This is a genomic window from Micromonospora sp. NPDC049662 (assembly GCF_040675055.1).
GTDB lineage: Bacteria > Actinomycetota > Actinomycetes > Mycobacteriales > Micromonosporaceae > Micromonospora.
The window spans coordinates 100,344-156,275 of the sequence record NZ_JBFAOC010000008.1; the positions used below are offsets into that span (position 1 = coordinate 100,344).

At 72.6% G+C, this 55,932-nt stretch carries 58 protein-coding genes (1 of these 58 cut by a window edge); 22 read left to right on the forward strand and 36 right to left on the reverse strand.

Going from position 1 to position 55,932, the window contains the following annotated elements; genetic code table 11:
- Positions 1–113: 113 nt before the first annotated feature.
- Both AB0J36_RS09020 and AB0J36_RS09025 read right to left on the reverse strand, forming a co-directional pair.
- On the reverse strand, positions 114–959 hold the full coding sequence (locus tag AB0J36_RS09020; RefSeq protein WP_357170089.1) for an LLM class flavin-dependent oxidoreductase: 846 nt from the start codon (positions 957–959) through the stop codon (positions 114–116).
- A 29-nt stretch (positions 960–988) separates the two neighbouring features.
- Positions 989–1,987, reverse strand: a complete 999-nt coding sequence (locus AB0J36_RS09025) for a tyrosine-type recombinase/integrase (RefSeq protein ID WP_357394988.1) — start codon at positions 1,985–1,987, stop codon at positions 989–991.
- A 96-nt stretch (positions 1,988–2,083) separates the two neighbouring features.
- Here AB0J36_RS09025 and AB0J36_RS09030 point away from each other — a divergent pair, with 96 nt between their 5' ends.
- Positions 2,084–3,184, forward strand: a complete 1,101-nt coding sequence (locus AB0J36_RS09030) for a YafY family protein (RefSeq protein WP_357394991.1) — start codon at positions 2,084–2,086, stop codon at positions 3,182–3,184.
- Here AB0J36_RS09030 and AB0J36_RS09035 read toward each other — a convergent pair.
- The 5 genes from AB0J36_RS09035 to AB0J36_RS09055 all read right to left on the reverse strand — a co-directional run bounded on the left by AB0J36_RS09035 (position 3,174) and on the right by AB0J36_RS09055 (position 6,568).
- On the reverse strand, positions 3,174–3,599 hold the full coding sequence (locus AB0J36_RS09035) for an Hsp20/alpha crystallin family protein (RefSeq protein WP_357118645.1): 426 nt from the start codon (positions 3,597–3,599) through the stop codon (positions 3,174–3,176). The two genes, AB0J36_RS09030 and AB0J36_RS09035, sit on opposite strands and share 11 nt — an antisense overlap.
- Positions 3,600–3,666: 67 nt before the next feature.
- Positions 3,667–4,182 (reverse strand): GNAT family N-acetyltransferase, encoded by a 516-nt coding sequence (locus tag AB0J36_RS09040; RefSeq protein ID WP_357394993.1) that lies wholly within the window; start codon positions 4,180–4,182, stop codon positions 3,667–3,669.
- Positions 4,183–4,192: 10 nt separating this feature from the next.
- A complete protein-coding gene (locus tag AB0J36_RS09045) occupies positions 4,193–4,735 on the reverse strand; it encodes a DUF2087 domain-containing protein (protein ID WP_357394996.1) in 543 nt (180 codons plus the stop codon).
- 666 nt (positions 4,736–5,401) lie between these two features.
- Complete coding sequence (locus AB0J36_RS09050) at positions 5,402–6,037, reverse strand: GNAT family N-acetyltransferase (RefSeq protein ID WP_357394998.1); 636 nt, start codon at positions 6,035–6,037, stop codon at positions 5,402–5,404.
- A gap of 24 nt (positions 6,038–6,061) precedes the next feature.
- Entirely contained in the window at positions 6,062–6,568 is a 507-nt protein-coding gene (locus tag AB0J36_RS09055; RefSeq protein ID WP_357118633.1) for a DinB family protein, read from the reverse strand.
- Positions 6,569–6,740: 172 nt separating this feature from the next.
- On the opposite strand from AB0J36_RS09055, the gene AB0J36_RS09060 reads away from it, so the two are divergent.
- Positions 6,741–8,288, forward strand: a complete 1,548-nt coding sequence (locus AB0J36_RS09060) for a glycosyltransferase family 39 protein (RefSeq protein ID WP_357395000.1) — start codon at positions 6,741–6,743, stop codon at positions 8,286–8,288.
- Positions 8,289–8,311: 23 nt separating this feature from the next.
- Here AB0J36_RS09060 and AB0J36_RS09065 read toward each other — a convergent pair whose 3' ends face one another.
- Positions 8,312–8,797: an Rrf2 family transcriptional regulator gene (locus AB0J36_RS09065; RefSeq protein ID WP_357395003.1), complete on the reverse strand. Its 486-nt coding sequence runs from the start codon at positions 8,795–8,797 to the stop codon at positions 8,312–8,314.
- Positions 8,798–8,926: 129 nt separating this feature from the next.
- Between AB0J36_RS09065 and AB0J36_RS09070 the strand changes: the two genes are divergently transcribed.
- From AB0J36_RS09070 to AB0J36_RS09105, 8 genes are all read left to right on the forward strand, one after another.
- Positions 8,927–9,661, forward strand: a complete 735-nt coding sequence (locus AB0J36_RS09070; RefSeq protein ID WP_357118624.1) for an NAD(P)H-binding protein — start codon at positions 8,927–8,929, stop codon at positions 9,659–9,661.
- 61 nt (positions 9,662–9,722) lie between these two features.
- A complete protein-coding gene (locus AB0J36_RS09075) occupies positions 9,723–10,298 on the forward strand; it encodes a nucleotidyltransferase family protein (RefSeq protein WP_357395006.1) in 576 nt (191 codons plus the stop codon).
- A gap of 9 nt (positions 10,299–10,307) precedes the next feature.
- The gene (locus AB0J36_RS09080) at positions 10,308–10,769 is read left to right on the forward strand and encodes an HNH endonuclease (protein ID WP_357395009.1); all 462 of its coding nucleotides are present in this window, start codon (positions 10,308–10,310) and stop codon (positions 10,767–10,769) included.
- A 318-nt stretch (positions 10,770–11,087) separates the two neighbouring features.
- Entirely contained in the window at positions 11,088–13,856 is a 2,769-nt protein-coding gene (locus AB0J36_RS09085; protein ID WP_357394331.1) for a BTAD domain-containing putative transcriptional regulator, read from the forward strand.
- A 114-nt stretch (positions 13,857–13,970) separates the two neighbouring features.
- Entirely contained in the window at positions 13,971–14,651 is a 681-nt protein-coding gene (locus tag AB0J36_RS09090; RefSeq protein WP_357118612.1) for a hypothetical protein, read from the forward strand.
- Positions 14,652–14,791: 140 nt separating this feature from the next.
- Positions 14,792–15,286: a SigE family RNA polymerase sigma factor gene (locus AB0J36_RS09095; RefSeq protein WP_357118609.1), complete on the forward strand. Its 495-nt coding sequence runs from the start codon at positions 14,792–14,794 to the stop codon at positions 15,284–15,286.
- The gene (locus AB0J36_RS09100; protein ID WP_357118606.1) at positions 15,283–15,978 is read left to right on the forward strand and encodes a hypothetical protein; all 696 of its coding nucleotides are present in this window, start codon (positions 15,283–15,285) and stop codon (positions 15,976–15,978) included. Before AB0J36_RS09095 ends, AB0J36_RS09100 begins: the two co-directional genes overlap by 4 nt.
- A 241-nt stretch (positions 15,979–16,219) precedes the next feature.
- Complete coding sequence (locus AB0J36_RS09105; RefSeq protein ID WP_357421720.1) at positions 16,220–16,741, forward strand: DUF4396 domain-containing protein; 522 nt, start codon at positions 16,220–16,222, stop codon at positions 16,739–16,741.
- A 392-nt stretch (positions 16,742–17,133) separates the two neighbouring features.
- On the opposite strand, the gene AB0J36_RS09110 is transcribed toward AB0J36_RS09105, so the two are convergent.
- A complete protein-coding gene (locus AB0J36_RS09110; RefSeq protein ID WP_357118600.1) occupies positions 17,134–17,349 on the reverse strand; it encodes a helix-turn-helix domain-containing protein in 216 nt (71 codons plus the stop codon).
- Positions 17,350–17,367: 18 nt separating this feature from the next.
- Between AB0J36_RS09110 and AB0J36_RS09115 the strand changes: the two genes are divergently transcribed.
- The 3 genes from AB0J36_RS09115 to AB0J36_RS09125 all read left to right on the forward strand — a co-directional run bounded on the left by AB0J36_RS09115 (position 17,368) and on the right by AB0J36_RS09125 (position 19,104).
- Entirely contained in the window at positions 17,368–17,580 is a 213-nt protein-coding gene (locus tag AB0J36_RS09115) for an NAD(P)H-binding protein (RefSeq protein ID WP_363660382.1), read from the forward strand.
- A gap of 92 nt (positions 17,581–17,672) precedes the next feature.
- Entirely contained in the window at positions 17,673–18,386 is a 714-nt protein-coding gene (locus AB0J36_RS09120; RefSeq protein ID WP_357394328.1) for an AraC family transcriptional regulator, read from the forward strand.
- Positions 18,387–18,444: 58 nt separating this feature from the next.
- Positions 18,445–19,104, forward strand: a complete 660-nt coding sequence (locus AB0J36_RS09125; protein WP_357394326.1) for a dihydrofolate reductase family protein — start codon at positions 18,445–18,447, stop codon at positions 19,102–19,104.
- A gap of 47 nt (positions 19,105–19,151) precedes the next feature.
- On the opposite strand, the gene AB0J36_RS09130 is transcribed toward AB0J36_RS09125, so the two are convergent.
- The 6 genes from AB0J36_RS09130 to AB0J36_RS09155 form a co-directional block, all read right to left on the reverse strand.
- On the reverse strand, positions 19,152–22,340 hold the full coding sequence (locus tag AB0J36_RS09130) for a tetratricopeptide repeat protein (protein ID WP_363660372.1): 3,189 nt from the start codon (positions 22,338–22,340) through the stop codon (positions 19,152–19,154).
- A 19-nt stretch (positions 22,341–22,359) separates the two neighbouring features.
- Positions 22,360–22,797, reverse strand: a complete 438-nt coding sequence (locus AB0J36_RS09135) for a hypothetical protein (RefSeq protein ID WP_357394322.1) — start codon at positions 22,795–22,797, stop codon at positions 22,360–22,362.
- A gap of 205 nt (positions 22,798–23,002) precedes the next feature.
- A complete protein-coding gene (locus AB0J36_RS09140; RefSeq protein WP_363660373.1) occupies positions 23,003–23,599 on the reverse strand; it encodes a maleylpyruvate isomerase family mycothiol-dependent enzyme in 597 nt (198 codons plus the stop codon).
- Positions 23,596–24,036 (reverse strand): SRPBCC domain-containing protein, encoded by a 441-nt coding sequence (locus tag AB0J36_RS09145; RefSeq protein ID WP_357394318.1) that lies wholly within the window; start codon positions 24,034–24,036, stop codon positions 23,596–23,598. The genes AB0J36_RS09140 and AB0J36_RS09145 overlap by 4 nt, the downstream gene beginning before the upstream one ends.
- A gap of 5 nt (positions 24,037–24,041) precedes the next feature.
- Positions 24,042–24,380, reverse strand: coding sequence for a metalloregulator ArsR/SmtB family transcription factor (locus tag AB0J36_RS09150; protein ID WP_357118580.1), 339 nt, complete (start codon positions 24,378–24,380; stop codon positions 24,042–24,044).
- Positions 24,381–24,447: 67 nt separating this feature from the next.
- Positions 24,448–25,866, reverse strand: a complete 1,419-nt coding sequence (locus AB0J36_RS09155) for an FAD-dependent monooxygenase (protein ID WP_357170577.1) — start codon at positions 25,864–25,866, stop codon at positions 24,448–24,450.
- 467 nt (positions 25,867–26,333) lie between these two features.
- Here AB0J36_RS09155 and AB0J36_RS09160 point away from each other — a divergent pair, with 467 nt between their 5' ends.
- Positions 26,334–26,813 (forward strand): hypothetical protein, encoded by a 480-nt coding sequence (locus AB0J36_RS09160; protein ID WP_357394316.1) that lies wholly within the window; start codon positions 26,334–26,336, stop codon positions 26,811–26,813.
- A gap of 11 nt (positions 26,814–26,824) precedes the next feature.
- Here AB0J36_RS09160 and AB0J36_RS09165 read toward each other — a convergent pair whose 3' ends face one another.
- Entirely contained in the window at positions 26,825–27,811 is a 987-nt protein-coding gene (locus tag AB0J36_RS09165; protein WP_357394314.1) for a helix-turn-helix domain-containing protein, read from the reverse strand.
- A 64-nt stretch (positions 27,812–27,875) separates the two neighbouring features.
- On the opposite strand from AB0J36_RS09165, the gene AB0J36_RS09170 reads away from it, so the two are divergent.
- Positions 27,876–28,442 (forward strand): maleylpyruvate isomerase N-terminal domain-containing protein, encoded by a 567-nt coding sequence (locus tag AB0J36_RS09170; protein WP_357394311.1) that lies wholly within the window; start codon positions 27,876–27,878, stop codon positions 28,440–28,442.
- Positions 28,443–28,655: 213 nt separating this feature from the next.
- On the opposite strand, the gene AB0J36_RS09175 is transcribed toward AB0J36_RS09170, so the two are convergent.
- Together AB0J36_RS09175 and AB0J36_RS09180 are read right to left on the reverse strand one after the other, a co-directional pair.
- Entirely contained in the window at positions 28,656–29,939 is a 1,284-nt protein-coding gene (locus tag AB0J36_RS09175; RefSeq protein WP_357394309.1) for an MFS transporter, read from the reverse strand.
- Positions 29,940–30,052: 113 nt separating this feature from the next.
- Positions 30,053–30,538: a DUF1992 domain-containing protein gene (locus tag AB0J36_RS09180; RefSeq protein WP_357394307.1), complete on the reverse strand. Its 486-nt coding sequence runs from the start codon at positions 30,536–30,538 to the stop codon at positions 30,053–30,055.
- Positions 30,539–30,724: 186 nt separating this feature from the next.
- On the opposite strand from AB0J36_RS09180, the gene AB0J36_RS09185 reads away from it, so the two are divergent.
- Positions 30,725–31,375, forward strand: a complete 651-nt coding sequence (locus AB0J36_RS09185; protein ID WP_357170575.1) for a LysE family translocator — start codon at positions 30,725–30,727, stop codon at positions 31,373–31,375.
- Positions 31,376–31,383: 8 nt separating this feature from the next.
- Here AB0J36_RS09185 and AB0J36_RS09190 read toward each other — a convergent pair whose 3' ends face one another.
- From AB0J36_RS09190 to AB0J36_RS09200, 3 genes are read right to left on the reverse strand one after another with little or no spacing between them, the layout of a single operon-like run.
- Positions 31,384–32,202, reverse strand: a complete 819-nt coding sequence (locus AB0J36_RS09190) for an SDR family NAD(P)-dependent oxidoreductase (protein ID WP_357170050.1) — start codon at positions 32,200–32,202, stop codon at positions 31,384–31,386.
- Positions 32,199–33,500, reverse strand: a complete 1,302-nt coding sequence (locus AB0J36_RS09195; RefSeq protein ID WP_357118558.1) for an NAD(P)-binding domain-containing protein — start codon at positions 33,498–33,500, stop codon at positions 32,199–32,201. The genes AB0J36_RS09190 and AB0J36_RS09195 overlap by 4 nt, the downstream gene beginning before the upstream one ends.
- Positions 33,501–33,558: 58 nt before the next feature.
- On the reverse strand, positions 33,559–34,203 hold the full coding sequence (locus AB0J36_RS09200; RefSeq protein ID WP_357394304.1) for a TetR/AcrR family transcriptional regulator: 645 nt from the start codon (positions 34,201–34,203) through the stop codon (positions 33,559–33,561).
- Between the two features lie 57 nt (positions 34,204–34,260).
- On the opposite strand from AB0J36_RS09200, the gene AB0J36_RS09205 reads away from it, so the two are divergent.
- From AB0J36_RS09205 to AB0J36_RS09215, 3 genes are all read left to right on the forward strand, one after another.
- Positions 34,261–35,613, forward strand: coding sequence for an MFS transporter (locus tag AB0J36_RS09205; RefSeq protein ID WP_357394302.1), 1,353 nt, complete (start codon positions 34,261–34,263; stop codon positions 35,611–35,613).
- A gap of 32 nt (positions 35,614–35,645) precedes the next feature.
- Positions 35,646–36,833: a hypothetical protein gene (locus tag AB0J36_RS09210; RefSeq protein ID WP_357394335.1), complete on the forward strand. Its 1,188-nt coding sequence runs from the start codon at positions 35,646–35,648 to the stop codon at positions 36,831–36,833.
- Positions 36,834–37,051: 218 nt separating this feature from the next.
- Positions 37,052–37,393, forward strand: a complete 342-nt coding sequence (locus AB0J36_RS09215; RefSeq protein ID WP_046564157.1) for an RNA polymerase-binding protein RbpA — start codon at positions 37,052–37,054, stop codon at positions 37,391–37,393.
- 65 nt (positions 37,394–37,458) lie between these two features.
- Here the strand turns inward: AB0J36_RS09215 and AB0J36_RS09220 are convergent, their stop codons facing one another.
- From AB0J36_RS09220 to AB0J36_RS09260, 9 genes are all read right to left on the reverse strand, one after another.
- Positions 37,459–37,983 (reverse strand): FxsA family protein, encoded by a 525-nt coding sequence (locus tag AB0J36_RS09220; RefSeq protein WP_357118548.1) that lies wholly within the window; start codon positions 37,981–37,983, stop codon positions 37,459–37,461.
- 62 nt (positions 37,984–38,045) lie between these two features.
- The gene (locus AB0J36_RS09225) at positions 38,046–38,855 is read right to left on the reverse strand and encodes a polyprenol monophosphomannose synthase (protein WP_357118545.1); all 810 of its coding nucleotides are present in this window, start codon (positions 38,853–38,855) and stop codon (positions 38,046–38,048) included.
- A 34-nt stretch (positions 38,856–38,889) separates the two neighbouring features.
- Positions 38,890–40,509: an apolipoprotein N-acyltransferase gene (gene lnt / locus AB0J36_RS09230; RefSeq protein WP_363660374.1), complete on the reverse strand. Its 1,620-nt coding sequence runs from the start codon at positions 40,507–40,509 to the stop codon at positions 38,890–38,892.
- Positions 40,510–41,067: 558 nt separating this feature from the next.
- On the reverse strand, positions 41,068–42,399 hold the full coding sequence (locus AB0J36_RS09235; protein WP_363660375.1) for a glutamate mutase L: 1,332 nt from the start codon (positions 42,397–42,399) through the stop codon (positions 41,068–41,070).
- Positions 42,396–42,791, reverse strand: a complete 396-nt coding sequence (locus AB0J36_RS09240; RefSeq protein ID WP_357118535.1) for a hotdog domain-containing protein — start codon at positions 42,789–42,791, stop codon at positions 42,396–42,398. The genes AB0J36_RS09235 and AB0J36_RS09240 overlap by 4 nt, the downstream gene beginning before the upstream one ends.
- Positions 42,788–43,537, reverse strand: coding sequence for an OAM dimerization domain-containing protein (locus tag AB0J36_RS09245; RefSeq protein WP_357118532.1), 750 nt, complete (start codon positions 43,535–43,537; stop codon positions 42,788–42,790). The genes AB0J36_RS09240 and AB0J36_RS09245 overlap by 4 nt, the downstream gene beginning before the upstream one ends.
- On the reverse strand, positions 43,530–45,092 hold the full coding sequence (locus AB0J36_RS09250) for a lysine 5,6-aminomutase subunit alpha (protein ID WP_357118528.1): 1,563 nt from the start codon (positions 45,090–45,092) through the stop codon (positions 43,530–43,532). Before AB0J36_RS09250 ends, AB0J36_RS09245 begins: the two co-directional genes overlap by 8 nt.
- Positions 45,093–45,114: 22 nt before the next feature.
- Positions 45,115–46,680, reverse strand: a complete 1,566-nt coding sequence (locus tag AB0J36_RS09255) for an amidohydrolase (RefSeq protein WP_357394296.1) — start codon at positions 46,678–46,680, stop codon at positions 45,115–45,117.
- Between the two features lie 4 nt (positions 46,681–46,684).
- On the reverse strand, positions 46,685–47,734 hold the full coding sequence (locus tag AB0J36_RS09260; protein WP_357119429.1) for a zinc-binding alcohol dehydrogenase: 1,050 nt from the start codon (positions 47,732–47,734) through the stop codon (positions 46,685–46,687).
- A gap of 153 nt (positions 47,735–47,887) precedes the next feature.
- Between AB0J36_RS09260 and AB0J36_RS09265 the strand changes: the two genes are divergently transcribed.
- Positions 47,888–49,279, forward strand: coding sequence for a lysine 2,3-aminomutase (locus AB0J36_RS09265; protein WP_357170036.1), 1,392 nt, complete (start codon positions 47,888–47,890; stop codon positions 49,277–49,279).
- A gap of 25 nt (positions 49,280–49,304) precedes the next feature.
- On the opposite strand, the gene AB0J36_RS09270 is transcribed toward AB0J36_RS09265, so the two are convergent.
- The 3 genes from AB0J36_RS09270 to AB0J36_RS09280 form a co-directional block, all read right to left on the reverse strand.
- The gene (locus AB0J36_RS09270; protein ID WP_357394294.1) at positions 49,305–49,985 is read right to left on the reverse strand and encodes a polysaccharide deacetylase family protein; all 681 of its coding nucleotides are present in this window, start codon (positions 49,983–49,985) and stop codon (positions 49,305–49,307) included.
- A 487-nt stretch (positions 49,986–50,472) separates the two neighbouring features.
- Positions 50,473–50,814: a YnfA family protein gene (locus AB0J36_RS09275; RefSeq protein ID WP_357118516.1), complete on the reverse strand. Its 342-nt coding sequence runs from the start codon at positions 50,812–50,814 to the stop codon at positions 50,473–50,475.
- Positions 50,815–50,888: 74 nt separating this feature from the next.
- Positions 50,889–51,083, reverse strand: coding sequence for a CsbD family protein (locus AB0J36_RS09280; RefSeq protein ID WP_357118513.1), 195 nt, complete (start codon positions 51,081–51,083; stop codon positions 50,889–50,891).
- A gap of 156 nt (positions 51,084–51,239) precedes the next feature.
- On the opposite strand from AB0J36_RS09280, the gene AB0J36_RS09285 reads away from it, so the two are divergent.
- Positions 51,240–51,851, forward strand: a complete 612-nt coding sequence (locus AB0J36_RS09285) for a histidine phosphatase family protein (RefSeq protein ID WP_357118510.1) — start codon at positions 51,240–51,242, stop codon at positions 51,849–51,851.
- Here AB0J36_RS09285 and AB0J36_RS09290 read toward each other — a convergent pair.
- The 3 genes from AB0J36_RS09290 to AB0J36_RS09300 form a co-directional block, all read right to left on the reverse strand.
- Positions 51,781–52,287 (reverse strand): Lrp/AsnC family transcriptional regulator, encoded by a 507-nt coding sequence (locus AB0J36_RS09290; RefSeq protein ID WP_355051132.1) that lies wholly within the window; start codon positions 52,285–52,287, stop codon positions 51,781–51,783. The genes AB0J36_RS09285 and AB0J36_RS09290 overlap by 71 nt on opposite strands.
- A 68-nt stretch (positions 52,288–52,355) precedes the next feature.
- Positions 52,356–53,498 carry an acyl-CoA dehydrogenase family protein gene (locus AB0J36_RS09295; RefSeq protein ID WP_357394291.1) on the reverse strand — a complete coding sequence of 381 codons (1,143 nt, stop codon included), beginning with the start codon at positions 53,496–53,498 and terminating at the stop codon, positions 52,356–52,358.
- Complete coding sequence (locus AB0J36_RS09300) at positions 53,495–54,604, reverse strand: Xaa-Pro peptidase family protein (RefSeq protein ID WP_357394289.1); 1,110 nt, start codon at positions 54,602–54,604, stop codon at positions 53,495–53,497. The genes AB0J36_RS09295 and AB0J36_RS09300 overlap by 4 nt, the downstream gene beginning before the upstream one ends.
- Before the next feature lie 203 nt (positions 54,605–54,807).
- Between AB0J36_RS09300 and AB0J36_RS09305 the strand changes: the two genes are divergently transcribed.
- A protein-coding gene (locus AB0J36_RS09305) for a glycosyl hydrolase family 18 protein (RefSeq protein ID WP_357394287.1) crosses the window boundary here: on the forward strand, positions 54,808–55,932 show its 5' portion. 246 nt of this gene lie beyond the right edge of the window; 1,125 of the gene's 1,371 nt are visible here — the first part of the coding sequence; it begins with the start codon at positions 54,808–54,810; the stop codon falls past the right edge of the window.

The window sequence follows — 55,932 nt, forward strand, 5'->3', positions numbered from 1 at the left end:
CCTGCTCTCAGCCATGGCCCGGGCCGGCCCGGGCGCGGCCGCGCCCGGGCGCGCCACCCGCGGCCGCGCGGCCCCCCCCCCCCCGGGCCCCCGCCGCAGGGCTGACGCGGCGTTCAGCGCAGCGGCCCGCGGGCCACCGCGTCGCGCATCGCCGCCGGGTCGCCGACCGGCACGTACTCCAGCCACCAGGTCGCCCCGGCGGCGGCCAACTCCCCGAGGTAGGCCCGTTCGGCGCGCTCGTCCGGGCGGCGGCGTCGCCCGCCGATCGCCACGTCGAACGGCTGGCCGTCGGCCCGGGTCGGCGGCATGGCCGCTGCCAGCTCGTGAACCTCGTCGGGGGTGAAGTCGGCCCAGCCGTCGGTGTCGGTCAGCTTGTAGGGCACGATGCCGTCGGCGCGTGCCGCGCGACGCCGCACCGCCCCGGCCTGGGTGCTGCCGCCGACCCAGACCGGCACCCGGGGCGACTGCACGGGCGGTGGCCGCAGCGCCACCTGCTCGGCGCGGTAGTGGGTGCCGTGGTGCTCGATCCGCTCACCGCTGAGCAGGCCGGTCAGCAGGTCCAGACCCTCGTCGAGCATCGCGGCGCGCACGGCTACCTCCGTCGGCTCGCCGAACGCGGCCAGGCCCCGGTCAGCGGGGTCACCGACACCGACGGCAACCGTGGCCCGGCCGGCGCTCAGGTGGTCGAGGGTCAACACCTCGCGGGCCAGCTTCGCCGGACGCCGACGGGGCAGCGCCGTGACCGCGGTGCCGAGGCGCACCCGCTCGGTACGCCCGGCGATCGCCGTGAGCATCAGCCACGGGTCGTACGTGGACGGGTCGTCGCCGCAGTGGTGGATGACGTAGTCCTCCAGGAACACCCCGTCCCAGCCGGCGCGCTCGGCCAGCTCACCCAGCTCGACGAGGGTGGCGACGTCGAGGTCGTCGCCGCCGCAGGGGATCTCCAGGCCGTGTCTCATCCCCCGACCGTAGGGCGGGGGTACGACGGTCAGCCGCGCCGACGCGACCGGGCGGCCCACACCGCGTACGCCGGGTCGCGGTCGAGGTTGTGCCGGTCCCGGTCGTAGCGGCGGGTGGTGCGCGGGTCGGCGTGCCCCATGGCGTCCTGCACGTCTTCCAGGGGGACGCCCTCGGAGCGGGCGGTGGTGGCGAACGCGTGTCGCAGCGAGTGCGGGGACAGTCGCGCCCACGCCGGGATGCCGGCGGCCCGGGCGAGGCGGCGGACCATCCGGAACACGGAGTGCCGGTCGAGTCGTGCGCCGCTGGCGGTGACCAGCAGCGGCCCGGTCAGGTGGGTCACCGGCACGCCGGCGGCGGCGGCCCGCTGGGCCAGGTACGCGTCGAGGGCGTACGCGGTGCCCGGGGTGAGGGCGCGGCGGCGCTGCTTGCCGCCCTTGCCGACGAACCGCACGCTGCGGTGCCCGCGTTCGGTACCGAGGTCGGTCAGGTCCAGCGAGACCAGTTCCCCGACCCGCAGGCCCAGGTCGGCCAGGAGCGCGATGGCCGCCCGGCTGCGGGCCGCCGTCGGGCCGGTCTCGGCGTCGGCGGCGGTGAGCAGGGCGTCCACCTCCTCGGGGGTGAGTCCGATGGTGGCGGAGTGGTCCCGGTCGACGCGGGGGCGGTCCGCGCCGGAGACCGGGTTGGCGGGTACGCCACCGAGCTTGACGAGGAAGTCGTACCAGCTCGACAGGGCGGAGAGTCGGCGTGCCACGGTCGCCGGGGTCAACGGTCGGCCGCTGCGGGCCACGAGGGTGGACTCCAGCGTGCGGGCGTACTCGTTGACGTGCAGGAACGTGGCCCGCAGCGGGTCCAGGTCGTGTCCCGCGCACCAGCCGAGGAAGGCGGCGACGTCGCGCCGGTACGCGTCGCGGGTGTGCTCGGAGAGGCGACGGTTGCGCAGCCAGGCCTCGGTGACGTCCAGCGGTGCGCTCGGCAGGGCCGGTCGGGCGGTGGGGCGGGCGAGCGTGGGCGCGTCGGTGGACACCATGTGAAAAAGGTTCTCAGCAGCGGATGGGATTGCCACGCAGGCGCGCCGACGGCCGGCCCTCGCGGCGGCGACATCGGGGTCGGCTACGGTCGCATCGTGCGTGCCAGCCGGCTGGTCTCCCTGCTACTGCTCCTGCAGGCCCGGGGGCGGATGACCGCTGGCGAGCTGGCCGATGCCCTGGAGGTGTCGGTTCGTACGGTGTACCGCGACGTGGAGTCGCTGGGGGCCGCCGGCGTGCCGGTGTACGCCGAGCGGGGCCCGGCCGGTGGTTACCGCCTGCTCGACGGCTACCGCACCCGCCTCACCGGCCTGACCGCCGGTGAGGCCGAGGCGCTGTTCCTGGCGGGGATGCCCGGCCCGGCGGCTGAGCTGGGCCTGGGGTCGGTGCTGGCCACGGCGGAGCTGAAGTTGCGCGCCGCGCTGCCGGCGGACCTCGCCGACCGGGGCGCCCGGCTCCGGCAGCGGTTCCACCTCGACGCGCCGAGTTGGTTCCGCGAACCCGAGCCCACACCACACCTGGCCGCACTTGCCGCAGCCGTCTGGGAGGACCGCCGGGTGCAGGTGCGCTACCGGCGGTGGAAGGCGCCTCGGGAGGTGACGCGCACCCTCGATCCGTTCGGCGTGGTGCTCAAGGCCGGCCGCTGGTACCTGGTCGCCGCGGCGTCGGGGCAGGTGCGGACCTATCGGGTGGCGGCGATCCTCGACCTGGCCGTGCTGGACGAGCCCGCCGAACGGCCGACCGGGTTCGACCTTGCCGAGAGCTGGCAGGAGCTGGCCGCACGCTACGAGCGGAGCGTCTACCGCGCCGAGGCGCGGGTACGGATGACGGTGGCGGCGCTGGCGCAGACGACGTACCTGTTTCCGCCGGCGATGAGCCGCGCGGCGCAGGAGAACGCCGGTGCGCCGGACGCGGCCGGCTGGGTCACGACGACAGTGCCGATCGAGTCGGTCCGCCACGGCTGTGTAGAGATGCTCAAGCTCGGCGCGCAGGTGGAGGTGCTGACCCCGACCGAGTTACGCGAGCTGGTCGCCAGCACCGCCCACGCCCTCGCCGCCCTCTACCCATCGTCCGGCGACGCGCTCCCCCGAGGGCCGAGGGCCCGCGACGCGTCGGCCCGGGAGTCGAAGGCCGGCGACGCGCCGATGGCCGGCACCCCGGGGCGGGCGCCGGCCGTCGAGGCGGTGTTCAGGCGTTGATCTGCCGTCGGCCGTTGCCGTTGGCGGTGATGGTGACCCGGCGGGGCTTGGCCCGCTCGGCGACGGGAATGCGCAGCGTCAGCACCCCGTGCTCGTAGCCCGCCTCCAGCTTGTCGGTGTCGAGGGTGTCACCGAGGAACAGTCGCCGGGTGAAGGTGCCCATCGGACGTTCGGCGGCGACCAGCTCGATACCGTCGCCGGCGGGTCGGCGGCGCTCGGCACGGACGGTCAGGACGTTGCGCTCGACGGTGCAGTCGATGGTGTCGGGGTCGACGCCGGGCAGGTCGAACGCGGCGTAGAAGAAGTCTCCGTCGCGGTAGGCGTCGAGTTGCATGGTCGCCGGCCGGGCTGCCGTACCGAAGAACTGCTCGGCGAGCCGGTCCACCTCGCGGAACGGGTCGGTACGCATCAACATGGTCATGCCTCCTCGGTTCTCCTGGCCGAAGGTGATGGTTGAGTCGAGGTGACTCAAGTTCCTCTTCTTATTTAGCGTCTTCCGAGCCGGCCGTCAACTCCTTCTCGAACCAGTGGTCGGCGTACGGCCCCCGCGAGTAGGCGGGGATCTCGGCGTACCCGTGCCGCGCGTACAGGGCGCGGGCCTCGACCAGGTCGGCGCGGGTGTCCAGGCGGATGCGGTCCACCCCGGCCGCCCGCGCCCGACGCTCGACGGCGGCCAGCAGCGCCGCGCCCCCACCGGCCCCCCGGTGCGCGGGGCGGACGAAGACGCGGGTCAGCTCGGCCCAGTCCCGGTGCCAGCGCAACCCGGCGCAGCCGGCCAGATCCGCGCCGCGGTGGGCGAGCAGGAGCACACCAGTGGGGTACGCCAGGTCGTCGCTGGGCATCTCGGCCAGCGCGGCGTCGACCTCGCCGGGTCGGTCGGGGCGGCGGTGGTAGCGCACCACCATCTCCGTCATGTACTCGCGCAACAGGAGTGTCGCGTCCGGATGGTCGGGACGGACAGCGGCGGTCACCCAGTCGGGTCGAACGGTCGTGGTCACCCGTCGATCATCAGTGGCCGGTCAACGGGTTTCCGGTGTCGGTCCGCTGGTAGATGCCCTGCTCGCGGGTGAGCAACCGCTCGTCCACGAGGTAACGGCGCAGGGTGGCGTGGTCCGACGCGCCGCCGGCGCACCACGGCTTGAGCGCGTCGTCGACGGCACGCTCCGGATAGCGCGTACCCGGCTCGAACGAGCGTTGCGCGATGTGTGCCAGCAGCGTTCGCCGCCGTCCGCGCTGCGCCGGCATGCCGACCAGGACGTCCCCGCGCAGGAACGTACGCAGCACGGGGTCGTCGGCCGGCGCGGCGTCGTCGGCCGGGCGGCGCTCGCGCGCCGCGGCCCGCAGCGACGCCTCGTCGACCGCGAGCGCGCCGTCACCGCCGGTGATGAGGCCCGCGGCGGCGAGCCGACCGAGCCCGGTGCGCACGGCCCGCGTGGCCAAGCCGGAGCGCTGCACGACCTCGGGCACGCTTGTCGACCCCAACGCGACCGCCGCGAAGATCCGTCGCCGTCCGTCGTCGGCCAGGGCCCCGGCCAGAGCGTGCGCAGTCATGCCGGTCACCCTCCCATCGCGGTATGCGCGCCGCCAGGCAATTTCCGGGGTACGCGCCCGGGTCCACCATCCCTGGCCTGCCGGTCCACATCCCGAGGTTGAAAAGGATCGGGACAGCGGTCAGCGGTGGGCGTGATCGTGATGAGAAGGCTGCCGCGGCGAGGTCACACCGGGAGACGCCGCGCTGGGCGCGCGGCAGCGGTAGGGTCGCGAAGACGCCTGACGCGTCGAACTCGAAGGCAGGCGTGTCCGCGCGGACGAAGGCGGGCACCCGGACCTGGCGGGAACTACTCATGGTTTCGGCGATTCCAGGGTTTCGGCAGGAGGCGCCGAGGGGCCTCCTGGATCCAGTGGCAGGTAGCCGGTGTCTCCGGCTGGCGCGACGTCGCAGATCACGTCGCTGAAGGAGCCCGTACCGGTCCTGCGGCGTGGGCTTCGAGTGGCACGGCGGACGGAGGCGGGGAGGTCACTCGAACCCGTCCTCATCGCGCACGTGCGCCACTGGTCACTGATCCATGCGCGTCAGCATGGTCAACCCGTGCCTGGTGGGCAACGGATTTACCGCAGGGCTGCGCCCGCCCCGACCGTCCGGGTCTGTTGACCCACCTGGCGGCGGTCCAGAAGGAGGCCGAAGTCGACCTCGCCACGCTCAACCCCGACGTGGTGCTACCCGATCTGACTCCGCGTTCCGTCGGCTGGGCGCAGCCCCGCTGAGCCGATCGGCCACTCGGTGCGCAGTCGCGCGTGCTGGTGCATGTCGTGCCAGCCGTCGGCGTGCCGCATCGACTGACGCGCCACCCCCTCCACGGCGAAGCCGCCCCGCGTGGCGACCCGGCACGACGCCGCGTTGGCCGTCGAGTGGTTCAGCTCCAACCGGTGCAACCCGGCCTGGGTGAAACTCCACCGGGTCAGCGCCTCCAGCGCCGCGGTGGCGATCCCCCGACCGCGCGCGTCGGGCAGCAGCCAGTACGAAATCTGCGCCGACCCTTCGGTCAGCAGCACTTCCCGCAGTCCCGTCTGGCCGACCGGCCGGTCGTCGCCGTCGACGATCGCGAAGCTCACGGCCGTCTCGGCACGCCACCGACCGGTCCACTGTGCCGTCCACGCCCTGGCCTCGGCGTCGTCGTCGAGTCGGAGCACGTGCCACCGCTGGATCGCCGGGCAGCCGAACGCCGCGCGTACGGCGGGGGCGTCGTCGTCGCGCCACGGCCGCAGCGCCAGCCCGGGGCGTACCGCAAGGTGGGGTTGTTCCTGGGCGGCGAGGCTCCCGGCGGGCAGGGCGGGCGTGACGAGCAGCGGCATCGGCCCATTATCGGCTGGGCGGCCTCACTCCCCGGTCGGGCCTCCCGCCAGCTCGGCGACCACGTCGAGGTGGCCCAGGTGACGGGCGTACTCCTGCACCAGGTGGAACAGCACCCGTTCCAACGACGCCGGGTCCGCGCCGTCCCAGCGTGGGCCCGGCGCCCCGATCTCGGCCAGGTCGTGCGCCGACACCACGGCGGTCGTGTGCGCGCCCTGCGCCCGCAGCGCCGCCACCAGGTCGTCACGGGTCTCGTCGGGAGCGACGTACCAGCGGTCGTTCCGACGGTCTCCCCACGGCTCGGCGACGTCCCGACCCTGAAAACCCCACTCGATCCAGCGTCGCTCGACGTGGCGCAGGTGCGTGAGCAGCTCCAGCGGCGTCCACCCGGACGGCAGCCGGCTGCTGCGCAGCTCCGCCTCGTCCAACGCCGACACCTTGGCCACCACCGACTCGCGGAAGTAGTCCAGGTAGCGCAGGAAGACCTCGGTGCGGCTGCCGGCCGGTGCGGTCGGCTCGGGGAAGGCAATCATGACCCGCTCGACAGGTCGCGTCCGCGCACCGTGCCGGTGGCGTCCAGAGTGCGGTATCGCATGTCGTCCTCTCGGTCGGGTTGCGAAACTGATCTTCGCACCTGCTCAGGGCACGTGCACCCGGAGGCTTTACGGGCACCCACCCGGCGTCGTCACGGGCGATGATGGATCGGTGAGCGAGCCCGTCATCGACACCGAGCGCCCGCCGGCCCGGTCGTCCACACCGACCGAGCTGCCGCAGCCCGGTCCGCGTACGCGGGGGCCGTGGCTGGTGGCCGCCGCGACCAGCGTGACGCTGCTGCTCCTCGCGGGTCGCTACGGCTATCACCGCGACGAGCTGTACTTCCTGCTCTGCGGTCGGCACCTCGACTGGGGTTACGTCGACCAGGGCCCACTGGTCCCCGCGCTGGCCCGCCTGCTCGACGAGATCGCGCCGGGCAACCTGGTGGTCCTACGGACGCCGTCGGCGCTGCTGGCCGGGGGCGCGGTCCTGCTGGTCGCCGCCATCGCCCGGGAGCTGGGTGGCGGCCGGGGCGGGCAGAGCTTCGCGGCGGTGCTCGCCGCGATCTCCGGCATCGTGCTCGCCAGCGGGCACCTGCTCAGCACCACGACCGTCGACCTGCTGGTCTGGCTCGGCGTGGCGTGGTGCGCGGTGCGACTGCTGCGCACCGGCGACACCCGGTGGGCGCTCCCGCTCGGGCTGGTGCTCGGCGTGGGCATGCTCAACAAGCTGTTGCCGGCGCTGCTGGCCGTGGGCCTGCTCGCCGGGGTGCTGATCGCGGGGCCGCGTCGGCTGCTGCGCGACCGGCGGGTGCTCGCCGCCGCCGCGACCGCCCTGGTGCTGGCCGCGCCGAACCTGATCTGGCAGGCGGCGCACGGATTCCCGCAGCTCGGCGTGGCCGCGTCCATCTCCGACGGGGGCAGCTCCTACAGCGGCCGCCTCGACGCGTTCACCCTCCAGTTCCTCATCATCAGCCCGTACGCCGTACCGATCTGGATCGCGGGTCTCGTCGCGTTGCTGCGCCGGCCGGCGTGGCGGTCGTACCGGGCGGTGGGTTGGGCCTGGATTGTCGTGTTCGGTGTGGTCCTGCTGGCCGGCGGCAAGGGCTACTACGACGCTCCCCTGCTGTTGGCGCTCGTCGCGGCGGGCGCGGTGGTCACCGCCGCCTGGGCGTCGCGCGGCCGGTCGTGGCTGCGGCGGGGGGTGCTCGCGGCCGGCGCGGTGCCGTTCCTGCTGCCCAGCATCGTGCTGCTGTTGCCCGTGCTGCCGGCCGACCGGCTGCCCGCCTTCGTGGTCGACGTGAACTACGACGCCGGTGAGACCATCGGCTGGCCGGCGTTCGCCGACTCACTCGCCACCGTCCACCGTGGCCTGCCGGAGTCCGATCGCGCGCGGGCGGTCGTGCTCACCGCCAACTACGGCGAGGCCGGGGCGGTCGCGCGCTACGGACCGGCACGGGGGCTGCCCCGGGCGTACTCCGGCCACAACAGCATGCTGGACTTCGGACGCCCGCCCGCGGACGCGGACGTGGTCATCGCGGTCGGCTGGGAGCGCCCCGACGCGCTGAACGGCTGGTTCGAGCAGTGTGTGCTGGCCGGGCGGGTGGACCAGCGGGTCGAGGTGGCCAACGACGAGAACGGCGGCCCGATCCACGTGTGCCGGGGGCTGCGACGTCCGTGGGCCGAGATCTGGGACACCGAGGTACGCCGCGCCGGCTGAGCCACGTCACGCCCGCCGAGCGCTCAGCCGGCGGGGTCGCCGGTGAGCCAGGCGCGGACGGTGGCCAGGGCCTCGGGGCCGGAGTCGACGTCCACGTCGCGGGCGAGGTCGGCGATCGTGATGCCGGCCAGGGCGTCACGCCACGCCGCCTCGGCGGTCCACATGGCGCGGGCGATCGGGCACGCGCCGGTGCAGTCGCCGGGTGGGGTGGCCAGCGGCCCGCGCTGGCGGATCTCGGTGCACACGAAGGCCGGGCCGGGCCCGTCGACGGCGTGGACCACGTCCAGCACGCTGATCGACTCCGGCGCGCGGGTCAGCGCGTAGCCACCGGACTTGCCCTGCACGGAGTGGATGAGCCCCGCGCGGGCCAGCGACTGGAGCTGTTTGGCGAGGTAGCTGCCGGAGACGTCGTGCAGCTCCGCGAGCCGGGCGGCCGGGACCGGCCGGCTGCTGGTGGTGAGCACGACACAGCAGTGCAGCGCCCACTCGACACCGCCGGACATCTTCATCGCCTCACCCTAACCACCCCTGATACTCGGATCCTTCTTATCCGAGTATAGTTCTCGGACATAAGAGGTCCGAGTTTGCCGGCGCCGCTGGGGTGCCGGGACGAACGGGACACGGAAGGTGGAACGGACATGAAGATCGCTGTGATGGGCGGAACGGGCCTGATCGGCTCCCAGGTCGTCCAGATCCTGCGCACGGCCGGGCACGACGCGTTCGGGCACTCGCAGTCGACCGGAGTCGACCTCCTCACCGGGCAGGGCCTCCCCGAGGCGCTCAAGGACGTTGACGTCGTCGTCAACCTCACCAACTCGCCGACCTTCGACGAGGCCTCCCCCGCGTTCTTCCAGACCACCATGGACAACCTCCTGACCGCCGCTGAGAAGGCCGGCGTCGGACACGCCGTGGTCCTGTCGATCGTCGGCGTCGACCAGGTGCCCGACCTGGCCTACTACCGCGCGAAGGTGCTCCAGGAGGACATCCTCAAGGCCAGCGGAGTGCCGTACTCGATCGTCCGCGCCACCCAGTTCTTCGAGTTCATCGACGCGGTCATCTCCTGGACCGCCGACGAGACCGGCGTACGCCTGCCCAGCACCCCCGTCCAGCCGATGGCCGCGGCCGACGTGGCCCAGGCCGTCGCCGACGTGAGCGTGGGCGCGCCCCTTCAGGGCATCCGCAACGTCGCCGGCCCCGACGTGTTCGGGCTCGACGAGCTGGGCCGGATCACCCTCGCCGCGCGCGGCGACCAGCGGACCGTCACCACCGACGACACCGCCGGCATGTTCGCGGCGGCCCCCGGCGACGTGCTCACCGGCAAGCAGGACGCCGTTCTCGCGCCCACCTCGTACCGGGAGTGGCTGGCGCGCTGACCTGCGCCTGGGCGTCCCGGGACGCGGGGCGTCCGCCGCTCGTGCGGACTAGGCTCTGGCCATGGTCACGGCGGGTCTCCTCCTGGCGGCCGGCGCCGGCCGACGGCTCGGCCAACCCAAGGCCCTCCTGCCCTACCGTGGCCGCCTGCTCGTGGAGCACGCCGCCGACCTCCTCACCGCCGCCGGCTGCCGACCGGTGCTGGTGGTGCTCGGCGCGCAGGCCGACCAGATCCGCGCCCGCACCCGGCTGCCCGAGGTGGTGGTGAACGACGACTGGGCCTCGGGCATGGGCTCGTCGCTTCGGGCCGGGCTGGACTCCCTGGCGTCCAGCCCGGCCGCCGCCGTCGTGGTCACCCTGGTCGACCAGCCCGACCTGACCCCCGAGGCGGTACGCCGCGTCGCCCGCGACGCCACCGCCGAATCCCTCGCCATGGCCACCTACCGCGACGGGCGACGCGGACATCCGGTGCTGCTCGGGCGCGACCACTGGCCCGGAGTCGCCGAGGCGGCGACCGGCGACCGGGGCGCCCGCGACTACCTCCGAGCCCACGCGACAGCCGTACAACTGGTGGACTGCGCCGACGTCGCCGACGACACCGACGTCGACCTGCCCGAGCACGCCGCCCGCCTCCGATAGGCTGACGCCGTGCTCAGCGAGGTCAAGGGGTTGTCCCGACACTTCACCGAGGCCAGTCTGCGCGACCATCTCCTGCGGCGTTCGGTACGGCAGGACGACGGCTGCCTCATCATCAGCGGGTACGGCACGCGGCGCGGCGTTCACCAGAAGGTCGCCGGCCGCGCCTGGGCGCACATCGCCGCGTACGTCGTCCTCGTCGGCGGGTACCGCCCCGATCTGGAGGTCGACCACCTCTGCCCGGCGAAGGACTGCATCGAGCCCACCCACCTGCGGCAGGTCAGCCGCGCCGAGAACTGCCGCACCCGGGTGCAGGGCCCGACCTGCCGCAACGGGCACGACCGTGAGATCGACGAGTCGACGGGTCGATACCGCCGGACGTGCCGCGCCTGCAACCGGGACAGCCAACGCCGGTGGCGCGAGCGCCAGGCCGCCGAGGTGAGCCAGGCCCGCTCGGCGTACCTGCCGAACTGACGCCGCGACCCCTCGGCGCGGTGCTGATTCGCGCCCTACGGCGAGCACCTCTGGGTCTGTGACACGGGCCTCGGTCAGCGGCAGCCGGCTCTACGAGGTTCCCGCCGGCGACTGACGCCCTCCGCGCACCACCGCCGCAGCGGGCCCCGGGACTCCGTCAAGGAGTCCCGGGGCCCGCTGCCGTGCCGTCCCAGCCCGTAGACGGCGGTCCTCGCGATCCGGATCCGAGAATGTCTCCGAATACAATGGAGAGACTTCTTGAGCGAATCTTGAATCGCCTGGTCAAGCCGGGAACGGCGACAGCGGGGGACGGTGTCGGTGAAGTTCAGGCTGCTCGGCGAGGTCGAGGCGGAGATCGACGGCGCATGGGTCGACCTGGGCCACGCTCGGCAACGCAGCGTCCTGGCGATCCTGCTCATCGAGGCGAATCGCGTCGTGCACGTCGACCAGTTCCTCGAACGCGTCTGGGCCGATAATCGTCCGCAGCGCGCCGTGAATTCGCTGTACAGCTACCTGTCCCGCCTGCGGTCCTGCCTGGCCGACGGTGCCGAGATCTCCCGCCGCTCGGGCGGCTACCTGCTCAGCGTGGACCCGGCCGCGGTGGATCTGCACCGGTTCCGCGACCTGGTCGCCGGGGCGCGCGCCGTGCCCGACGACGAGGCGGCGCTGGGGCGGTTCGACGAAGCCCTCGGCCTGTGGCGTGGCGAGCCCTTTCCCCGGCTGGACACCCCGTGGCTCAACGAGACGCGCGAGGCGCTCACCCAGGAGAGGCTGGCCGCCGAACGGGACCGCACGGACACCGCGCTCCGCCTGGGCCTGCACGCGTCCCTGCTACCGGACCTCCTGCGGGACGCGCCGGCCCATCCGCTGGACGAGCGCCTCGCCGGGCAACTCATGCGCGCCCTCTACCGCTGCGGTCGGCAGGCCGAGGCGCTGGAGCATTACGACCGGCTGCGCCGTGTCCTGGCCGACGAGACCGGCGTCGACCCCGGCCCCGATCTGCAAGCGCTGCACCTGGGCATCCTCAACGGCGACCCGACACTCGCCGCGCCGACGACCGGGACCGCCGCGACCCACCCGACGCCCCGGCAACTGCCGGCCCCACCGCCGTTGTTCACCGGCCGGGTCCGCGAACTGGCCACACTGTCCCGCCTCGTCGAGGATCAGACCAACGACGCGGACGCCGTCGCCGTCGCGGTCATCGGTGGCACCGGCGGCGTCGGCAAGACCTGGTTGGCCCTGCGCTGGGCGTACGACCACCTGGACCGCTTCCCCGACGGCCAGTTGTACGTCAACCTGCGCGGCTTCGACCCCGCCGCCGAGCCGGTGCCGCCACCGGTGGCCCTGCGCGGCCTCCTCGACGCCCTGGCCGTACCGCCCAAGGCGATCCCGACCGGCGTGGACGCGCAGGCGGCCCTCTACCGCACCCTGCTCGCGGGCCGGCGGATGCTGATCGTGCTGGACAACGCCCACGACACCGGGCAGGTCGCCAGCCTGCTACCCGGCAGTCCCACCTGCACCGTCCTGGTGACCAGCCGTCGCCGCCTGGGCGGCCTCGTGGCGCAGGGCGCGCAGGGCTTCACCCTGAACGTGCTCACCGACGACGAGGCCCACGACCTGCTGTCCCGCCGGTTCGGGCCGCGACTGCTCGCGGAGGAACCCGACAGCGTCGCCGCGCTGCTGGCCCGGTGCCACGGCCTGCCACTGGCCCTCAGCATCGTCGCGGCACGCGCGGCGATGCACCCCGGTCTCCCGCTGCGGGCGCTGGTCGAGGAGCTGTCCGAGGAGGCGACGCGGCTGGACGCCCTGACTACCGGCGACCTGAGCGCCGACCTGCGCGCGGTCTTCGCCTCCTCCACGCGCGCCCTGCAGCCGGAGGCGGCCCGGATGTTCCGGCTGCTCGGTCTGACTCCCGGCCCCCAGGTCGGCCTGGGGGCCGCGGCGAGCCTCAGCGGGCTCTCCCCGCGGCAGACCCGGCCGCTGCTGCACGACCTGCACGAGGCGCACCTGGTCCACCAACAGACGTCGACGCGGTACCGCCTGCACGATCTGGTCCGCCTGTACGCGGCCGAGCAGGTCGAGCGCGACGCCCCGGACCACCGGCAGGCCGCCCTCGTCCGCATGCTCGACCACTACCTGCACACCGCCCACGCGGCGGCCTGCCTGCTCGACCCGGCCCGCGAGCCGATCACGCTGCCGCCCGCCCAGCCCCAACTCACCCTCGATCCGGTGGCCGACCAGGCGCAGGCGCTGGCCTGGTTCCACACCGAACACGCCGTGCTGCTCGGCATCCTGCGGCAGTCCGCGCGCGACGGGCTCGACGCGTACACCTGGCAGTTGGCCTGGACGATGGAGAGTTACCTCGACGAGCAGGGGCACTGGCGTGACTGGACCGCGACGCAGCTCGCGGCGCTGCGGGCCGCGAGCCGGCTCGGTGAGCGGCACTGGCAGGCGTGCTCGCACCGCAGTCTGGGAGTGGCCCACACCCAGCTCGGAGAACTCGACGAGGCCCACCGGTACTACCAGGGGGCACTCGCGCTGTTCGAGGAGCTGGGCGACCCGGTCAGCCAGGCGCACACCCACCGTGGGCTCGGCTGGGCCTTCAACCAGCAGGACCGCTGGTCCGACGCGCTGCGCCACAACGAGCTGGCCCTTGGGCTCTACCGGCAGGCCGGGCACCGGGCCGGGGAGGCGATGGCCGTCAACAATGTCGGCTGGCTGCACACCCAGCTCAGCGACCACGGCGCGGCCGTGGCGTACTGCGAGCGGGCGGTCGAGCTCAACCAGGAGATCGGCGACCAGCACGCCGAGGCGGGCGCCTGGGACAGCCTCGGCTACGCGTACCACCACCTGGGCCGGCACGCCGAGGCCAACACCTGCTACCAGCGGGCCCTCAAGCTGGTCCGCAACTTCCGGGACCGGTACAACGAGGCGGAGATCCTGACGCATCTGGGGCAGAGCCACTCCGCCGCCGGCGAGGCGGAGCAGGCGCGCGATTTCCTGCGGCAGGCGGCCACGATCCTTCGCGAACTCGACCATCCGAATGCCGAGACGGTGGCCCAGGCGTTACGCGACCTCGACGGCTGACCGCCTCCACCACCTCGTCGAAGAGGAGAGTCAAGACTCCCTCAAGGGCCGCCCAAGCCGGCACGCCGACGCTTTCTGACGTCCACCTTCGTCAGTCAGAAAGCAGGAGAACCGATGAGACGGATCCGTATGGCGCTGGTCACGGCGGTCGCCCTCGCGGCGTCGACCCTCAGCGTGGCCAGCCCCGCGTACGCCGCGGGCGACACCCAGCTCGGCATCGACGTCGGCAACATCGCGTGGGAGCAGTACACGTCCACCAACGCCGACGTCCAGGCACGGCTGTCCGAGACCTCGACCGAAGACTGCAACTTCTACACCGGCTTCTGGGCCGACCCGGCCAACGACCGCAATGACGGCACCGCCTCCACCTACGGCAAGTGCGGCAAGACCACCAACGGCTACATGTACCGCGACGGCACCAAGGCCTGGGGGCCGGTGGCGTGGCGCAAGCGGCAATGGTGCGCGGACTTCGCGAAGTTCGCCTTCTACTGGGGCGGCGCGAAGTACACCGGGCTCACCGCGGCGGCGGGCAGCTTCCGGACGTACGGCATCAACAACGGCACCTGGCACGGGCGCGGCAGCGGCTACGTCCCGCGCAAGGGTGACGCGGCGGTCTACGACTGGGACGGCAACGGCAGCTACGACCACGTCGCCATCGTCACGTCGTACTACGACACCAGCACGGACGGCAACCACTACGTGGTCGGCGGCAACCAGTCCGACGGCGTGACCCACCCGCAGTACAGCAACTGGGCCTCGTCCATCGTCGGGTACGCCTCACCGGCCGCGAGGTAGACCGGGCAACGACATCGGCTCCGGGCCCTGCGGGTCCGGGGCCGGTGTCGAACGCCGACCAGCGCTCGGAGAGGGTAGCCGTGCAGCGCCGGGCGGCGGCCGGTGCGTCTTCCTAGTGGAGAGCACTGACGGGAGCGGGCGTGTCGTTCGAGGAATTCGTGGCGGGGTATGGCCGGTCGCTGGTGCGCCTGGCGTTCGTCCTGAGCGGCGATCGGCAGGTGGCTGAGGATCTGGCGCAGACCGTGCTGGCCGACGTGTACCGGCACTGGAAGCGGGTGCGCGCGGCGACAGACCCCGAGGCCTACGTACGCCGCATGCTGGTGAACGCGCATCTGAGTTGGCGTCGCCGGCGCTGGACGACGGAGCGGCCCACCGACCTGCGCCAGGAGACCGGCGCCACGGTGGCCGACCCGGCCGACGCGGTCGCCGCCCGGGACCAGATGCGGGTGCTGTTGAGCAGGCTCGCCCCGCGCGCCCGCACAGTGCTCGTCCTGCGCTACTACGCCGACCTGGACGACGCGGCGGTCGCCGCGGCCATGGGGGTCAGCGAGAGCTCCGTGCGGGCCACCGCCTCACGTGCCCTGGCGAGCCTGCGCGGACCCGCGGCCATCGACGCACAGAGGGAGACCCGATGAGCCAGTCGACCGAGCGCGAGTTGCGCGAGCTGTTCGCCGCCGACGCCCCCGACGCCCCCGACGAACTGGCCGTGGTCGCCGGGGCGGTGCGCAGGGTCCACCGCCGACGCCGGACCCTGATGCTGGCGGCGGCCACGACCACGGTGATCATCGCGGCGGCTGCGTACGGCGTCCACCGGCCGACCGCGACGCCGCAGGCACAGCCGCCGGTCACGTCATCGTCCGCACCGGTCACTCCGACGCCCGCGGCCGACCTGCCGGCCGGGGTCAAGCCCGGCGACCCGCTCGCCTTCGGCGCGGCGCAGTGCGTCAAGGCGTACGCACCAAAGACCCTCGCCGAGCAGGCCTTCGCCTTCGACGGCACCGTGACCGGCATCGGACCGGCCCGAACCGAACGCGGCGCGCATCCTCCGCTGGACCTGCGATCGGTGACGTTCCAGGTGCACACCTGGTTCCGGGGCGGATCCGGGGGCACCGCCGTGGTGGACATGTCGCCGCCCGCCGCCTCGGGCGGGACGGGCGATGCCACGTCCGAGGCTGGCCCGGCCTATCAGGTCGGCACCCGGTTGCTCGTGTCCGGCATGCCCCGCTGGGGCGGCGCGCCGCTCGCCGACCCGATCGCGTGGGGCTGTGGCTTCACCCGGTACTACAGCCCTTCGCTGGCGGCCGAGTGGGCCACCGCGACGAGATGAACGGCCGCCTATCAGGACGGTCCGTCCGTATGAGGTGGCATTGCGGCCGGGGCTGCCTACGCCGGCGAGGGGGCGCTGCGCCCCGGCACCACGAGAACGTGCACTTCTACGCACCTACTCGGTCGGCATCGACGGCGAACTCGCCCAGCTGGGCGATGACGGCTACCGCCCGCTGCGCCTGGACACCCCTGGCCACATATACCCCCTAGGGGTATATTCAGCGGGGTTGAAGGAGGCGAACATGACACACGAACATCACCACCACGAGGGCACGCCAACGCTGGTTGCGGCACACGAGAACGACGGGCGCCCCGCAGCGGCGGCGGGTTGGGCGGTCGCCGCGCAGGCGACACTGCACTGCTTGACAGGCTGCGCGATTGGCGAGGTGCTGGGCATGGTGATCGGTACCGCGTTCGGGTTGCACAATGCCGCCACGGTCGTGCTGTCGATCGTCCTGGCGTTCGTGTTCGGGTACGGGCTCACGATGCGCGGTGTGCTGCGCGCCGGCGTCGGGTTCCGCGCGGCGCTGACGGTCGCCCTGGCCGCCGACACCGTGTCGATCGCCATCATGGAACTGCTGGACAACGCGTTCATCGTCGCGGTGCCCGCGGCGATGGACGCCGGGCTGACCAGCGTGTTGTTCTGGGCGTCCCTCGTGGGTTCGCTGGTCGTGGCGTTTGTGCTGACCATCCCGGTGAACCGGTGGATGATCTCGCGGGGCAAGGGCCACGCCGTAGTGCACCAGTACCATCACGCGCACTGACACGACCGACCCGCGCGGCCGCACCCCAGCTCGGGTGCGGCCGCGGTTGCTGTCTACACCTGCCCGGTCTACGACCACCTCGACAAGCCCGGCTCGGGATCGGCCCATCACACCCGTCACCGGCCGTGCCGCGCGCGCCTGTGGCCTGGAAGCTGCGGGCGGCCCGGGGCGGCGACGGACCGCCGAAACAACAGCGTAAGTGCTTACGCATCTTAACTGTCATTATGGTGCGCGCGCGTTATGTCCCGTTTGTAGGCATGGATTAAAGGATTGTTGTTACCGGTAATTCGTTAATTGGTGCGACCCGGTCCCCCGGAGGGTTGCGAACGGTTTGCGGGCGTGTCGGCGCGGTCAGATGCTGCCACTGTGGCGCACGACTGCTTGTGGAGCGGTCAGGATCCGGTCGTTGCGGCGCGCTCGCGATTCGCACGGATCTCGTCGTGGTGGTCGGCGGCCCAGCCGATCAGCGAGGTGACGATCTCGTGTAGGCCGCGACCCAGCGGGGCGAGGGTGTACTCGACGCGCGGAGGGACCTCGGCGTAGGCGGTGCGGATGATCAGGCCGTCCTGCCCGAGCTGTCGAACATCAAGGCAGGCTTCGAGGACCACACCGGCGTCGACCAGGTCATCCGTGCCTCGTCCGGCATCGAATGGACCCTGGTCCGCGCCGTGACCCTGACCGACAAGCCCACCGGTGGCACCGTGCGGGCGGCCGAGGCCGGCACCGAAAAGCCCGGCGCACGGATCAACCGCGCCGACCTCGCCCGGTTCCTCGTCCAGACGATCGAGGACGACGCGTGGACCCGCAAAGCGCCCCTGGTCTGGAGCACCCCCGGCTGACCCCTCCCGACCAACCTCTCGATCCCTGATCGCACATCCGCCAGCACACGCCCTAGGCTCAGGAGCCGGTATTGGGACAGCTCGGAGGCGTCATGGCGTTGCGGTTCGAGCATCGTCCGACCGACGCGGACGCGGACATCGTCGACCGTGTCTGGCGCACCACCAGCGACGCCGAGGAGACGATGACGTCCGTGGCGCGTACGTGCTGCCACCTGATCGTCACGCGTTCGGCCGGGCGGCTCCTGGTCTCGCTACGCGGGCCCGAGACCAAGGCGACCACGGCACCGGTCCCGCCGGACGCCGAGTTCCTCGGGATCCGGTTGACGCTCGGCGCTGTCTTCCGGCCGCACCCCGCGACGTCGATCGTCGACAGCCACGTGCCCTTCCCGGTGACACGCTCGGGCCGGGTGGTCATCGGCGGCGAGGACTGGGAGACGCCGACGTACGAGAACGTCGAGCAGTTCGTCCGACGGCTGCGCGACTCGGGGCTGCTGTTTCCCTCACGCCTGACGGGAACCGAGGCCGACCGTCACGGGTCCACGCGCACCCACCAGCGGCAACACCGTGCCGTCACCGGACTGTCGCCGACCGCCGTGACGCAGATCGACCGCGCGAACGCCGCGGCCACCATGCTGCGCGACGGCCTCGACTGGCGCGCGGTCGTCTCGGTGCTGGGCTACTTCGACCAGGCTCACCTGGCACACGCGCTGCGGCGCTACGTCGGACACACCGCGCGAGGGCTGGGCGCCGGTGACGACCCGACGATGTCGTTCCTGTACAAGACCGATCCGCGGCCCGGCAGCTAACCTCCGTCGGCCGGCCGCCGGAGGGCGGCGGCCCGACCCAGACAACCGGAGGAGAACAGTGCTGCTCAGCGTCAACGTCTTCGTCAGCCTCGACGGGGTCATGCAGGGACCGGGCGCCCCGGACGAGGACCGCTCGGACGGTTTCGAGCGGGGCGGCTGGCTCGTCCCGCACATGTCCGCGCACACCAACGAGGTCGTCGAGGGCTGGTTCCGTACGGCCGACGCCTTCCTCTTCGGCCGCACGAGCTACGGCCTGCTCGGCGGCTACTGGCCGAAGGTCACCGCACCCGACGACCTGATCGCCGCCAAGCTCAACACCCTGCCCAAGTACGTCGTCAGCGAGACCCTGACCGACGAGGAGGCCGACTGGAGCCCGACGACGGTGTTGCGCACCGACATCCTCGACGAGGTCCGCCGGCTCAAGGACCGGCCGGGCGGGGAACTCCAGGTGCACGGCAGTTGGCGGCTCGTGCAGACGCTGCACGAGGCCGGACTCGTCGACCTCTACCGACTGCTGCAGTACCCGGTCGTCGTCGGCAGCGGCAAGCGCCTCTTTCCGGACGGGTCGACGCCCGCGACGTTCGCGGCCCCGCAGGACAGCGTCCGCGTGTTGCCCGGCGGCGTCGTCTCGTTGACCCTGACGCCGGCGACCCTCGGCGTCCTCTCGACGGGCGCCTACACGGTGGACGAGGGGCGCTCGGTGCCGGTGCTCGGCTGACACCGACGAGTGGCGCAGGTGGTGGGACCGTGGCCATCCCTGAAGGCTCAATCCTTGGTTCTGATCGTAATCCTGTCGAGCTGCTGCCGAAGACCGTTCGCTTCGTCCCTGCGGCCGACTCCTTCCAGCACATCGGCCAGAGTCCGGTACGCGGAGAGTGCTTGGCCTGCGAACTTCTGCGGCATACGTTTGGCCAACGATCCGTAGAGCTGAGTCGCCTCGGTGATCGCCTTCAAGGCTTCGGGCAGGTTCTGCTTCGCGTCTGCGCACACCGTGGCGTATGTCCACAACGACATGGCGAGGTCGGGTAGGTGGGCGTCCCGGTTCGTCTCGGCCAGTTGCCGCCGGACGGCCACGATTTCCTCGGCCGGGGCGATGGCCCGTTCGCGGCGGCCCAGCGCGAAAAGGATGCTGCCGACGCTGGTCAACGAGGTGGCGAGGTCGGCTAGGTAGACGTCCGGATTTACCTCGGCCAGCCGCCGGTGAATGACGGCGGCGGTCTCAGCAGCAGCCAACGCCTGCTCAGGGCGGCCCAGCTCGAACAGGTAGGCGCCGAGGTTGTTCAACGACGCCGCGAGGTGGGGTCGGTAGGCGTCCGGATTCGTCTCGGCCAGCCGCCGTCCGATGGCCACGGCTTCCTCGGTCGGGGCCAGGGCCTGCTCAGGGCGGCCCAGCGCGGACAGGTGGGCCCCGAGGTTGGTCAACGAGTCGGCGAGGTCGGGAAGGTGGACGTCCGGGTTCGTCTCGGCCAACCGCCGTCCGATGGCCACGGCTTCCTCGGTCGGGGCCAGGGCCTGCTCAGGGCGGCCCAGCTCGAACAGGTAGGCGCCGAGGTTGTTCAACGAGTCGGCGAGGTGGGGAAGGTGGACGTTCGGGTTCGTCTCGGCCAGCCGCCGCCGGATGGCCACGGCTTCCTCGGCCGGGGCCAGGGCCGGTTCAGGGCGGCCCAGCGCGGACAGGCGGAGGCCGAGGTTGTTCAGCGACAGGGCGAGGTCGGGTAGGTAGGAGTCCGGATTCGCCTCGGCCAGTACCCGGTAGGTGCCGGCGGCCGACTGAGTCGCGGCCAGCGCCTGCTCATGGCGGCCCAGCGCGGACAGGCAGTTGCCGAGGTTGTTCAACGACAGGGCGAAGTCGGACACGTAGAAGCCGCGTTTCTTCTCGGCCAGCCGCCCCAGGATGGCCACGGCTTCCTTGGCTGGGGCCAGGGCCTGCCCGGAGCGACCCAGCTCGGACAGGCAGGCGCCGAGGTTGTTCAACGAGTTGGCGAGGTCGGATAGGTAGGCGTCCGGGTTCGCCTCGGCCAGCCGCCGCCAGGTGGCCACGGCCTCCTCGGCCACGGCCAGAGCCTCCGCCAGGCGGCCCAGCCGGGCTAGAACCGCAGCGACAGTGTTCAGCGACGTGGCAAGAAAGGGTAGGTAGTCGCCCGGGTCTGCCGCGGCCAGCCGACGGAAGACGGCGACAGCCTCCTGGACCGGAGCCACGGCCTGCTCGCCGCGACCCAGCTCGGACAGACGAAGGCCGAGGTCGCTCAACGAGGTGGCGAGGTTTTCTTGGTGGGCGTCCGGGTCTGCCGCGGCCAGCCGCCGCCAGGTGGCCACGGCCTCCTCGGCCACGGCCAGAGCCTCCTCCTGGCGGCCGACACGGGCAAGGCGGAAGACCTGTTTGGACTGCAGAACAGCTTGTTCGGCGGGATCAGTGGTGTGGGCGAGGCGGTGTGCGGTCAGCACGCTCGTCACGGCGGCCGCGGCGATGTCATAGTTTATGTGCCTCTCGATCGGTAGCAGAGGTTCGATGCTCTCCAGCACCTCGATGCTCACGGATCGGCTGGTGGCGAGAGCGGTCAACGCGGTGCCGCCCGCTCTGATCGCGAGATCGGGATGTGTGCGCAATAGCGGGTAGAGGAGAGTGCTGCCCACGTGGGGCCAGCGGTCAGCGGCCGCGGCGAGGAACATGATCGATCGGGAGAGCACCGAGCTTGTCGAGTCGTCCTGGGAGCGGGCGGTCAGGAGAGCGGTTGCGGTGCGGGGTGCCCAGTCCTGCGCGGGGTAGTCGGTGTGGTGTCCCGGCAGGGTGAGTGCGAGGAAGTCCTCGGTGAGCCGGTCCGGATAGAGGGGTTCCAGGACGGTTGGCTGGTTGGGTTCGGCAGGTGGATAGCAGACCGTGTGGTCGCGGAGGATCTGTTCGACATCTGGCCCGACACCGAGCTGTTCGAGAAGCTCGGCGCCGGCGGTGCGGTCGAGCGCGCCGGTGAGGGCAGCGGTGAAAACGGCGTGGTTCATCACGTCGCCGGGGGTCCGATAGCCGCTCCCGGTTCCCGTGAGGCCGTCGTGGTAGAGCCGTCGCCAGTGCAGTTGTTCCCGATTGAGCAGGTACCGGGTCAGGGCGTCCATGCCTTCGGGAGGCCGCTCGCCGCTGACAGCGGCGTCGACGGCGACCAGGGCGGCCATGTGTACGGCGAGGGTGAGCCCGAACTCGGGACTGTCGAGCGGGACCGAGGGCAGGATCGTGGAAGGGCGGGGATGCCGGTAAATGGCGGCGAACCGGTCGCGGGCCGCGGTGAACATGGTGGGCCGGGCGTGATCGGTGGGCAGGTCGGGGAGCCGCTGGGCGCTCGTGTGGCCCCGATAGTTGTCGAGGATGGCGCTGATCGCCGGCCACGTGTCCAGGCTGCGGCCGATCATGAGAATTCGGGTGGGGACGCCGACCTGGTGAAGCAGGGTGTTCTTGAGTAGCCAGGTGAGGTTGCTCAACAGCCACCGGTCGGCGTAGTCAACCACGAGAAGAAGCCCGGCGGTCCCGGTCAGGGCGAGGTCGTGGCTGCCGGGCTCGGGCCGGTCGGCGTCGGGACCGTGGAACGCGGCAACCACTTTCCAGCCGGCGCTGAGCGACTCGGCCGCGAGTTGGGCGGCGAGACGGGTCTTGCCCTGCCCGCCGGGCCCGTGCAGCCAGCGCACGCTCAGCCGCGGCGGTCCGCTGTCGCGCCACTGCCGCAGGTCGGCGAGTTCCTGATCGCGGCCGGTGAACGGCACCACGGCGCGTCGGGCGTTGAGCAAGCGGCTGGGCATCTGCCGCAGCCAGTCCACGTCGGCGTCCGGTTCGGGTTGCCAGTTGGCCAGCAGGTAGAGCGGTTCGCCGTTGGCGAAGACGTGGATGTCGGCGTTGATCACGCCGTAGGCGAACCCAGCGACCGACGTGACCTGCTGGAAGGAGGGGTGTGGTCCGTCTGCCGTGGCCATGCGATCCATCGACTCCCGCTCACGCTTCCGTCGACGGTGACGCCTCGTGGTAGATGATGTTGCCGTTCTGGACGCCGAACGCGACGCCGTGGTCACGGGCCACGATGTTCTGGATCTGCACCTTCTGCTCGGCGGGTAGCCGGGCGGTGACCTCGCTGACAAGCGCCCGCAGGTCGTCGATGACGGTCGGGTCGTCTTCGGCGAGATCCTGCAACCGGGTCAGCCATTGCGGCTGCTGCTGGGCCCGGACCTCGACCTGCTTGTCCGCCGACGCCTGCTCCACGGTGGCCGCCAGCGCATCGAGCCGACGCGCGGCCTTCGCCTCCTGGTCGGCGCGACCGCGGCCGAACAGCCGGATGAACCCCGGGCGAGCCAACCCGTTCCACACGTCCGTAGCGGCGGCGGTCACCAGCGTCGTGGCGCCGATGGCCAGCATCGCCTGAATGTCCGGGGTCACGTCTCTCCTCGCCGGTGGTAGGCGCACTCGCGTTCGGTGGCGACCGAGGTGGCGTCACCGTCTCGAACCCGAGAACCGAAGCCGATCGACGCACCGAACGTCCAGATCGACATCCTGGCACCATCATGGAGCGCCGTCGCCACCTGCGTAATTACCCGGACACGACACACAACTTCGCGGTCGGTCATGGTTCGATATCGCGGCGTCAGCCGCGGGGCAGGCTCCGGCCGTCGGGCAGCGTTCGACCGCTCAGCAGCGCCACCAGAGAACCGCTGTCGGCGCGTACGAGCTGGCCGCTCCCCCGGCGCCAGTCCGTGTCGGTCGCTTCGAGCCGGACACCGGTCAGGTCGACCCCGAATATGGTGCCGTTGGCGTCGCCGAGATTGCCCAGGACGGTGCTGACCGCGTCCGCCGGTGCGACCTCGGGCCGGCCGAGGGCGAGCGTCACGTCCAGGGAGTGGATGACGGCGTGACTCAGCGCGCCCGCGGCGCCACCGCCCGGCGGCTGCCAGGCGTGCAGGCTCGGCGATCGGAGCTGATCGAGAAGGTCGGTGCGGGGCAGCTCGGCGTCGCGCGTGGCCACGGTGTCGGAGAGCACGGTGAAGTCACCGCGGGCTGCGGCCATTTCGGCCGCGAACTGTACGGGGGTCAGCCGTACCGGCATCGTGACGTGCGCGACGACGTGTCGCACCAGCCACTTCTCGCACAACGAGGGCGCATCCCAGATGTCGATGGCCGAGGTGGCGAGAAGGTCGGCGAGCCCTCGGTAGGTCGATGCGACCCACGGCTGCGGGTCAGTCATGGTTGATCCTTCCGGGTGAGGTGGGCGAGGCGCTCCGCGAGCTTGTCGAGCGAGGTGGCGAAACCAGCGCGAGCATCGGGCGTACGCATCGCCTCGGGCACGTGCCGCTGGTGGATGACGACCGCGGTTCCGCCGTCGCCGAGATCGTGAAACGTGCTGGTCGTGTGCATCCGGGTCGCCGGCTCGACCCAGGCGAGCAGCTCAGGCACAACGATCTCGGTGAACGTGGCGACCATCCGGTAGCTGCCCTGGTCTCCGATCATCAGGGTCTCGAACCGACCCCCGGGCCGGAGGTCGACGACGATGCCGTCGACCGGTGTCACCATGCCGCGCGGTCCCCAGAACTGCGCGAGTTCGTCGGGCTCGGTGAGGCACCGCCACACCAGTTCGCGCGGCGCGCGGAAGACCCGCCGATAGACGAGTTCGTCGTCACCCACGGATTTCAGCCTTCCTGCAGGTGGGCGAGGTGCGTCTCCAGGCGGTCCAGGCGATCCGCCCAGGCCTGGCGGCTCTGCTCGATCCAGGACAGCGCGGCGTCCAGCGCCGCGGGTTCGAGGCGACACGGCCGGCTCTGCCGGTGCCGCCCCTGACTGATCAGGCCGGCCCGCTCGAGCACCCGGATGTGCTGCGACACGGCCTGCATGCTCATGGCGTACGGCTCGGCCAGCTCCTTGACCGTCGCCTGGCCCGTGGTCAGCCGAGCCACGATGTCGCGCCTGGTCCGATCGCTCAGTGCGGTGAACAGCGCATCAAGCTGCTGGTCGTCGAGGGTCACGCTCATGGCCCTTATCCAAGCAGAAGCTTTATAAAGCGTCAACTTGAATAAGGGCTCTGAGCGTCGCTCGTACTCACGGCATGCCGAACCACCGGGCGAGATGGTCGTCGAGGTTCCGCTGCTCGTCGCCGATCCAGGCGACGTAGCCGTCGGGACGCAGCAGGAGGCACGGGACGTCCACCGCCGCCCCGGCGTCCGCGAGATGATCGACCCGGTCCTTCCAGCCACCGACGGTCAGTCGCTCGGTGCGGTCCACCAGCAGGCCACGGCCGCGATGCAGCAGCCCGTAGAGGTTGCCCTGTCGCACGTCGACGTCGGGCAGCCGGCGACCGAGCAGGTCCGGGCCCTCGCCCAGGTCGTAGCGGAGGCCGGTTCCGGTGATCTTCTCCAGCAGATGGCGGTTCACCTCGTCGAAGTCCATCAGCTCACTGAGCAGACGGCGTACGGCCCGCGCGCCCGGTTCGTCGGACAGCAGTTGCGTCTGGGCGCGCGTGTTGTCCAGCACGTCGGCGGCGACCGGACGACGTTCGGCCTGGTAGGTGTCCAACAGGGTGTCCGGGGCCCAGCCCTGAACCTGCGCGGCCAGTTTCCAGCCGAGGTTGACCGCGTCCTGCACGCCCAGGTTGAGGCCCTGACCGCCGATGGGCGGATGAATGTGGGCGGCGTCGCCGGCCAGCAGGACCCGACCGACCCGGTACCGCTCGGCAAGCCGGGTGGCGTCGCCGAAGCGGGACATCCAGCGCGGCGAGTGCACGCGGAAGTCGGTTCCGGCGACGGCCCGCAGTTGTTGAGCGAAATCCTCGATGGTGGGCGGCTGAGCGCGATCGCTGACTCCGGCCGCCGGGACGACCACGCTGTAGGCCCCGACACCCGCGGGTCGGACCCAGAATCGGTGCCGGGCTCCGCCGATCGCGGCGACGGTGGCGGCGATCTCCTCCGGCGGGACACCCGCTTCCATCTCGCCCATCAGCGTCTCGGTCCGCGTGGGCTCGCCGGGGAAGCCGACGCCGAGGAGCTTGCGCACCGTGCTGCGCCCGCCGTCACAGCCGACGACGTAGCGGCTGCGCAACCGCTCCCCGTCGGACAGCTCGACGGTCACCCCCTCGTCGTCCTGCGCGAGACCGGTGACCGCCCGCCCGCGCCGGACCTGCGCGCCCAGTCCGGTCGCGTGTTCCGCGAGCAGACGTTCGATGACCGGCTGTGGGATGCCCAGCAGGTAGGCGTACGGGGAGTCCAGCCCGGTGGGCGCGGGTTTGTCGATGGCGGCGAAGTAGGCACCGGCCGGACGTCGCCGTCCGTGCGCGAGCATGCGGTCCAGGAGTCCGCGCATCGCCAGCACCTCGAGGCTGCGGATGTGCAGACCGACGATGCGGACGGCCGACGGAGGTTGGGTCTCCTTCTCCAGCACGAGGACCCGCACGTCGTGCAGGCGTAGTTCGGCGGCAAGCATGGCGCCGGTCGGCCCGCAGCCGACGATGATCACGTCGAACAGGCGCGGCGGACGATCCGCGTCGGGGCTCGGCGAGGAAGCAGGATCACGGTGAACGGAGGACACAGGAGCGGCCTTTCGAGAGTGCCTTGGTGAAAGGCGCTCCCGGCGACAGCTACGTCAGTCGCCCAACCGTGACGGCGAGGGGAGCACCCACATCGAACCAGCGGTCATGGGTCTCACCTCCTCGGACGGTGTCGCGGTCGACTGCAAGCTACCGGCCGCGCGGTATCGCGTCCAGCTCTTTTGTGTCGCTCACCGCAGCATCGCCCGGGTCATCCGGCGCGTCGCCACGTACATCGCGATCGAGCCGAGCGTCGCCTCGACGAGCGGTTGCTCGATCACCCGGGCAGCCTACGAAAATTCGACTGACAGGTGCAAGACTAATACCGATCATTGAAATTTTTGGACGAGAGCCAGCGCGCTCGCCGTTTGACCCTCGACCTCCTTGAGGCCTGACCATCGGCCACATGAACGACCAGATGACCCTCGACCCGACCATGACCCGCGTCATCGAGGCGGTGCGGCTCGGCCAGACCGGCGACACCGCCGAGGCCCGCGAACTGCTCACCGCGCTGTGGGACGAGCTCGGCCCGACCGCCGACGCGCTGCACCGCTGCACCGTGGCCCACCATCTCGCCGACCTTCAGGACACCCTCGACGCGGAGCTGAGCTGGGACGAACGCGCCCTGGCGGCGGTGTCCGAGCTGACCGACGAACGCGTCCGGCGGCACCTGCCCTCGCTCGAGGTCCGGGCGTTCCTGCCGTCGCTGTACCTCAACCTCGCCGACTGCTACCGGCGACTGGGCAACGCCGGCCCGGCCCGGGAACACCTCGCCCGGGCCCGGGAGCACCTGGACCAGCTACCGGACGACCCGTACGGCGAGATGATCCGCACCGCCGTACGCGACTTCGACGCGGACGACCCGACCGACCACCGACGGCCCTAACGGCTGCCGGCTCAGCGGTCCGCTGCCGTGTGGGCCGCCCGGTACGCCTGCGGTGAACGTCCGTAGCGGGCGCGAAAGAGGCGGCTGAAGTGGGCCTTGTCCGGGAAACCCCAACGGGCGGCGATGAGGTGCACCGGCTGCCGCGCGTGCAGGGGGTTACCCAGGTCCCGCCGGCACCGCTCCAGACGCTTGGCCCGGATGAGTTCGGCAGGTGTCGTCGCCTCACCGTCGAACAGGCGGTGCAGGGAGCGCAGGGAGATGTGGTGGGCGGCGGCGACGCTACGAGGGTTGAGTTCGGCGCTGTCGAGGTGGCGGTCGATGAAGGCGACGACGCGGGCGCGTAACGCGGCGTGCCGTGTCTCCGGCGACAGGACGCCCTCGATGTCGAGGCGCTGGGCGAGCGTGGCGGTGAGCAGGTCCAGCGTCACGCCGCCCAGCACCTCGGCCTGGTTCGGCTCGTACTGCTCCGGGTGCGCCGCGATGCTGCGCAGGTGGTGGGCCAGGAGCCCGGCGACGCCGGAACCCGACGACATCGGCGTGGCCAGGAGGCGACGCACGCGATCCGGCGGCAACGGCAGCGCCGCGTAGGGGATCTGCACGGTGATCGTCGTGGCGAGACCGGGCTTGTCCGCCCGGTGCCGGGCGATGTGCGGACGGGCCGTGTCCAGCAGGGTGAAGTGGCTGGCGGCGACGAGCGCGGTCTCGGTGCGACCCTGGACCAGGGTGCTACGACCCGTCAGTGGCAGCGTGAGCTGGTAGATGTCCGCCTGGGCTCGGCGGACCAGCCCGGCGGGCCGGGTGGCGAGCAGCGACGGGTACCGCAGCGAGGCCAACCGGACCCGGCCGAGGTCGATGGCCTGGGCGTACGCGACGAAATCGTCCAGCCGCGCGCTGGTGATGTGCACGGGCCCCGTCTCCTGGGCGATCAGGGCGTACCAGAACTCGAACCGGTCCGCCGACGGCAGTACCGTCGTGTCCACCACCAGGTTGGGCAACATGGTGTCCGCCTCCCCCCGAGCACGAGGATGGATTCTTGCACGCATCGACCTACGGACGTCCGTGATGACCGGCGCCGACGTACGGGCGGCGGCCGACGAGATGACCCGGGTGCTGCGCCCGCACCTCGACCGCGACTGGTCGGTGCCGGCCGGCACGTTGAGCTGGAGCTGCTGGACGACCGCCGCGCACGTCGCGCACGACCTGCTCGCGTACGCCGGCCAGGTCACCGGCCTGGCGCAGGACAGCTACCTGCCGTACGACCTGCGGGTCTCCCCCACGGCGGGCCCGGCCCGGGTGCTCGACGTGGTACGGGCCTGTGCCCGGCTGCTCGCGGTCGCCGTCGAGGCCGCCGAACCGACCGAGCGGGCCTGGCACTGGGGCCCCTGCGACCCGGCCGGGTTCGCCGCGATGGGGGTGGCCGAGACGGTGCTGCACACCCACGACATCACCCTCGGCCTCGGCGTGCCGTGGCAGCCGCCGCACGGCCTGAGCGCGCTGGTGCTGCGGCGGCTCTTCCCGGACGCCCCGCCCGGCGACGCGCCCGACGTGCTGCTGTGGATGACCGGCCGTGGTGAATTGCCGGGTCGGGCACGGCGTACCTCCTGGACGTGGCGGGCCGCGGTGGAGTGACCCCGGCAGCCGGTCGGGCGGGTGCCGCGTTGGTCGAGGGACCAACGACCTACGCGGCACCCGCGCCTGCTCTGCTGAACGCCGTCGGCACCCGCGGGGATGCCGACGCCGTTCCAGGTAGTTCCTCAGGTCCATCTGATGCCACGCTCGCGAACGCCACGCATGCGCTTCTCCTTCCCCCCTTCGGGGCGGCCCCGTGCCCACCCGACGACCTCAGCGTCGACCGCCGCCCACCTCGGCGGTAGGGCTTTCGGCGTTCGGGACCGTTCGGGTCTGTACGATCCGGTCCCCGAACGGCGCGAAACGGGCGGCGCGTCTCCACAGCGGACCGAGGGCGAGGACCGCCAGCACGCCCGACAGTCCGCTGAACCCGACGACCGTGGTGGCCGGCCACCGGTCGGCGGCCAGACCCGCGAGCACCATCGCCGTCCCCTGCAGGCCACTGAGGCCGGTGACGGCGACCCCGAACGCGCGTCCCCGGTACTCCGCCGGCACCGCCCGGCCGAACAGCGCGTTCAGCGGGACGGCGAAGGCGCTCGCGGCCCCGGCCAGCGCCAGCAGCAGGAGCAGCACCCACAGCGGCGGAACGAGCCACGCCGCCGTCAGCACGCCGGTGGACAGCGCGGCCAGGGGCAGGATGAGCCGGGGTCGGGTCGCCGGTGGGCAGAACCGGGTGAGCGCGACCCCGCCGAACGCCATGCCCGTCGGCGCGGCGGCCAGCAACACACCCACCGTGGCGGCGTCGCCGTCGTACTGCCGCGCCAGCGGCGCCATCAGCCCTTCGGCGGCGTAGGTGCAGGCGCTGGCCGTCCAGAGGACGAGCAGGTAGGCGCGCAGCCGGGGGTCGGCGGCGAGCACCCGCAGGCCGTCCGCGCGGCCGGCGCGGACCCGACCCGACGGCGCCGGGGGCGCCGGACGTGCCCGGACGCCGCGCGCGATCAGCAGGGCCGAGACGAGGAACGTGCCGGCGTCGACCAGCAGCGCGCCGCGCAACGACAGCAGCGCCACCAGGCTCCCGCCGACGGCGAATCCGAGCACCTGCACGACCTGGGCGCAGATGTTGTCCACGCCGTTGGCCACCGCGTACCGGTCGCCGTCGAGCACGTCGGGCAGCAACGCCGCGCGCGCGGCCACGAACGGCGGCCGCATCAGGTTGACCGCGAAGAGCATCGCCACCAGGGCCGGCGCGGGGACGGCCGGCAGCGCCGCCACCGGCACGAGGGCCGCGCGGGCAAGGTCGCACACGATCAGGACACGGCGGCGGGGATACCGGTCGGCCAGGCCGGACAGCAGCGGTCCGCCGACGAGCCAGGCCAGATAGGAGCTGGCGTACGCGGCGGCGGCAAGCGCCGCCGATCCGGTCCCGTGGTAGACGAGGTACGCCACGGTGACGGCCGTGAGCTGGTCGCCCGCCAGGGACAGCAGGTACGCGCCGAAGAGGTGGGGGTACTCGCGTACCGCGAACACCTCGGCGTACGTCGCGGCGCGCTCACCCACGTCGCCCCCGTTCCCCGTGCCTGCCGTCAGGTCGCCCGGTGCCGACCGTAGCGGCGGCACGGGGATCGAGGGCCAAAGCGGGTGTTCGGGACTGTTCGGGACTGTTCGGGGCGTCAGGCCCGGCGACGCCAGGGCAGCCACCAAGCCCGGCGGGATCGGCGGGCCGGGGCGGCGACGGGGGCCGGCTCGGTGGCGGCGGCGGTCACGTGCCGAGGGGCGCGTTCGGCACGCCAGCGGGCGACCACCTCGTCGGCGTTCACCGGCCGGACCGCGACCCGGGGCCCGTCGGGGTTGCGCAACCAGGCCACGATCTGCGCGTTGAGCTGCCCCACGAAGGCCCGCACGGCCTGTTCGGTGGGCAGGTCGCGGACCTCGTCGGGGACCTGCTCGACACGTCGACGCAGTTGCAGCGGGGTGGGCAGCAACAGGTCGCTGGGCAGCTTCTCGCGCTCCAGGAAACTCTTGATCCACCACGACTCGTCGTACGGCATCCCGCGCCCGGGGATCGGCTTGCCCATCCCGGGCAGGTTGTCGAACTCGCCGCGTTGCGCGGCGCCCCGGATCTGCGCCTCCACGGCCGCGTCCCACGCTTCGGTCACCCTGCGGCACCTCCTTCGGCCACCGTAACGCGCCGCCTCCGACCGGCGACACACGCCGCAACAGGTCAGCGCCGTCGGGCCGGTGACCATTCCCGTGCGGCAGGCCACCGCCTCGCAGGTGGCTCTGGGTCACCGGTCGCCGTCCGGCCTACCGTCGGTCGGGGGCCGGTGAACGGGGGCGACGTCATGGTCGATGCGGGTGCGCTGCTGGGTATCGCGCTGGTGGCGTTGGGTCTGGTGCTCACGCCCGGCCCGAACATGGTCTACCTGGTCTCCCGGTCGGTGGCGCAGGGCCGCCGGGCCGGCCTGATCTCGCTGCTCGGGGTGGCCGCCGGTTTCGGCGTCTACCTGGCCACGGCGGTCGCCGGTCTGGCCGCCGTGTTCGTCCTGGTCCCGGCGCTGTACACGGTGGTGAAACTGGCCGGCGCCGGCTACCTGCTGTGGCTGGCCTGGCGCACGGTGCGCCCGGGTGGTGGGTCACCGTTCACGCCCGCGCCGCTGCCACCGGACCGGCCCCGGCGGCTGTTCACCATGGGCCTGGTCACCAACCTGCTCAACCCGAAGATCGCCATCCTGTACGTGTCGCTGCTACCGCAGTTCGTCGAGCCGGCGCGGGGACAGGTGGCGGCGCAGAGCCTGCTGCTCGGCCTGACCCAGATCGCCGTCGCGCTGAGCGTCAACGCGATGATCGTGCTCAGCGCCGGGACGCTGGCCGGGTTCTTCGCCCGCCGGCCGATATGGTTGCGCGTCCAGCGGTGGGTGACCGGTACGGCCCTTGCCGCGTTGGCCGTCCGTATCGCCGCCGACCGTTCCCGGGCGGCTGTCGCCGTACCCTGATCCGGTCCTCACCGCCCACGGTGGCGGCGGACCATCCCGGCGGCCAGCGGCGCGGCGTCCAGGTCACCGGCGGCGAGCCGGGCCACGAGGGTACGGCGGACCAGCCGGTCGGCCAGCGCGGGCGCGTGCCGGCCGACGGCCATCTCCAGCCGGCCGCGTCGGGTGGTCGCCACGTCCCGGGGCGCCCGCCGGGCGGTGGCGGCGCGCAGGATCGCCGCGACGACACCCTCGACCGGCTCGGGGCGGGACACTCCCCGCAGCGACAGCCCGGCCTCGGCGGTGCTGTCGTGGATCGGCGAGGCGACCATGCTGGGGTAGACGACGCTCACCCCGACGTGGGTGCCCACCTCGTGGCGCAGCGCGTCGGCGTACGCGACGAGGGCGCGTTTGCTGACCCCGTAGGCGGCGGCGAGGGGCAGCGGCAGCACCGCCATCCGGCTGGCCACGAAGATCACCCGCCCGCGGGTGTCGAGCAGGGCCGGCAGCGCGGCGGCGGTGGTGCGCCAGGCGGCCAGCAGGTTGACCTCCAACTGCTGGCGGACCACCTCGTCCGGTGCCAGCTCCGCCGGGGCGGGACCGCCCACCCCGGCGTTGTTGATCAGCAGGTCGAGCCCTCCGAGCCGGGTGACGGCCTCCCGCACGGCGGCGGGGACGGCGGCCGGGTCGGTCAGGTCGCAGCCGAGCACCGGCAGGTCGTCGTCGTCGCGGGCGTGCAGGTCGAGCCCCACCACCCGGGCGCCGCCGGCGCGCAGCGCGACGCCGAGGTGCCGGCCGAAGGTGCCGCTCGCGCCGGTGACGAGGACCCGCCGGCCGGTCAGCGCCGTCACCGGCGTGCTCCGGTCTTCAACTCCCGGGTCAACTCGGCCAGGTACACGTCGAAGTCCACCCGCATCGCCGGGCGGCGCTGGCCCCAGCGGGCCGTCGCCGCTCGCAGCTCGGCCCGGCAGGCGGCCCGCTGCCGCGCGGGGTCGGGCAGGGCGTACCGGCCGGCGAGCTGCGCGGCGACCAGCTTGGCCTGCGCCTCGACCAGCGGGAACGCGGAGCCGGTGGACTGCATCAGCCCGACGAACATCAGGCCGGGGGCCGCGGGGTGGAACACGTGCCGGTACAACGCCAGGGTGTCGGCCCCGCCGCCCAGCAGCTCGGCCGGCAGGAACCCGATCTCCACCCGGTAGCCGGTGCACCACACGATCAGGTCGACCTGGTCGGCGCGGCCGTCGGTGAACTCGACCCGGTCGCCGTCGAGGGCGGCCACACCGGGGCGGGCCTCGACGTCGCCGTGGGCGAGCCGGGACAGCAGGCCGTCCGAGAGCGTCGGATGGTCCTGCAGGAAGCCGTGCGTCGGCGCGGGCAGCCCGTAGCGGGCGGGGTTGCCGACGGCGGCGGCGAGCATGGTCTGGCTGATGCGCTGGCGCAGCCGCCACGGGAGCCGGCGGGCCAGCGCGCCGTTGAGGGTGTCCGAGGGGCGACCCAGCAGGTGCTTGGGCACCACCCAGACGCCCCGGCGCAGCGACAACAGCGTCCGCTCGGCGGCGTACGAGGCGTCCACCGCGATGTCCATCGCCGAGTTGCCGCCGCCGACGACCAGGACGCGCCGGCCGGCCAACTGCTCGGGGCCGCGGTAGTCGTGGCTGTGGATCTGCTCGGCGGTGCTGGTGCCGGGGTACGGCGGCTCGGGCAGCCGGGGCACCCGGTTGTGACCGTTGGCGACGACCACGGCCTCGACGGTGACCTCGACCGGCCCGTCCGGCCCGCTGGCCGTGACCGTCCACCTGCCGTCCGGTCGGCGGATGACCCGCTCGACGGTGTGCCGCAGGCGGATGGCGTCGCGCAGCCCGAACCGGTCGGCGTAGTCGGCCAGGTAGCCGGCGACCCGCGTGTGGTCCGGGTAGTCGGGCCAGTCGGCGGGCATCGGGTGGTCGGCGAACTCGGTACGGCCACGGCTGGTGTTCAGGTGCAGCGTGCGGTACGCGGGTGAGTCGGGCGCCCCGTACACCCAGAGGCCGCCGACCTGGTCGGTGGCCTCGAAGCAGACCACGGTGACGGCGGCGTCGCGCAGCGCCTTGACGGTGGCGAGTCCGGCCGCGCCGGCGCCGATCACCGCAACCCTGGGTTCTGCCCGCATCGCCGCTCCCCCGCATTATCCAACGTCCGATGGATAATCGTCGGGCGGCGGCGGCCCGTCAACCCGTCGGTCCGTACAACGCCGTGAGGAAGCGGTGCACGAACGCCCGGAACTCGCGGCGTTCCCGGGCCGCCGGCGCGCCCGAGGCCAACGCCACGACGTGTCCGTGCGTGGCCCAGACCAGGCTGCGTACGGTGATGTGCGGGGTCGGCTCGGCCAGCGCGCCGGCCGCCGCGGCGGCGGTCAGCAGCTCCGCCACCAGCCGGTAGAGCGGTTCGGCGTAGCGCTGGTCCAGCTCGGCGTGCCGCTGCGGCTCCAACCAGCGTCGCAGCCACAGAGCGGTGGTCTCCGGGTGGTCCTGCAGGAAGTCCACGAACACGTCGACCAGGTCGTGCAACGCCCGCCGCGCCGCGTCCGGGCCCGCGTCGAGGGCCGTGCGGGCCCGCTCGGCGGCGGCGGTGAGGACCTGCCGCTCCACGTCGAACACCCGCGCGAAACACGCCTCGTAGAGCGCTGCCTTCGTACCCGTGTGGTGGGCGACCGTGGCGACGTCGACCCCGGCGGCGGCCGCGACCTCCCGCAGCCCGACGGCGTCGAAGCCACGCTCGGCGAACAGCGCGGTCGCGGCGGTGAGCACCACCTCGCGGGTGGGTCGGGTCTGGTCGCGCCGAGGTCGACCCGGACGGCGTCGGGGCGTGGTCATGGCCGCCATTGTGCCCCTAGAATCCAGCAACTGTTGGATTGCGGAGAGGATGCGGCGATGACCGGGCTCGACCGGCGGCCCGCGGCCGCCACCGACGCGACGCTGCCCCGCGGCCCCCTCGCCGGGTTCGCCACCGGCTCCCTCGGCATGGGTGTCTGGGTGACCGTTCCCGGCCTGCTGCTGCTCTACTTCCTCACCGACGTGCTGGCCGTCGGGCCGTGGCTGGCCGGTCTGGCGCTGCTGCTGCCGAAGATCGCCGACGTGCTGCTGCACCCGTGGGTCGGGCACCGCGCCGACGTCGAACTGGGCCGCCGGGGTGACCGGCGACGGCTGCTGCTGCTCGGCTGCGCCCTGCCGGTCGCGTTCGCCGCGCTGTTCGCGGTGCCCGGCGGCCTGACCGGCGCGCCGGCCGCCGGCTGGGTGGCGGTGGCCTTCGTCGCCGGCAACCTGCTCTTCGCCGCCTACCAGGTCCCCTACCTGGCCACCCCCGCCGACCTGCGCATCGGCTACGACGAACGCACCCGGCTGATGGCGTTCCGGATGGTCGTGCTGACCCTCGGCATCCTCGCCTCCGGCCTGCTGGCCCCGCTGCTGACCGGCGGCGACGCCGCTACCCGGGGCGGTTACCAGCGGATGGGCGTGGTCCTCGCCGTCGGGATGCTGGTGGCCATGCTGGTGGGCGTGGCCGGCATCGCCCGGCTGCGCGGCGTCGCGTCGGGCGGCACGGCACCGAGGCACGGCGGGTGGCGGGCGCTGCGCACCGCCCTGCGCGATGAGCAGTTCCGTCCGCTGGTCGCCGCCTACCTGGCCATGTCCACCAGCACCCACCTGGTCCTGGCCGGGGTGCCCTACTACGCGGAGTACGAGCTGCGTGCCCCCGCGCTGACCACGGTGCTGGTGGCCGCGTTCGTCGCTCCGGCGCTGCTGGTCACCCCCGCCTGGCTGGTGCTGGCCCGCCGGATCGGCAAGCAGCGGGCGCTGCTCGGCGCGCAGGGCGCGTTCGCGGCCGGGTCGCTGGTGCTGGCGGTAGGCAGACCGGCCGGCCTACCGGTGCTCGTCGGCGCGGTGGCGGTGCTCGGGGTGGCGTTCGCCGGCATGCAACTGCTGCCCTTCTCGATGCTGCCCGACGTGATCCACGCCGCCGGCGCCACCACCGGAGCGGGCACCTACACCGGGGTGTGGACGGCCACCGAGGCCACCGGCGCGGCCCTGGGCCCCTACGCGTACGCCCTCTGCCTGGCGGCGGGCGGCTTCGTGGCGTCGACCGCCGGTGAGTCACCGGCGCAGCCGGACGCGGCGCTCGCGGCGGTCCGCTACGGCTTCGGGCTGCTGCCGGCGGCGGCGATGCTCGCCGCGCTGCTGCTGCAGCGCCGCTACACCCTGGACGCGACGGCCCGGGCGGCGACCTGAGCAGCCGACACGCGGCCTAGACTTCGCCCTTGATGGACGCCCCGCTCACCCCCACCGAAACCCGCCCGTGCGCCCACTGTGGAGCGCCGGTGGCGCAGCGTGTCGGCGCTGGCCGGCCGTTCCGCTACTGCCGTGACAACGACGGCGCCTGCCAACGCGCCTCGCGCAACAGTCGGATGCGCCACCGCAACGCCCCCGGCCTGCCCGGGCAGGTGGCCCGCACCTGGGAGGCGGTGGACCGCCTCGACCAGATCGTCGAGACGTTGACCGAGGCGCTGCACGCCGAGCTGTCCCCGGTGGGTGTGCAGCGGCAGCTCGCGCAGGCCCGCGCGGAGGCAGCCACCGAGGTCGTGGCCGCGCAGACCGAACGCGACGAGGCCCGCGACGACGCCGAGACCGCGTCGGCCGACGCGGCGCGCGCCCGCGAGCAGGCCCGCACGGCCCGCGCCGAGGCCGACGACGCCACCCGACGTGCCGAGGTCGCCGCGCACCGCGCCGCCGCGGCCGACGAGCGCGCCCAACAGGCCGAGGCCGCCCGGGACCAGGCCCGCCACGACGTCAGCGCCGCCGAGGCGCTGCGCGCGCAGGCCGAACGCGACCGCGACCAGGCCCGCGCCGAGGTCCGTGACCTACGGGGCGAGCGCGACACCGAGCGGCAGCGCGCGGCCGACCTGACCGTCGAGCGGGACGCGGCGCGCGCCGACGCCGAACGGGCCACCCGGGACGCCGCCGACGCGGGCGAGCGGGCCGCGCGGTGGCAGGCCGAGGCGCAGGACGTACGCCGTCAGATCGACCAGGCCCGCGCCGACGCCGCACGGACCCGCGCCGCGGCCGCGGACGCCGCCCGGGCCCGCGAACAGGCCGAACGGGCCCGGGACCGCGCCCAGGCCGTCGCCGCCGAGGCCGACGGCGCCCGGCAGGACGCCGCCGAGCTGGCCGCCCGGCTCCGCGCGGAGCTGACCGCCGCGACCGAGCAGCGCGACACGCTCAGCGCCGAGCTGACCGCCGCCCGGCAGGCCGCGGCCACCGCCGAGGGTCGGCTCACGGCCCTGACGGTACGGCTCGAGGCCGCCGAGGCCGACCGGGACGTGGCCCAGCGGCGGGTGGCGCAGCTCGGTGACCAGGTCAGCGACCTGGCGCTGGCGCTGGCCCGCCTCGGCGCGGCCGCACCCGGCGGGGCGGGTGCTTCCGACCCGGGTGCGACGTCGCCGCAACCTTGACCGCGTTCGGGCGGTTAGGGCGTGTGGCAGAGTCCTCGCACGCCTTAACATCCCCGGTGGCAGTCACGACACGCCACCGCCGTGGCGTCCCGGTCGTGGCCGGCTACCCTTGGTTCCGGCCCGCCCGTGGACGCCTCACGCCCTCGGGCGGGAATGGTGCGACGGGAACGCGCCGTTACACCCAGAAGACCAGCACCACGAACGAGGGGAAGTCGATCATGGGCGAGCGTATGCTGCGCGGAAGCCGGCTGGGCGCGGTCAGCTACGAATCCGACCGCAACACGGAGCTCGCGCCGCGTCAGACCCGCGAGTACCTCTGCGCCAAGGGCCACCAGTTCGAGGTGCCGTTCGCCGTCGACGCCGAGGTCCCGACGACCTGGGAGTGCAAGTTCGACGGCAGCGTCGCCCGACTCGTCGACGGCAGCGAGCCGGAGCAGAAGAAGGCCAAGCCGCCGCGTACCCACTGGGACATGCTGCTGGAGCGGCGTTCGATCGCCGAGCTTGAGGACATCCTCGCCGAGCGGCTCCAGGAGGTTCGTACCCGCCGCGGCCGCGCCTGAGCCGCACCCGCACGACACGGCGCCCCCGGGAAACCCCGGGGGCGCCGTCGTGTGAGTGGGTGGATTCAGTTGCGGCCCGGCTCGACGATCTCGCCCTCGATGGCGCGGCCACCGTCGACGACCACCGGCTGCTCCGGCTGCGGACGTGGCGGCGGCTGTGGCGCGCCCTGACGCACCCGGACCGTACGCGGCCCGAACAGGTCACCGGCGACCATCGACGACACCCGCCGTTCGGCGGCGCGTTGCACCCCGACGCGGGCCAACCGGCGCACCGGCGGCACCATCAGCGACAACCCGACCAGGCCGCTGACCAGCCCGGGTATCGCCAGCAGCAGCGCACCGGCCAACCCGACGAGCCCGTCGGTCACCTGCCGTCCCGGCGGCTGCCCGGCCTGCGCGGCGGTGCGGAACCCCCGCCAGGCGCGCATTCCCTCGCGGCGCAGCAGCACCAGCCCCAGCAGGGACGCGGCGAACACCAGCAGCACCGCCGCGCCGAACCCCACCGCCCTGCCCACGACGACGAACACCGCCAGCTCCAGCACCACCGTCAGCAGCAGGGCCAGCGGCACGAACCTCAGTCCTCGGCGCATCTCACCTCATCGCCATCCCGCGGCACGACACGAACCGCGCATCCAGCATGACACGGCCGCGCTCACGGCCACCGCACCTGACCGGTGGGGGTGCCGTTCAGGCTGCGGCGTACGGCCTGCCGCCGGTCCTGCACACCCCACGCGGTGATCCGCCACAACGCCTCGGCGACGATGCGCGGACTCATCTTGCTGTCCCCGCGTTCCCGCTCGGCGAACGTGATCGGCACCTCCACGATCCGCACCCCCGCCCGGTGCGCCAGCCGCGACAGCTCCACCTGGAACGAGTACCCCTGCGAGGTCACCGACGCCAGGTCGATGGCGTCCAGGGCGCTGGTCCGGTACACCCGGTAGCCGCCGGTGGCGTCCGAGACGGGCATGCCCAGCGCGAGACGCGCGTACAGGTTGCCGCCGCGCGACAGCAGCAGCCGCCGCAGCGGCCAGTTCACCACCCGCGCCCCGCTGGTCCACCGCGACCCGATCACCACATCGGCGTCGCGGGCGGCCTCCAGCAGCGCCGGCAGGTCCTCCGGGGCGTGGGAGCCGTCGGCGTCCATCTCCACCACCGCGTGGTAGCCGCGCTCGCGCGCCCACCCGAACCCGGCCAGGTACGCGGCGCCGAGCCCCTCCTTGCCCCTGCGGTGCAACACCTGCACGTGCGGGTCGCCGTCGGCGAGGGCGTCGGCGATCGCGCCGGTGCCGTCGGGGCTGTTGTCGTCGGCGATGAGGATGCTCACCGTGGGGGCGGCCCGGCGGACCCGCCCCACGATCGCCGCCACGTTGTCGGCCTCGTTGTAGGTGGGGATCACCACCAGGACCCGACCCACGCCGGGCACCTCGTCGGGACGCCGGATCGTATCGGTCGCCTGGACCACGGTTCCTCCGCTCCCGCCGGCGTACCGGCTGCTGCTATCCGGGCACGACCCGCTGGCGGCGCCGCAGCACACCCGCGCCGACCAGGGCGGCCACCGCCAGAGCGGCCAGGGCCAGCTCCGGCCACCAGCCGAGGCGGGTGGCGAGGGTGAGCCCGCTGTCGAGCCGTAGCTGCCGCACCACGACCTCCCGGGTGTTGAACCCGGTGGCATCGCTTACCCGCCCGTCGGGGGCGACGAACCCGGACACGCCGACCGTGGAGGCCATCAGCGCCGGGCGGCCGTGCTCGACGGCCCGCAGCCGCACCATGGCCAGCTGTTGGCGGGCCTCCGCCTCGTTGAAGGTGGCGTTGTTGGTCTGCACCACCAGCAGTTGCGCACCGCCGGTGACCGTGTCGCGGACCACCTCGTCGTAGGCGACCTCGAAGCAGATCACGTCGCCGAGCGTCGCCGGGCCGGCGCGTACCACCCCCGGGGTGCTGCCGGGCACGAAGTCGGTGCGGATCAGGTCGACCTTGTCGCTGACCATGCGCGCGATGTTCCGCAACGGCACGTACTCGGCGAACGGCACCGGATGCCGTTTGGTGTAGAGCTGCGCCATGTCGGCCCCGGTGCCGGGCCGCCACAGGATGCCCGCGTTGCGGACCTGCCCGGCGCCGGGCCCGAGCAGCACCGCGCCGACCAGGATGGGCGCGCGGATCGCGTCGGCGGCCTGGGCGATGCGGGCCCCCGCGGTGGGGTTGCGCAGCGGGTCGATGTCGCTGGAGTTCTCCGGCCACACCACCAGGTCGGGCCGTTGCGCGGTGCCGGCGACGACCCGGGCGGCCAGCTCGATGGTGGCGTCGACGTGGTTGTTGAGCACGGCCTGCCGCTGGGCGTTGAAGTCCAGCCCGAGGCGCGGCACGTTGCCCTGCACGATGGCGACGGTCACGGCCTTGCCGCCGCCCGCGGCGGCGACGGGCACCAGCAGGCTCACCGCGCCCACCGCCACGGCGACGGCGGCGGGTACGACCGCCGCCAGCCACCACTCGGCCCGCGCGTCGCGGCGGGCCGCCCAGCCCCGCCAGACGGCGGCGGCGAGCAGGCCACCGGCGAGGGCCACGGCGAAGGTGACCAGTGGCGCGCCGCCGAGGGCGGCCAGGCGCAGCAGCGGAGAGTCGTCCTGGCTGAACGCGAGGCGACCCCACGGGAAACCGCCGAACGGGGTACGGTCGCGCACCGCCTCCTGCCCCACCCACAGCAGCCCGGTCAGCGCCGGCCACTGCCAGGGGCCCCGGTCGGCCAGGGGGGACACCCAGGCGGTGGCGGCGCCGAGCAGCGCCAGGTAGCCGGCCTGCAGCAGGGACAGCAGCACCCACGGCAGGTAGCCGGTGTGCAGGTTCGTCCAGGCCAGCATCGGCGCGAACAGCGCCACCCCGGTGAGGAAACCCAGGCCGGCGCCGGCGCGCAACCGCCGCCGGTGGGCGGCGGCGGCCAGCAGGGCCACCCCGACGGGCGCGAGCGGCCACACCCCGTACGGCGGGAACGCCAGCAGCAGGGCCAATCCGGCGACCACGGCCATCGGCGCGGCCACGCGCAGCGGCAGCGGCCGACCCGCGGCGACCGGCGCCCTGGTCGCCGTGGGGACGTGACTCTCGTCCCGGTCCAGCGTCGTCACCGCAGCTTCACCTCGATCACCCGCCGAAGGCTACCCGGCCGCCATCCGCGCCTGACCCCTGCTCCGCGATCTTGCACTTTCTGTCCCGACGAACGGGGCATTCCTGCCCGTTTCAACAACAGAAACCGCAAGATCGGCGCGGAGGTTGGGGGCGACGTCGCGCGCACATGAAATCGGGGCGCGGCTTGCGCCGCGCCCCGATGCTCCCAGGCCCTTCCCGGCCGGTGGGGCGAGAATGGGGCACGCCGACCTTCGGACCGACCAGGCGGTTGACTGGCTGCCCCCGCCGGGCCGTTGTCTACTGGCCGTGCACCTCACCCTGCCCGTACACCGGTAACCGCGGCCGGTTCGCGCCGCCCCGCCGACCCCCGCCCGCTGGACCTGGCCGCCGCGACGAGAACACTGAAACATGTCGCTCGGCCAGCGGACGAAGGGACGAAGCGAACAACAGCCGCTTCCCGTGGTAGGACTCAAAGACGGTACGTGCTACACCCCGCCTCCTGTCAACCCACCCCGGCCTGTCGTGTGTTGCGCCACGGCGTGTCGGATCGGTGTGTCTCACTGCGGGCACAGATGGTGGCGCAACAGCGCCTGCGCCGCCGTCCGGTGCTCCTCGGCGAGCAGCCCACCGGCGGCCAGCACGTAGTCCACGTCCACCACGGCGCGGGCGGCGCGCGGCACCGCCCACCCACCCGCGTGGTCGGCCAGGACCGCCGCCAGCACCCGCCCCGACGCGTCGGCCGGCGCGTGCCGCAGCACCCCACCGGAGCCCACCAGCAGCCGCACGTCCCGCAGATCCCGCCCGGCCCGCTCGCCGGTGGCGACACCACGGGCGTGCCGGCGCAGCGCCACCGTCGCCGCCAGGGTGGCGATCCGCGCGTCCACGGCCCGCTCGGCATCATCGGCGGCCAGGAACGCCGGGTCGGCCGCCCGCCGCTCGGCGGCGGCAGTGAGGTCGCCGGCGTCGGTGAGCAGCCGCTCCTCGACGGCGGCGCGCACCACGCCCGGCGCGCTCCACCGCATGCCGAGATCGCCCTCGACGGTGCGGGCACGCCACAGGCTGCCGGCGACCTCCCGGCCCGGCCCGCTGGCCCGCTCGTCGGGGGTGAGCACCGAGTACACGTCGGTGGTGGCCCCACCCACGTCGACGACGGCCAGGTCGCCGCCGATGGTGTCGGCCAGCACCTCCACCCCGGTCAGAACCGCGTCCGGCGTGGCCGCCCGCACCAGCCGCGCGAAACGGGTACCCCGGGACAGTCGTTTACCACCGATGACGTGCCGCAGGAACACCGCCCGGATCGCGGCCCGCGCCGAGGCCGGCGTGAGGACCCCGATGCGCGGCAGCACGTTGTCCGCGCTGCTCACCGGCACCCCGGCGTCCCGCAGCAGCGCGGTCAGCTCGGCGCGGACATCAGCGTTGCCGGCCAGGACGACGGGCGTGCGCCAGCGGGCGCGGCCCAGCCGGGTCGCGTTGTGGCGGATCGTGTCGGCGTCGCCGCCGTCGGTGCCACCCACCAGCAGCACCACGTCCGGCCGGGCCGCCCGCAACGCGGCCAGGGCCGCCGCGTCGAGCCGCCCGGCGCCGGTGTGCACCACGTGCGCGCCCGCGGACAACCCGACCCGCCGGCCCGCCTGCGCGGTGACGAGGGCCTCGTAGCCGATAACGGCCAGCCGCAGCCCACCGCCGGCCGACGAGCAGACGTACCACGGCACGTCGCGCAGCCCGAGCCCGGCGGTGGCCGCCGTGACCGCGGCGTCCAGGCCGCGCAGCACGTCACTGCCCACCGTCGTCGGCGCGGCCGCCACGCCGACCAGGACACCGGCCGCCAGGTCCACCACGGCCGCCTTGGTGTACGTGGAGCCGACGTCCGCGCAGACCGCGAGGGTCATGAGGAAGCGGGTACGACCACGGTGCCGGTCGCGGTCACCGCCACGATCGGCGGGTCGAGGACCTCGGCGGCGGACTCGGAGCGGTCCGGGCGGCCCCGGCACACCACCACGCAGCTCAACTCCAGGGTGCGGCTGCGGGAGCCCACCCGCGATACCTGCGCCGTCACCTCGACCACGTCACCGGCCCGGATCGGCGCGGTGAACCGCACGTCGGAGTACCCGGCGAACAGGCCCTCGTCGCCGTCCGTGCGGATGCACACCTCGGTGGCGACGTCACCGAACAGCCCCAGGGCGTACGCCCCGTCGACGAGGTTGCCGGCGTAGTGGGCGTGCGCGTACGGCACATACCGCCGGTGCGTCACCGTCAACCCGAGCCGCGCGTCGTCGGTCATGCGTTCGCCTTCCGTTGCGTGATCAGGGCGTGCACCAAATAGCTGGCCACCTCGCCCGGCGTGGTGCCCCGACCGAAGATCCGGTCGACGCCCAACTCGTCGGTCATCGTCTCGTCGAAGCGGGGACCGCCGACGATCAGCAGCGGCCGCTTGCCCGCCGGCATGGCCTCCCGGAACGCCGCCGACATCTCCCGCGTGTTGTGCAGGTGCGCGTCGCGTTGCGTGACGACCTGCGACACGAGCACCGCGTCGGCCTTCTCCGCCCGCGCGGCCTCCACCAGCTCCGGGACACTGACCTGCGCGCCCAGGTTGGTGACCTTCAACTCCCGGTAGTACTCCAGGCCCTTCTCCCCCGCGATGCCCTTGACGTTGAGGATCGCGTCGATGCCCACCGTGTGGGCGTCGGTGCCGATGCACGCGCCGACCACGGACAGCTTGCGCCGCAGCCGCTGCTTGACCACCGTGTTGACGTCCTTGGCCGACAGCAGCGCGAAGTCCCGCTCCACCACCTGCACCGCGTTCAGGTCGACGAGGTGGTTCACCCGCCCGTACACGACGAAGAACGTGAACCCGTCCCCCATCGGTTTGGCGTGCACCACCATCGCCGGATCGATGCCCATCTTGTTGGCCAACTGCACCGCCGCGCCCTCGGCCCGCTTGTCGTGCGGCACGGGCAGGGTGAACGACACCTGCACCATCCCGTCGCCGGTGGTGTCCCCGTAGGGCCGAACGATCCCCTTACTCACGACCCGCCTCCAGGATCTCCGTGGCCGGGTTGTAGTAGTCGCCCTCGTGCGCGGCGACCCCGTCGAGGCCCTTGCCCCGGTCCGCGGGCCGCTTCATGATCCCGAAGGTGCCCTCGGCGATCGCGGTGAGCAGCGTCTGCTCCCCGATGCGCTCCAGCAGGTCCAGAGCCTCACCGAGCACCTGGTTGGCGCGGCGACGGATGAACCCGCCCGCCGCCGGCACGAAGTCCTCGTGCAGCCCGCCGGCCGCGCCGAGGACGTACCGCACGTTCTGCAGGGCGATGTCCCGGTCCGACAACCACGGCGTCACCACCGCCTCGGTCATCATCCCCACCAACAGGATGCCCTGACCGGTCAGCGTCCCCGCCAGGTTGAAGAACCCGTCGAGCAGGTTGCCCCGGAACACATCACCGGTCATGTGCTTCGTCGGCGGCATCCACTTCAGCGGCGCGTCCGGGAACAACTCCCGCGCCAGCAGGGCGTGCGCCAACTCCAGGCGGAACGACTCCGGCACCTCCGGGTTGATCTCGAAGGCGTGCCCCAGGCCCAACTGCCAGTCCGCCAGGCCCGCCTCGTGCGCGAAGAACTCGTTGAGCAACTGCGACACCGTCACCGTGTGCGCCTCGTCGACCGCATCGGCGGTGGTCAGGTAGTTGTCCTCACCGGTGTTGATGATGATCCCCGCGCGGGCGTGGACCTGCCGGGAGAACCGCTGGTCGACGAACGTGCGCACCGGGTTGATGTCGCGGAACAGGATCCCGTACATCGAGTCGTTGAGCATCATGTCCAGGCGTTCCAGGCCGGCCAGGGTCGCCATCTCCGGCATGCACAACCCCGACGCGTAGTTCGTCAGCCGCACGTAGCGGCCCAACTCCTTCGACGACTCGTCCAGGGCCGCCCGCATCAGCCGGAAGTTCTCCTGCGTGGCGTACGTGCCGGCGAACCCCTCCCGGGTGGCGCCCTCGGGCACATAGTCCAGCAACGACTGCCCCGTCGAGCGGATCACCGCGATCACGTCCGCGCCCGCCCGCGCCGCCGCCTGCGCCTGCGGGATGTCCTCGTAGATGTCCCCGGTCGCCACGATCAGGTAGATCCACGGCCGCTGCTTCGGGTCACCGTGCCGCTTGACGAGCCGGTCCCGCTCGACCCGCCGCCGGTCGATACGCCGAATCCCCGCGCCCACGGCCCTGCGGGCCGCCGACCGGGCCGCCGTGGCCGCCCGACCCGACGGCACGCCGAACCGCACCGACCCGGCGGCGGCCTTCTGCGCCAGCAACGTCACGTCGGTGCTGCCCTCGCGCACCAGCGCGTCGAACACCGGCGCCGCCACCCCGTGCCCCAGGCCGACGTCCGCGACGACCGCGTCGACCAGCCGGTTCACCCACGGAATGCCGTCCGGGTCGGCGCCCGTCACCCCGGCCAGGCGCAACACCGCCCGCTCCACCGACACCGTCGTGTGGCTGCGCGCCAGGTCGACCACCGGCTGACCGGCCCGCCGCGCCAACTCCCGCGCCCGCGCCACCAACACCGGATCAAGATCAAGCTTCCCGGTCACGCCACACCGCTCATCTGCTCGCTCACGACGACCCTTCCTCATAGATGACCTCGCCGCGCAGCACCAGCCGCCGGCACACCGGCAGCGGCGTCGGATCGTCCGGGCCGCGCAGGTCCGGATCCTCGGCCAGCAGCACCGGCAGGCCCCGCTCGACGCCGGCCGGCGTCGACCACACCGCGAACGTCGCCGGGGCGCCCAGCGCCAGCACCCCCTCGGCGTCCAGGTGCACCGCCCGCCACCCGCCGCGCGTGTGCGCCGCGAACGCCGCCCGCACACTCATCCGCTGCGCCGGGTTGTGATGCGCCGCCGCCGCCCGCACCGACCCCCACGGGTCCAACGGCGTCACCGGCGAATCCGACCCGAACGCCAACGCCACACCCACCGAGTGCATGGCACCCATCGGGTTCGACTCCAACGACCGCGCAAGGCCCAGGCGCGCCTCGTACATCCGGCCCGCACCACCCCACAGCCGGTCGAACGCCGGCTGCACGCTCGCCACGATCCCGTACTCCACGAACCGCGCGATCATCCGCCGGCTCATGATCTCGGCGTGCTCCACGCGGTGCCGGGCCGCCCGCAGCCGCTCCACACCCAGCGTCGCCGCCGCCGCCGCGAACCCGTCCAGCACCGTGCCGATCGCCGCGTCACCAATCGCGTGGAACCCGCCCTGCAGACCGTGCGCCGCGCAGTCCACCAGGTGATCACGCACCTGCTCGACCGTCAGGTAGCCGTGCCCGCAGCCGTCACCGTCGCCGTACGGCTGCGACACGTGCGCCGTACGCGACCCCAACGCCCCGTCGGCGAACAGGTCCCCGCCAGCGCCCACCGCGCCCAACTCCCGGGCCCGCGCCGCGCCACCCAACTCACCCCAGTACCCGTACACCTCCGGCACCCCCGCGCCGGAGATGCCCAGCAGGCCCGTGAAGTCCTCCTCGTCGGAGATCTCCGGACCGCCACACTCGTGCACCGCGGCGATCCCCAGCGACGCCGCGTGCGCGAGCGCCACCCGCTGCGCCGCCACCCGCTGCGCCCGCGTCACCGCACCCTGCGCCGCCGCCCGCACCACGTGGTGCGCGTCGCGACGCAGCCAACCCGACGGGTCGTAGCCGGCCGCGTCCACCACCTGCGGGCACGCCGCCAGCAACGCCGACGACACCAACGCCGAATGGATCGACGCCTGCGACAGGTACACCCGCCGGCCGCCGGCGGCCCGGTCCAACGCCGCCGCGTCCGGCAGCGTCGCGTCCGACCAACCCGACTCGTCCCAACCGTGCCCCAGCACCACCGCGTCCGCCGGCAGACCCGCCGCGAAACCCGCCACCGCGTCCAGCAACTGCCCCGCCGAGCGCACGCCAGACAACTCCAGCCCGGACAACGCCAACCCGGTGTCCGTGGCGTGCACGTGCGCGTCCACGAACGCCGGCGTCACCAGCGCCCCACCCAGGTCCACCACCTTCTCGGCCGGCGGCGCGTCACCGTCCGTGCCCAACCAGGTGATCCGCCCACCGGACACCAGCAGCGCGGTCGCGCTCGGATCCGCCGGACAGTGCAACACGCCGCCGCGGTACAACGTCGAGGGGTTCGTCATGACCTCAGTCTGCCGCGATCCGCGCCGCGAAAAGCTGGCGCACCCCCGGCTCGGCACGCAGCAACCCCAGCGCCAACTCCGCGTGCCCCGGCACGTACCCGTTGCCCACCAGCATCGTCACGTCCGCCGCCAGCCCCTCCGCGCCCAACGCCGCCGCCGAGAAGCTCGTCGCCATCGAGAAGAAGATCACCGTGCCGCCGTCCGCGGTCGCCAGGACCGCCCCGTGCTCACAACCCGGCACGTCCACGCAGACCACCGTCACGTCAGCCGGCGTACCCAACGCCGTGGTCACCGCCGTGGACAGGCCCACCGGATCCCGCGCGTCGGCCACCGCCACCACCGACGCCAGACCCGCCGCCGTCAGCGCGTCGCGCTCCGCCGCCACCGGAACCACCCCGACGGTACGGGCGGCGCCCGCGCGCCGCGCTGCGGCCAGGGACAGCGACCCGCTCTTGCCCGCCCCACCGATCACGGCCACGCTCACCGGCGTCGGATCACCCGCACGCCGCCGGTCCTCGACCTGACGCGACACCACCCGCGCCGTCAGCGCCGGCGCCCCGCACACGTCCAGCACGGCGAGGGACAGCTGCGGATCCTCGTCCTCGGGCAGCACCGCCGCGATCGACCGGGCGAAAAGGATCGCCCACCCGTCACACGGCACCTGCTCGCTGCGACCGTCCCAGCGGGCCAACCCGTCGGTGATCACCAGCGGCGTCAGCGTCAACGACACCAGCGAGGCGACCCGCTCGCCGGCCTTGAGTCCCAGCGGGGAACGCCGACCGGCCTCCTCGACGACGCCGATCAACATCCCACCCGAGCCGGTCACCGGGTTCTGCATCTTGCCCCGCGTGGAGATGATCTCCAGGACCTCGGCGCGTACCGCGTCACCGTTCCCGCCGTGCTTCTCCGACAACTGGCGGAAGCTCGCCGCGTCCAGGTTCAGACGCTGCACCCGGATCCGCACCTCGTTCGGCGCGATCTCCCTCGACGCGTCCAGGCGCCACGCCGCCTGCGGCAGCACCCCCGCCGGTTGCACGACGCGGTGCAGTCCCACCGGTGACGTCACGCCAACCTCCCCTGCGCAGCCGCTCGAAGCCCCGGCCAGGGCTCGCGTAACGGGAAAACTTACGGCAGACTAATTTCTTTGCCGAATATTTTCCAGTAGCCTTCGAGCTTCAATGATCCACCGCACCACCGAGGAGGGGCCGTGACCCAGACCATCCCCCAACCCCGTCACGCCCCGGTCGCCACACCGACCGCCGGGCAGCCGTACGAATACCACCGCCGCCCCCTGGTCGAACCCGACTGGACCCGCTTCCCCGGCTGGCGACACGTCACCCGCGACCAGTGGGAAAGCGCCCAGTGGCAGCGGGTCAACTGCGTCAAGAACATCAAGCAGCTGCGCGCCGTCCTCGGCGACACCATCGACGAGACCTTCTACGCCGACCTCGAGGCAGACCAGAAGGCACTGGCCACCATGTCCATGCTGGTGCCCCCGCAGATGATCAACACGATGGTGCCGTTCGAGACGATGAGCACCGAAGCGCTGCTCGCCGACCCGATCCGCCGCTACATGATCCCGGTCGCCTCCGACCGACGCACCGACTGGCCCTCACACCCCTACGCCAGCCGTGACAGCCTCCACGAGCACGACATGTGGGTCGCCGAAGGCCTCACCCACCGCTACCCCACCAAGGTCCTCGCCGAACTGCTCTCCACCTGCCCGCAGTACTGCGGGCACTGCACCCGCATGGACCTCGTCGGCAACTCCACCCCCACCGTCGACAAACTCAAACTCACCCTCAAGCCCGTCGACCGCTACGACGCCCACATCGCCTACCTCAAGAACCACCCCGGCGTACGCGACGTCGTCGTCTCCGGCGGCGACGTCGCCAACGTCCCCTGGCGCAACCTCGAGTCGTACCTCATGCGGCTGCTCGACATCGAAACCGTCCGCGACATCCGGCTCGCCACCAAGGCCCTCATGGGCCTCCCCCAACACTGGCTCCAGCCCGACGTCGTCGAAGGCCTCGAACGCGTCGCCCGCACCGCCGCCCGACGCGGCGTCAACCTCGCCATCCACACCCACGTCAACCACGCCCAGTCGCTGACCCCACTGGTCGCCAAGGCCGCCCAGACCGCGCTCGACGTCGGCGTACGCGACGTCCGCAACCAGGGCGTCCTCATGCGCGGCGTCAACGCCACGAACGCCGACCTGCTCGACCTCTGCTTCGCCCTGCAGGGCGAAGCGGGCATCCTGCCGTACTACTTCTACATGTGCGACATGATCCCCAACGCCGAGCACTGGCGGGTCCCGGTCTGGCACGCCCAGCAGCTCCAGCACGACATCATGGGCTACCTGCCCGGCTACGCCACCCCGCGGATCGTCTGCGACGTCCCCTTCGTCGGCAAGCGCTGGGTCCACATGCTCACCGACTACGACCGTGAGCGCGGCATCTCCTACTGGACCAAGAACTACCGCACCTCCATCGAGTCCGCCGACCTGGAGGCGCTCAACAAGCGCTACGCTTACTACGACCCGATCGACACCCTGCCCGCCGACGGCCAGCAGTGGTGGAGCGACCACCGCGACGACTGACGTACCCGAGGTGCTGGCCGCCCACTCAACCGGTGGCCAGCACCTCGGACAACGGCGCCGGCGTCAACCCACGCTCGCGTAACCCGGCCAGGATGTGCGGCAATGCCTCATCGGTCATCGTCGCGTTCGCCTCGGTCACATGCATGATCACCACCGAGCCGGGACGGACGTGGTCCAGCACGGCCCGCACCAGCGGCTTCCACGCCTTCGCGAACGGATCACCGCTGATCACGTCCCCGTCCACCACCGTCACACCCAACGGCGCGAGGGCGTCCAACGCCGCCGCGTCGTGGCACAACCCCGGAAAGCGGAAGTATCGGGTCTGCCGCCCCCCGTACGGCGCGAGCACCTCGAACGTCTTCGCCACGTCGGCGGCCAACTCGTCGACCGGCAGCCGGGGCAGGTCGTAACAGTCCGCCGTGAACGCCGCGTGCCCGTAGGTGTGGTTCGCCAACTCGAAGCGCGGATTGCCGGCGATCCGCCGGGTCACCTCCGGGTACCGCCGCACCCACTTGCCGGTCAGGAAGAACGTCGCCGGCACCTGCTCGCGCTCCAGCAGGTCGAGGATCCGCAGGTTCGCGTACGACCGCACCTTGCCGCTGCGCAGATTGGCCAGCATCCCGTCGGTCATGTCCGCGTCGAACGTCAGCGCGACCCGGGTGCCGGCCCGTGGCCCGTGGTCGACCACCGGCGCCCTGGTCCCCACCCTCGACGCCCCGGGGACGCTCGCAACCCCCGGCGTCGGAGTAGCTGTCGATGCGGCGCTGCTGGCCGAGGGCGCGGCGGAGGATCCGACGAACGTCGGCCGCTCCGGCGGCGGCACCCGAGAAGCCGCGCACCCGCCCACGCCAAGCGAACCCACCACAACCAGCACCCCACACCAGAACGAGCGGAGCCGTGGTCCCATCACGCGCCGCATCATCGCAGAATCGGGTACGTCTCACCGCCCCGCCCACCTCACGCCGATCTTGCGCTTTCGGTCGCCGGAATAAGCGATATGACCCCTTACGACACCACAGAAAGTGCAAGATCGCCGCACGCGGGAGCCCCGGGCCTCCTAGCGGGCCGTCGATCATGGACTTGTGGTGGGGACGAAACACTCGCGAGACCATGAATCAGGCACCACAAGTCCATGATCGACGGCGTGGAGGGGGTGGCGGGGTGGCGGCGTGGAGGGGGTGGGTGGCGAGGGGTTATGGGGTTGTGGTGCGGGGGGTGTACATGATGATGGCTACGCCTAGCAGGCAGAGCGCTGCGCCCAGCAGGTCCCAGCGGTCTGGGCGGAATCCGTCGACCACCATCGCCCAGCCCAGCGAGCCGGCCACGAACACGCCGCCGTACGCGGCCAGGATGCGGCCGAAGTTCGGATCCGGCTGGAACGTGGCCACGAAGCCGTAGCAGCCGAGGGCGACCACACCGGCGGCGATCCACCACAGACCGCGCTGCTCACGCCAACCCTGCCAGACCAGCCAGGCGCCGCCGATCTCAGCCAGGGCGGCCAACGCGAACAACACCAGCGAACGAAGCACGGTCACGCCGCCGACCCTAACGGCTCGCACGCGTGGGGTCCCGGAGCGGCATCTGCTCGGGGACCCCACGACCGCTCAGGTCACTTGTTGAAGGCGTCCTTCACGTTGCGACCCGCGTCCTTCACGTTCTGACCGGCCTGCTTGGCGCGCGCGTCACTCTGCTCACTGGCGCCCTCGCCACGCATCCGCTCGTTGTTGGTCATGTCGCCGACCCGCTCCTTCGCGGCCCCGGCCATCTGCTCGACCTTGTTCTTTGCCTTCTCGGTGAAGCTCATCGCGCCTCCTCGGTCTGGCGGTTGTCGCCGCTCGCTTGCCCGGTCTTCCGGTGCTGAAACCGGTGGTGCCGGTCGGCACACCCGCTAGGGCGTCCTAGGAAGATAGGTTGAGGGAGGGCGGCCCGGACCACGCCGCCACGGTGGTTAACTGGCCGCATGGGAGAGCTCCTGCTGATCCGGCACGGCGAGACCACCTGGAGCGCCAGCCTCCGGCACACCTCGTACACCGACCTGGAGCTGACCCCCGACGGCGAGCGACAGGCCCGGACCCTCGCGGCGTTCCTCGCCGGCCGGCGCTTCGCCACCGTCCTGTCCAGTCCCCGCTCCCGGGCGCTGCGCACCGCGCAGCTCGCCGGGCTCACCGTCGACGCCGTCGACGAGGACCTCAGCGAGTGGAACTACGGCGAGTACGAGGGCCGCACCACCGTCGACATCCACGACGACGACCCGCACTGGAACATCTGGACCGACGGCTGCCCCGGCGGCGAGTCACCCGCCCAGGTGGGCGAGCGTCTCGACCGCGTGCTGACCCGCGTCACCCCGTTGCTCGACCGCGGCACCGTGGCCCTGGTCGGCCACGCGCACAGCCTGCGGGTGCTCGGCGCCCGCTGGATCGGGCTACCGCCGTCCGCCGGCGGACGACTGCGGCTGGACACCGCGACGGTGAGCGCGCTCGGTCACGAGCACGGCCGGCAGGTCATCCTGCGGTGGAACCAGCCGGCTCCTCCGGCGCCCGGGACCGCGACCGACCAGGCGCCCCGGCACTGATCTTCGGCGGACGATTCTCGTACGGCGTGGACAGCACCACCGTCGTCCGGGTCGTCACGTTCGCCGAGGTGCGGATCTCCTGCAACACCCGCTCCAGGTCCGTCGGGCTGGCCACCCGCACCAACAGCAGGTAGAAGTCCTCCCCCGCCACCGAGTAGCACGAGTCGATCTCGGGTAGGTGGGCGAGCCGCTCCGGCGCGTCGTCCGGCTGCGACGGATCGAACGGCCGGATCGCCACGAACGCGGTCAACGGCAGGTCCAGCGCCTCGAAGGAGACCCGGGCCGCGTACCCCTTGACGACGCCGCGTTGCTCCAGCCGCCGTACCCGCTGGTGCACGGCGGACACCGACAGTCCCACCCGCTCGGCCAGGTCGGTGTACGACAGGCGGCCGTCAGCGGTCAGGGCGGCGACGATGGCGCGGTCGATCTCCTCCACGGCGAGCAACCTACCGGGAAATCGGCGCGACGGCGACGAGGAACCCCGCCGCGCCGCCCCGCGCCTGGTCAGCTCTTCGCGAGCGCCCGCGAGATCACCAACCGCTGGATCTGGTTGGTGCCCTCCACGATCTGCAACACCTTCGCCTCGCGCAGGTACCGCTCCACCGGGTGATCGGCCACGTAGCCGGCCCCGCCGAGCACCTGCACGGCGTCGGTGGTCACCCGCATGGCCATGTCGGTGGCGAACAGCTTCGCCTTCGCCGCCTCGATCGAGTACGGCCGCCCGGCGTCGCGCAGCCGGGCCGCCGCCAGGGTCAACGCGCGGGCGGCGGAGATCTGGGTGGCCGCGTCGGCGAGCAGGAAACCCAGACCCTGGAAGTCGATGATGGACCGGCCGAACTGCTGCCGCTCCCGGGCGTAGCCGACGGCGTAGTCCAGCGCCCCCTGAGCGAGCCCCACCGCGCAGGCCGCGATGCCGAGCCGGCCGGAGTCCAGCGCGGACATCGCGATGGTGAACCCGGCCCCCTCACCACCGACCAGCCGGTCGGCCGGCACCCGTGCCCCGTCGAAGACGATCTGCGCCACCGGCGAGGAGCGCAGCCCCATGGTCCGCTCCGCGGTCTGCGGCGCGATGCCGGCGGTGCCCGCGTCGGCCACCAGGCAGGAGATGCCCTTCGGGCCGGGACCGCCGGTGCGGCAGAACACGTTGTAGAAGTCGGCGCTGTGGGCGTGCGTGATCCACGCCTTGGTGCCGGAGACGACGTACGCGTCGCCGTCGCGGACCGCCCGGGTGCTCAGTGCCGCCGCGTCCGAGCCACCCTGCGGCTCGGAGAGGCAGTACGCGCCGAGCAGCTCGCCGCCGAGCATGTCCGGCAGCAGCTTGCGCTGCTCGTCGGTGCCGAACGCGGCCACCGGGTAGCAGCTCAGGGTGTGCACGCTGACCGCCTCGGCGACCGCGAGCCAGCGGCTGGCCAGGATCTCCAGCACCTGCAGGTACACCTCGTACGGCTGCGCCGCGCCGCCGTGCTCCTCGGCGTACGGCAGACCGAGCAGGCCGGCGCGGCCGATCGTGCGCAGCACGTCGCGGGGAAACTCGGCGCGTTCCTCGAAGCCGGCGGCCTTGGGCGCCAGCTCACGGTCGGCCAGCTCGGTAGCGAGGTCCAGCAGGTCGTGGGCCTCGTCGGTGGGGAGGATCCGGTCGACAGTCATAGCGCGATGAGCTCCGTGGGGGTGGTGTTGAGCCGTTGCACGCCGTCCGTCGTGCAGACGACGATGTCCTCGATGCGGGCGCCGTGCCGGCCCGCCAGGTAGATGCCGGGTTCGATGGAGAACGCCATACCGGCCTCCAGGGGCCGGTCGTTCCCGGCCACCAGGTAGGGATCCTCGTGACCGTCCAGGCCGATGCCGTGCCCGGTGCGGTGCAGGAACGCGTCGCCGTATCCGGCGGCCGTGATGGGCGTCCGGGCCGCCGCGTCGGCCGCCGCCGCGGTGCGGCCGGGCCGGACCGCCGCCACCGCCGCGCGCTGGGCCGCGTGCAGCACCGCGTAATACGCCTCGAACTCGGCCGGCGCGGTCCCGCCCGCCAGGTAGGTGCGGGTGCAGTCCGAGCGGTAGCCCGACGGCATGGTGCCGCCGATGTCGACCACCACCGGGTCGCCGACGCCGATCGGCCGGTCCGAGGTGCCGTGGTGCGGGCTCGCGGAGTTGGGGCCGGCGGCCACGATGACGAAGTCGACGCTGACGTGCCCGGCGGCGCGGATCGCGGCGGCGATGTCGGCGGCCACCTCGACCTCGGTGCGCCCGGGTCGCAGCCACTCGCCCATGCGCAGGTGCACCTCGTCGATCGCCGCGCCGGCCTCGGCGAGGGCCGCGATCTCCGCCGGGGACTTGCGGATCCGCAGCTCGCGCAGCACGTCGCCGGCGAGCCGCTGCGCGGCGCCGGGCAGCGCCGCGCGCAGGGCGAGGACCTGCTCGGCCCACATCCGGTCGGCGAGCCCGACCGCCGCCGCCGGGCCGTCGAGGGCGGCCACGACCAGGGGGTACGGATCCGCGCCGTCGGCGTGGTCGACGATGCGCAGACCGGTGGTGGTCGAAGCCTCGGCGGCGGGACGTTCCAGCCGGGGCACCACGAGCGTGGGCTCACCCTCGGCGGGCAGCACCAGGCAGGTCAGCCGCTCCCCCGCGTGGGCGTCGTAGCCGGTCAGGTAGCGCAGGTCGGAGCCGGGCGTGAGCAGCAGCGCGTCCAGGCCGGCAGCGGCGGTGGCGCGCTGCGCGGCGACCAGCCGGTCCGGCGGGTACAGCTCGTCGGTTCCCACCCGGTCAGCTTAACGGTCGTTTGGGCATCGTCAGAAGCCGCGTGGGCTCCGCGACGGAAATTCATCGGTGTTGATTGACTCGGACAGTTAACACTCTTTAAGATTTGGCCACCTCGAGGCCCACCCGTTCCTGCATCCCCCACGTCCCGCCCGCGACAACCCTGCGCGGGCGGGTGTCGTCCCCCGCCCACGGGAAGGCCCCCATGTCCTCACCACTGCGCCGCGTCCTCAGCGCCGGCCTGCTCGCCCTGGCCACCGCCGTCACCACCGTCGCCCTCGTCCCCACCGCCGCGCAGGCCGTGGTGCTGCCGAACGGTTTCAAGAGCGTCGGCTACATGCCCTCGTGGGCCGGCAACGTCAACACGATCCAGTACAACAAGCTCACCCACATCAACTACGCCTTCGTGCTGCCCAACAACGACGGCAGCCTGCGCGCCGTGGAGAACCCGAGCAAACTCTCCTCGCTCGTCTCCCAGGCGCACGCCAACAACGTCAAGGTCTCCATCGCCGTCGGCGGCTGGAACGACGGCAACGACTCGGCCTTCGAAGCCCTCGCGGCCAACTCCGGCAGCCGGTCGGCGTTCGTCAACAACCTGGTCAACTTCGTCAACCAGTACAACCTCGACGGCGTCGACATGGACTGGGAGTACCCCGACCCGGGCGCCTCGGCCAACAACTACACCCAGCTCATGACCCAGCTCGGCAGCGCCCTGCACAGCCGCGGCAAGCTGCTCACCGCGGCCGTCGTCTCCGAGGGCTACTACCTCGACGGCGTGCCGACCGCCGTGTTCAGCCAGGTCGACTGGCTCAACATCATGGCGTACGACGGCGGCAGCCCGCACTCCAACTACGACTGGTCGATCAACAGCATCAACCTGTGGAAGTCCCGTGGCCTGCCGGCCAGTAAGGCCGTCCTCGGCATCCCCTTCTACAGCCGCCCCGGCTACTACACGTACTCGGCGCTCGTCGCCCTGGACCCGGCCAACGCCAACCGGGACTGCACCACGGCCGGCGGCGCGCAGCAGTGCTACAACGGCATCCCGACCGTCAAGCGCAAGACGCAGTGGGCCCTCGCCAACGCCGGCGGCGTGATGAACTGGGAGCTGTCGCAGGACACCACCGGCTCCACCTCGCTGGTGAGCGCCATGTACGACACCATCATGGGCGGCACCACCCCGCCGCCGTCGGGTCGTACCGGCCGGATCACCGGGATCGGCGGCAAGTGCGTCGACGTGGCGGCCGCGAGCACCGCCAACGGCGCCGCCGTCCAGATCTACACCTGCAACGGCACCGCCGCGCAGACCTGGACCGTCGCCACCGACGGCACG

Bases quoted from the DNA above. Each gene is read 5' to 3' on its own strand.
- AB0J36_RS09020 (WP_357170089.1), bottom strand. From the start codon at position 959: ATGAGACACGGCCTGGAGATCCCCTGCGGCGGCGACGACCTCGACGTC.
- AB0J36_RS09025 (WP_357394988.1), bottom strand. From the start codon at position 1,987: ATGGTGTCCACCGACGCGCCCACGCTCGCCCGCCCCACCGCCCGACCG.
- AB0J36_RS09035 (WP_357118645.1), bottom strand. From the start codon at position 3,599: ATGTTGATGCGTACCGACCCGTTCCGCGAGGTGGACCGGCTCGCCGAG.
- AB0J36_RS09045 (WP_357394996.1), bottom strand. From the start codon at position 4,735: ATGACTGCGCACGCTCTGGCCGGGGCCCTGGCCGACGACGGACGGCGA.
- AB0J36_RS09050 (WP_357394998.1), bottom strand. From the start codon at position 6,037: ATGCCGCTGCTCGTCACGCCCGCCCTGCCCGCCGGGAGCCTCGCCGCC.
- AB0J36_RS09055 (WP_357118633.1), bottom strand. From the start codon at position 6,568: ATGATTGCCTTCCCCGAGCCGACCGCACCGGCCGGCAGCCGCACCGAG.
- AB0J36_RS09065 (WP_357395003.1), bottom strand. From the start codon at position 8,797: ATGAAGATGTCCGGCGGTGTCGAGTGGGCGCTGCACTGCTGTGTCGTG.
- AB0J36_RS09070 (WP_357118624.1), top strand. From the start codon at position 8,927: ATGAAGATCGCTGTGATGGGCGGAACGGGCCTGATCGGCTCCCAGGTC.
- AB0J36_RS09075 (WP_357395006.1), top strand. From the start codon at position 9,723: ATGGTCACGGCGGGTCTCCTCCTGGCGGCCGGCGCCGGCCGACGGCTC.
- AB0J36_RS09090 (WP_357118612.1), top strand. From the start codon at position 13,971: ATGAGACGGATCCGTATGGCGCTGGTCACGGCGGTCGCCCTCGCGGCG.
- AB0J36_RS09100 (WP_357118606.1), top strand. From the start codon at position 15,283: ATGAGCCAGTCGACCGAGCGCGAGTTGCGCGAGCTGTTCGCCGCCGAC.
- AB0J36_RS09105 (WP_357421720.1), top strand. From the start codon at position 16,220: ATGACACACGAACATCACCACCACGAGGGCACGCCAACGCTGGTTGCG.
- AB0J36_RS09120 (WP_357394328.1), top strand. From the start codon at position 17,673: ATGGCGTTGCGGTTCGAGCATCGTCCGACCGACGCGGACGCGGACATC.
- AB0J36_RS09130 (WP_363660372.1), bottom strand. From the start codon at position 22,340: ATGGCCACGGCAGACGGACCACACCCCTCCTTCCAGCAGGTCACGTCG.
- AB0J36_RS09140 (WP_363660373.1), bottom strand. From the start codon at position 23,599: ATGACTGACCCGCAGCCGTGGGTCGCATCGACCTACCGAGGGCTCGCC.
- AB0J36_RS09150 (WP_357118580.1), bottom strand. From the start codon at position 24,380: ATGAGCGTGACCCTCGACGACCAGCAGCTTGATGCGCTGTTCACCGCA.
- AB0J36_RS09160 (WP_357394316.1), top strand. From the start codon at position 26,334: ATGAACGACCAGATGACCCTCGACCCGACCATGACCCGCGTCATCGAG.
- AB0J36_RS09165 (WP_357394314.1), bottom strand. From the start codon at position 27,811: ATGTTGCCCAACCTGGTGGTGGACACGACGGTACTGCCGTCGGCGGAC.
- AB0J36_RS09170 (WP_357394311.1), top strand. From the start codon at position 27,876: ATGACCGGCGCCGACGTACGGGCGGCGGCCGACGAGATGACCCGGGTG.
- AB0J36_RS09185 (WP_357170575.1), top strand. From the start codon at position 30,725: ATGGTCGATGCGGGTGCGCTGCTGGGTATCGCGCTGGTGGCGTTGGGT.
- AB0J36_RS09195 (WP_357118558.1), bottom strand. From the start codon at position 33,500: ATGCGGGCAGAACCCAGGGTTGCGGTGATCGGCGCCGGCGCGGCCGGA.
- AB0J36_RS09200 (WP_357394304.1), bottom strand. From the start codon at position 34,203: ATGACCACGCCCCGACGCCGTCCGGGTCGACCTCGGCGCGACCAGACC.
- AB0J36_RS09205 (WP_357394302.1), top strand. From the start codon at position 34,261: ATGACCGGGCTCGACCGGCGGCCCGCGGCCGCCACCGACGCGACGCTG.
- AB0J36_RS09210 (WP_357394335.1), top strand. From the start codon at position 35,646: ATGGACGCCCCGCTCACCCCCACCGAAACCCGCCCGTGCGCCCACTGT.
- AB0J36_RS09215 (WP_046564157.1), top strand. From the start codon at position 37,052: ATGGGCGAGCGTATGCTGCGCGGAAGCCGGCTGGGCGCGGTCAGCTAC.
- AB0J36_RS09220 (WP_357118548.1), bottom strand. From the start codon at position 37,983: ATGCGCCGAGGACTGAGGTTCGTGCCGCTGGCCCTGCTGCTGACGGTG.
- AB0J36_RS09235 (WP_363660375.1), bottom strand. From the start codon at position 42,399: ATGACCCTCGCGGTCTGCGCGGACGTCGGCTCCACGTACACCAAGGCG.
- AB0J36_RS09240 (WP_357118535.1), bottom strand. From the start codon at position 42,791: ATGACCGACGACGCGCGGCTCGGGTTGACGGTGACGCACCGGCGGTAT.
- AB0J36_RS09255 (WP_357394296.1), bottom strand. From the start codon at position 46,680: ATGACGAACCCCTCGACGTTGTACCGCGGCGGCGTGTTGCACTGTCCG.
- AB0J36_RS09280 (WP_357118513.1), bottom strand. From the start codon at position 51,083: ATGAGCTTCACCGAGAAGGCAAAGAACAAGGTCGAGCAGATGGCCGGG.
- AB0J36_RS09285 (WP_357118510.1), top strand. From the start codon at position 51,240: ATGGGAGAGCTCCTGCTGATCCGGCACGGCGAGACCACCTGGAGCGCC.
- AB0J36_RS09295 (WP_357394291.1), bottom strand. From the start codon at position 53,498: ATGACTGTCGACCGGATCCTCCCCACCGACGAGGCCCACGACCTGCTG.